We start from the raw sequence: 57,671 nt of genomic DNA on the forward strand, positions 1-57,671 counted from the left end.
ATGGGCGGACGCCCTGTCGCGCTAGGGTGCCGGCGTGAAGATCGCGACCTTCAACATCAACAACGTCAACCGGCGGCTGCGGAACCTGCTCGACTGGCTGGGCGACGCGAAGCCGGATGTCGTCTGCCTTCAGGAACTCAAGGCATCCGATGCGGATTTCCCGAAAGCCGCCATCGAAGGCGCGGGTTACGGCGCGATCTGGCGCGGGCAGTCGACCTGGAACGGAGTGGCGATGCTTGCGCGCGGCACTGAGCCAATCGTGACCCGCTGGGATCTGCCAGGCGACGACGGCGATCGCCAGGCGCGCTACATCGAAGCGGCAGTCGAGGGCGTGCTGATCGCCTCGCTCTATGCCCCGAACGGCAATCCGCAGCCCGGTCCAAAATTCGACTACAAGCTCGCCTGGCACGAGCGGCTCAACGCCCATGCCCAGGGCCTCCTCGCTGCCGGGGTGCCGGTCGTCCTCGCCGGCGACTACAATGTCGCCCCTGAGCCGCGCGACGTGTACGAGACCCATTCCTACGACGACAATGCCCTGGTGCAGCCCGAAAGCCGCGCCAGTTTCCGCAGGTTGCTCGACCAGGGTTGGTCGGACGCCGTGCGCGAGGCCTTTCCGCAGGATGGGGTCTATACGTTCTGGGACTACCGCCGGAACCGGTGGCAACGCAATGCCGGCCTCAGGCTCGATCACCTGCTGCTCGATCGCCGGATGGCGAAACGTCTGCGGGGCGTCGGCATCGACCGCGACGTGCGCGGCCGCGACGATGCCAGCGATCACGCACCGGTGTGGGTGGAGATCAGCTGACCACCGGACAGCTTGTCATCTGGCTCGAGCGTCGCTGTAGCACTTGCATGACGGCGCGTGGCATGTGATCCGCTCCAAGCAAACATTCGGCAACGGGGAAAAAGTGGCGGTCCGGCAGATTGTGAAATTCCCTGATGCGCGGCTGCGCGCGGTGGCCGAACCCGTGGTCGCGTTCGACGACGGCTTGCGCGCTTTGGTCGACGATCTCATCGACACCATGCGGGCTGCGCCCGGGGTCGGCATCACCGCCCAGCATATCGGAGTTGCCAAACGGCTCGTCGTGCTCGAGTTGTCCCCGCAGGACGTGCGCATCTACGTCAATCCGAGCATCACCTGGGCGTCGCGGGAGAAAATCCGGCATATCGAGGGCAGCGTTTCGATGCCCGGCGTCGTCGACGAGATCGAGCGCCACGCCAGCGTCGAGATCGACTACCAGGACCTGCACGGCCGGCAGCAAACGGAAACGGCCGAGGGGTTCCTGGCCGTCTGCCACCAGCATGAGATCGACCAGTTGGACGGCATCTTCTGGATTCAGCGGCTTTCCAAGTTGAAGCGCGACCGCCTGATCAAGCGCTACGGGAAAACCGCCTGAAGGCCCTTGGCGTTGCGGCGACGAAATTTTCTCTGCTGCATTGCACAATGCCCGGATGCGCGCAAAATAGCGGGCGATGACCGCAAAGCCACTCGCCGTGCTCGTGATCGACGAAAACCGTATCCGCGCCTCGATCATCGAGGCCGGGCTGCGGGAAGCGGGCCATGAGGATGTGACGCTGGTCCACGACGTCGCCGGCATCGCCAGGCGCATCGCCGAGATCAATCCCGACGTCATCGTCATCGATCTCGAAAACCCCAACCGCGACATGCTGGAGAACATGTTCCAGCTTTCGCGCGCGGTGAAGCGGCCGATCGCCATGTTCGTCGACCGCTCCGACAGCGCCTCGATCGAGGCTGCGGTCGATGCGGGCGTTTCGGCCTATATCGTCGACGGCCTCAAGCGCGAGCGCGTCAAGCCGATCCTCGACATGGCGGTGAGCCGCTTCAATGCCTTTGCCCGGCTGACGCGCGAACTCGAGGAAGCGCGCAGCGAACTCGAGGACCGCAAGGTGATCGACCGCGCCAAGGGCATATTGATGAAGTCGCGCGGGCTCTCCGAGGCGGATGCCTATGCGCTGTTGCGCAAGACCGCGATGAACCAGAACCGCAAGATCGCCGAGATCGCGCTGAGCCTGGTCACCACGGCGGGACTGCTGGGAGACGACGCATGACCGACGCCCGCTTCGAGATCGCCGCCGGCTTCCTGCCGCTGCTCGACAGCGCGTTGCTCGTGGTCGCAAGGGAGAAAGGCTTTGCGGCGGCGGAGGGCATAGCGCTGAACCTCGTCCGCGAGACGTCGTGGGCCAATGTTCGCGACCGCCTCGCCGTCGGCCATTTCCAGGTTGCGCACATGCTGGCGCCTATGCCGATCGCCTGCAATCTCGGGCTGACGCCGCTGGCGGCCACGACCACCGTGCCAATGGCGCTGGGGCTCGGCGGCAATGCCGTTACCGTGTCGAATGCATTGTGGCAGAACATGGCGACGCATGGCGCCATCGGCGATCTCGCGCCGCGCGCTGCCGGCGACGCGCTTCGCGCTGTAGTGGCTGAAAGGCTGCGCGCCGGCCAACCGCCGCTGCGCTTCGCGGTCGTGCATCCGCATTCGGGGCATAATTACGAACTGCGCTACTGGCTGGCCGCCTGCGGCATCGACCCCGACCGTGAGGCCGAGATCGTGATCGTGCCGCCGCCGCTGATGGCGGATGCGCTCGGCTCGGGCGCGCTCGACGGTTTCTGCGCCGGCGAGCCCTGGAACTCGGCTGCCGTCATGCTCGGCCATGGGCGTATCGCCACGGTGAAGGCCAGGATCTGGCGTTCGAGCCCCGAAAAGGTGCTGGGCGCCGACGCGCGATGGGCCGAAGCAAACGACGACGCGCTGGCGGCGCTGCTGCGCGCGGTCTACCGATCGGCACAATGGTGCGCCGAGCCCGCCAACCATGAGGAGCTCGCAGCCATCCTGGCCGCGCCTGCCTATGTCGGGCGACCGGCGGAATGGATGCGGCCGGCGCTGTCGGGCCGCATGCATATAGGTCCGGACGCCGTAGTTCGCGTCGAGGACTTCTTCGTTCCGCAGGCCAAGGCGGCGACCTTCCCATGGAAGAGCCACGCACTGTGGTTCTACAGCCAGATGGTGCGCTGGGGACAGGTCGGACATTCTGCCGGAAACACCGCCATTGCCCGCGAAACCTACAGGCCCGACCTTTACCGCGCCGCCCTCAGGCCCCTGGGCGTCGCCCTGCCTGGCGCCAACGCCAAGGTCGAGGGCGCGCTTGCCGCTGCGACCCCGGTCGGTTCGGCGGGTGCGAGCCTCACGCTCGGCCCGGACGGCTTCTTCGACGGCAGCCTGTTCGATCCCGACGAACTCGACGGCTATGTAGCCGCCCAGCGGCAGGCCCGGAACGGCTGACGATTTGTCGGGCATATATTGTGCATTGCACAACAAATAGGCAGGCAATCGCAGCAGCTGATCATGGATTGGCCGGTTGCAGTTTCGCCGCCAAAACATCGAAAAAACGTAACCCACAGATAATACAAGAAATTTCGTCGCCTATCGAAACTGGCATGCTTTGTGCAAAGCAATAGGCGAGGCCGACGCAGGCCAAACATATCGGCGTCCAAAGACGGGCGCCCCAGGCGAAGCTGCCGATCAGATGACCGCGATCCCGGATGTACGGACGCGCGACCCTGGTCGGCAGCTTTCTTGTTTTAGCGATCCAACTCAGCGCGGCGCCTCCCACGCCGCCCCATGGAGCCGACAATGAACGCAACCATCCCAGCCGCCCCAAGTCAGGTCAGTGGGCCGAAGCGGGCGCTTGCCATGTCCACCCTCGCCTTCACCGTGTGCTTTGCAGTGTGGACGATCTTTTCCATCATCGGCGTGCGCATCAAGCAGGAGCTCGGGCTTTCCGAAACCGAGTTCGGGCTGCTGGTCGGCACGCCCATCCTCACCGGTTCGCTGGTGCGTATCGTGCTCGGTATCTGGACCGACCGCTTCGGCGGACGGCTCGTCTATACCGCGACCATGCTGGCGGCGGCCGCCGCGACCTTCCTGCTCGCCTTCGCCCAGACCTACATGCAGATGCTGATCGCCGCCCTCGGCGTCGGCCTTGCCGGCGGCTCGTTCGCCGTCGGCGTCGCCTACGTCTCGCGCTTCTTCCCCGCCGGCAAGCAGGGCACCGCACTCGGCGTCTTCGGCGTCGGCAACGTCGGCGCCGCCGTCACCAAGTTCTCCGCTCCCTTCGTGCTCATCGCTGCCGGCTGGCAGGAGGTGGCTCTGATCTGGGCAGCAGCGCTCGGCTTCATGGCCTTCATCTTCTGGTTCGGCACCGAGGACGACCCGGTCATCCGCGAACGCCGCATCCATGGCGGCCAGCCCAAGGATTTCTGGAGCGAGTTCGCGCCGCTCAAGAACGTGCAGGTCTGGCGCTTCGGCCTCTATTACTTCTTCTCCTTCGGCGCCTTCGTCGCGCTTGCACTGTGGCTGCCGCGCTACCTGATCGGCGTCTACGGCTTCGATATCGCGACCGCAGGCATGATCGGCGCGGCCTATTCGATCCCGGCCAGCGTCTTCCGCGCCTATGGCGGCGTGCTGTCCGACCGCGTCGGCGCGCGCACCGTGATGTACTGGACCTTCGGCGTCTCGGCCATCGCCACGCTGATCCTGGCGCTGCCGGCCGCCGACTATGTCGTGCGCGGCATCAGCGGTCCGATGTCCTTCCACTTCGAGGTCGGACCGATCGCCTTCATGGCCGTCGCCTTCGTGCTCGGCTTCTTCATGAGCCTGGGCAAGGCCGCCGTCTACAAGCATATCCCCGTCTACTATCCGCAGAACGTCGGCGCGGTCGGCGGCCTGGTCGGCATGATCGGCGGCCTCGGCGGCTTCATCCTGCCCATCGCCTTCGGCGCGCTCAACGACCTCACCGGCCTGTGGACGAGCTGCTTCATGCTGCTCTTCGCCATCGTCGTCGCCTCGCTCGTCTGGATGCACCTGTCGATCCGCAGGATGTCGCGGACCGAGATCGAGCCGCTGGCGGTCGCCGCGCAGTAACGGACAAGGACCATCACCATGACCGAGAGGCTCATCATCATCGGCAACGGCATGGCCCCCGGGCGCATGCTGGAGCACCTGCTGGAAGCGGCGCCGGACCGTTACCAGGTCACCATCTTCAACGCCGAGCCGCGCGTGAACTACGACCGCATCATGCTGTCGCCGGTTCTGTCGGGCGAAAAGGACTACGAAGAGATCATCATCCACGGCGACGGCTGGTACATCAAACACGACATCACGCTCTACAAGGGCCACAAGATCGTCGCCATCGACCGGCAGGCCAAGACCGTCACCTCCGACCACGGCGTGACCGAGCCCTATGACAAGCTGGTCATAGCCACCGGTTCGGTGCCGTTCATCATCCCGGTGCCCGGCAGCGACATGGCCGGCGTGCTCACCTACCGCGACCTCGACGACGTCAACGCGATGCTGCTTGCCGCCCAGTCGCGCGCCAAGGCGGTGGTCATCGGCGGCGGCCTGCTCGGGCTGGAAGCGGCAGCAGGCCTCAGCCTGCGCGGCATGGACGTCACCGTGCTGCATGTCATGCCGACGCTGATGGAGCGCCAGCTCGATCCGGCCGCCGGCTACCTGCTGCAGCGCGCCGTGGAGGCGCGCGGCATCAAGGTCATGACCAAGGCCAACACCAAGGCCATCGTCGGCAACGGCAAGGTCGAAGGTATCGAACTGGCGGACGGAACGATGGTCCCTGCCGACCTCGTCGTCATGGCGGTCGGCATCCGCCCAAATGCGGGGCTGGCGAAGGAAGCCGGCATCGAGATCAACCGCGGCATCGTCGTCGACCACGGCATGCGCACCTCCGATCCGGACATCCTTGCGCTCGGCGAATGCGCCGAGGTCGGCGGCCAGGTCTACGGCCTGGTCGCGCCGCTCTACGAGATGGCGCGCGTCGCAGCCGCCCGTCTGGCGGGCAACGACACGGCGGCCTTCGTCCATTCCGACACGCCGACCAAGCTCAAGGTCACCGGCATCGACCTCTATTCGCTCGGTGACTTCGCCGACGGCGATGACCGCGAGGAGATCGTACTGCGCGATGCGGCGGCCGGCGTCTACAAGCGGCTGGTGCTCAAGGACAACCGCATCATCGGCACCGTGCTCTATGGCGAGACCGGCGACGGTGCCTGGTTCAACGACCTCAAGAAGAAGCAGACCGACATCTCGGAGATGCGCGACACGCTGATCTTCGGCCAGGCCTATCAGGGAGGATCGCCGCTGGACCCTATGGCGGCCGTTGCAGCACTGCCGGATGACGCGGAAATCTGCGGCTGCAACGGCGTCTGCAAGGGCAAGATCACCGGCACCATCACCGCCAAGGGCCTGACCTCGCTCGACGACGTGCGTGCCCACACCAAGGCGTCCGCCTCCTGCGGCTCCTGCACCGGGCTGGTCGAGCAGCTGATGTCGCTGACGCTGGGCGACGCCTACAACCCGACCGCCGTCCAGCCCATGTGCGGCTGCACCGATTTCGGCCATGACGATGTCCGCCGGCTGATCAAAGCCAAGGGGTTGAAGACGATTCCTGCAGTGATGCAGGAACTTCAATGGAAGACCTCCTGCGGCTGCGCCAAGTGCCGGCCGGCGCTCAACTACTACCTCGTCTGCGACTGGCCGGACGAATATGCCGACGACTACCAGTCGCGCTTCATCAATGAGCGCGTCCACGCCAACATCCAGAAGGACGGCACCTATTCGGTGGTGCCGCGCATGTGGGGCGGGGTGACGAATTCGAGCGAACTCCGCGCCATCGCCGATGTCGTCGACAAGTTCGAAATCCCGCTGGTCAAGGTCACCGGCGGCCAGCGCATCGACATGCTCGGTATCCGCAAGGAGGACCTTCCTGCAGTGTGGGCCGACCTTGGCAAGGCCGGCTTCGTCTCGGGTCACGCCTATGCCAAGGGCCTGCGCACGGTGAAGACCTGCGTCGGCTCCGACTGGTGCCGCTTCGGCACCCAGGATTCGACCGGTCTCGGCATCCGCATCGAGAAGTTCATGTGGGGTTCGTGGACCCCGGCCAAGGTCAAGATGGCGGTGTCGGGCTGCCCGCGCAACTGCGCCGAGGCGACCTGCAAGGACGTTGGCGTGATCTGCATCGATTCCGGCTACGAGATCCATTTCGCCGGTGCAGCCGGGCTCGACATCAAGGGCACCGAGGTGCTCGGCCTGGTGAAGAGCGAGGACGAGGCGCTGGAAGCGATCGTAGCGCTCACGCAGATGTATCGTGAGCAAGCCCGCTATCTCGAGCGCATCTACAAATGGGCCAAGCGCGTCGGCGTGGCCGAGATCAAGCGCCAGATCCTCGACGATGCCGAGAAGCGGAAGGCCTACTACGACCGCTTCGTCTTCAGCCAGAAATTCGCCCAGGTCGACCCGTGGTCGGAGCGTGTCTCCGGCAAGGACAAGCACGAGTTCCGGCCGATGGCCTCGGTCGGCTTCGCGGAGGCAGCGGAATGAACACGCTCAACTGGATCGCGATCGGTGCCATCGCCGAAATCCCCTTGCGCGGCGCGCGCTGCGTAAACACGCCTCAGGGCAAGATCGGCGTGTTCCGCACCGCCGACGACCGGGTGTTCGCCATCGAGGACCACTGCCCGCACAAGGGCGGGCCACTGAGCCAGGGCATCATCCACGGCGCGTCGGTGACCTGCCCCCTGCACAACTGGGTGTTCTCGCTCGAGACCGGTGAGGCGCTGGGCGCCGACGAAGGTTCGGTCAGGACCATCCCGCTCAAGGTCGAGGACGGGCGGCTGTTCATCGCCCTCGACGTCCTGGCTTCGAAGGCAGCCTGATCATGACGGAGGCACGCGAGGTGAGGACCGCCTGCCCCTATTGCGGGGTGGGATGCGGCGTGCAGGCGCGGGTCGCCGCGGACGGTGAGGCGTCCGTGCGCGGCGACCCCGCACATCCGGCCAATTTCGGCAGGCTTTGCTCCAAGGGATCGGCGCTCGGCGAAACGCTCGGCCTCGACGGCCGGCTGCTCCATCCAGAGATCGGCGGCCGCCGTGCCGGCTGGGACGATGCGCTCGATCTGGTGGCAAGACAGTTCTCCCAAACCATTGCGCACCACGGGCCGGATTCGGTCGCCTTCTACGTCTCGGGGCAACTGCTCACCGAGGATTATTACGTCGCCAACAAGCTGATGAAGGGTTTTGTCGGCTCGGCCAATATCGATACCAACTCACGGCTCTGCATGGCCTCGTCGGTCGCCGGCCACAAGCGCGCCTTCGGCGAGGACATCGTGCCTGGCACCTACGAGGACTTCGAACAGGCGGACCTCGTCGTGCTGGTCGGCTCCAACACGGCCTGGTGCCATCCGATCCTCTACCAGCGGCTGCTCGCGGCACGGGCCGCGCGCGGAACCAGGATCGTGGTCGTCGATCCGCGCCGTACCGCGACCGCGGCGGAATGCGACCTGCACCTGCAGCTCAAGCCGGGCACGGACGTGCTCCTGTTCAACGGCCTGCTCGCCCATCTCGCGCGCAGCGGTGCCGTCGACCAGGCTTACGTGGCAGCGCATACGACAGGCTTCGACGCGGCACTCAGCCTGGCGGCAGCCGACGCGCCTTCCATCAAGCGGGTCGCCGAAACCTGCGAAATCGATGCTGCCGATATCGTCGCCTTCTACGACTGGTTCACCGCGACGGAGCGCACGGTCACCGTCTACAGCCAGGGCGTCAACCAGTCGGCCCACGGTACCGACAAGGTCAACGCCATCCTCAATTGTCACCTCGCCACCGGCCGCATCGGCCGGCCGGGCATGGGACCGTTTTCGGTCACCGGCCAGCCTAACGCCATGGGTGGACGCGAGGTCGGAGGGCTCGCCAACCAGCTTGCCGCGCATATGGGCTTCGAGGATCCGTCCGCGCCCGACCGCGTCGGCCGTTTCTGGGGGGCACCGCAAATTGCCCGCCGGGCCGGTCTCAAGGCGGTCGACATGTTCGAGGCTGTGGCCGACGGGCGCATCAAGGCGTTGTGGGTGATCGGCACCAATCCCGCCGTAAGCATGCCGGATGCCAACAAGGTGCGCGCGGCACTCAAGGGTTGCGATTTCGTCGTGGTTTCGGACGTGACCCACACCGACACGACCCGCTTCGCCGACGTGCTTCTGCCCGCCGCTGCCTGGGGCGAGAAGGACGGCACGGTGACCAATTCCGAACGCCGCATCTCGCGGCAGCGGCCATTCATGTCCCTGCCCGGCGAGGCGCGGCCGGACTGGTGGATCGTCACCGAAGTTGCCCGGCGCCTGGGTTTTGCAGCGGCCTTCGACTACGCGGGACCGGCTGCGATCTTTCGCGAGCACGCAGCGCTTTCCGCCTTCGAGAACGACGGCGCAAGGCTGTTCAACATCGGTGGGCTCGCCGATATTTCGGACGAGGAGTACGAGGCGCTCTCGCCCGCCCATTGGCCGCAGCGGCGAGGAGCGCCCACCAATGCGCGACTGCTGAGCGACGGGCGCTTCCCCACCGCCGACGGCCGCGCCCGCTTCGTTGCCGTTCGCCAGGAGGGCGCGGCGCTGCCGGTCGACGCCGCCTATCCGATTGCGCTCAACAGCGGCCGCCTGCGCGACCAGTGGCACACAATGACCCGCACCGGCCGGGTGCCGCGGCTGATGGCCAATGCGCCGGAACCGGCGATCGAGTTGAATGCTGCCGATGCTGCCGCGCTGAGCATCGCCGACGGCGACCTCGCGCGTATCGACAGCCGCTACGGCAATGCACGCGCCAGGGTGCGCGTGAGCGATGGGCAGCACCGGGGCGAGGCCTTTTTGCCCATGCACTGGAGCGGGCACTATGCCGCCAACGCGGCAACGGGGACGCTGTCGACGCCGGTCACCGATCTCTTCTCCGGCCAGCCGGAACTCAAGCACGTGCCGGTGCGGATTTCTCGTGAGCCGGTCGAATGGGTCGGCGTACTGATGACGCGCCGCGACCTGAGGCCGACAGGTTTTGTCCACTGGAGCCGCGCCGCCGTCGACGGCGGATGGGTCTACGAGCTTGCCGGAACGGAGCCGCCCGAACAGGGCATCCTGCTCGCCCGCAGGCTGATCGAGGTCGTGCCGGCGGACCAGTTGCTCGAATATACCGACCGGCGAAGCTCGACCTTCCGGGCCGCCGCCACCGATCCGCAAGGACGACTTGCCGAGGCGCTGCTCGTTGCCCCGCGCGGCATGCTGCCCGAACGCGACTGGTTGCTGTCGGTGCTCGCCTCGAGCGAACCGCTGACGCCACTCGACCGGAGCGCACTGCTGTCGGGCCGCGCGCCGGTGCCGGTTCCGTCGGTCGGCCGCATCGTCTGCTCCTGCTTCAATGTCGGCGCCAACCAGCTAGCCGGCGCCATAGCCGGCGGCTGCGCTTCGCTTACGGACATCGGCAATACGACCAAGGCCGGCACCAATTGTGGCTCCTGCCGCTCGGAGATCAAGGCGATGCTCGATGACAGCGAGTTGCGGCTGGCCGGATGATGCCCACCAATCCAGCCGACCGTCGCGCCAGCTAAAGGTGCGACGCAGTGCCGGCGAGCACCGCACGTGGCGCGAGGTTGCTGTCAAGCAGCACGATGTCGGCACGGGCGCCCTCGCCCAGCCGGCCGATCTCTTGCGACAGTCCCATCAAGGCCGCAGGCACTGCCGTGGCCGAGGCAAGCGCCTGCTCGAGCGGCAGCCAGACGTGCTCGACCAGGCGCCTGACGGACGAGGCCATGTCGATGTGGACGCCGGCAAGCGAACCCAGGCGATTGACCAGCTTGCCGCCGACCACCCGGATCGTTTCGCCGTAGAGTTCGAAATGATCCGGCCCGTTCCAAGTGGGCATCGCATCCGAGACCAGCACCATGCGGTCGCGGTGCAGGCGCGAGCGGATGGCGAGGCGAAGTACCGTGTCGTCGATGTGGTGGCCGTCGGCTATGAAGCCGCAATAGACATCGCTGTCGAGCGCCGCCCCCACCACGCCGGGCGCGCGCGAAGTCATCGGCGTCATGCCGTTGAACAGGTGCGTGACGGCCGAGGCCCCTTCGGCGATGGCCGACCTCACCGTCGCCACGTCGGCCGCGGTGTGTCCCAGCGAGACGACCGCGCCCATGGCGCAGAGCCGCACGATCGCACCTTGCGCAACGCACTCCGGCGCCAGCGTAAGCAGTACCGGCAGCCCTGCGCGCCGCAGCCTTTCGACCACGGAAAAAGTCCGCTCGTCGATGGGCCGGATGAATGCCGGATTGTGGGCGCCCTTGCGCTCGACGCTGATATGCGGCCCCTCGAGATGGATGCCGGCGACGCCGAACCTGCCGAAGGCGGCGATGGCCGCATCCGCGGCCCGATCCATCACCTCCTCCGCGTCGGTTATCAGCGTCGGCAGGAACGCAGTGGTGCCGCTTGCACGGTGGGCCGCACCTATCCTCTCCAGGCCCTCGACGGTCGGCGTGGTGTTGAACAGCACCCCGCCGCCGCCATTGATCTGGACGTCGAAGAAACCGGGCACTGCGAGACAGTTCGTGCGCCATACGGGTGCACCGTCAACTCCCGCTTCGCTCCCTGGGCGGACGGCGGCGATCCGTCCAGCCTCGATGCGCAGCGCAATTCCGTTGCGCACCGTGTCGCCGTCAAAAAGCCGCTCGGGCGACAGCCACCAGGCATCCGCCGCGTCCAAGTCGAAAGGAGGCCGATCCGTCGACGACAGCAGCGTCACCGCCTTGCTCCATAGCAGGCGAAGTAAGGCGCCAGCGCCTCCTGGATCTGGGCGTAGATGAGCGCCCTCGACCAGTTGCTCACACTCCGTTCCAGCCCCTCGGCACGATCGATCACGGCAGGCGCAAAAAATTGCTCCAGGACGGTCCGCGGCGGACGACGCGACCCGAGATCAGCCCGCAGCCGCGTCACGGCCGCAGCCGCGTCGGGCTGTGCCCAATAGTAGCGGATGCGATCGGCATAGCTGAAGTGGCGCAGCAGGTGCTGCTCGGCTTCGTCGCCCGCATAGTGCTTGGCCCAGTTGCCGGGCTTTTCCAGCATCAGGCGTTCCATGACCGACGCGACCGGCACACGATCTGCGCTCGGCGCGACCCAGCCCGCTGCCGCGTCGAGCGCATAGGTCGCCTGGCGGTAGGCATATGTCAGTGCCGGGCCGACTTTGAGCACGGCAAAATGGCGCCGCGCCAGTTCGGGGAACACGTCCGCCGCCTGGTAGTCGGTCGAATGCGCCTCGAAGGACAGGCAAGGTCGGTCGGCGAGCACCGGCGTAAGCCTATCCGGGGCAGCCGTGTCGAAGCGATGGACATGATCCGGCGCGAACTCCAGTCCCGGCTGTACCACGAGGCCGACCGCGCGTGCCCAGGCGGTCTGTTCGAGGCCGCGTGCGGCAAATGCCTGGCGATGCGCTTCGATCGTCGCAAGGGCGCTTTCTGGCGCCGTGGGCACGATGCCGTGCGAACCGTCCTCGACGCGAGCACCGCCCGGCGGCGGCACCTCGGTGCCGTACATGTAGCTCAGCGCCTCGGGCTCGGCCGCCGCAGTCTCGCAGACGGCGGCGAGCTCGGCGGCGCGCTCGGCGCTGACCTGGTCGCCGACCTGCGGCGGCTCTCCGGCACAGCCCTCCGAGCAGTCGAGATGGATCTTGGTGAAGCCGGCCTGCACGTACGCCGCCACGAGGTCGCGGGCGAACCCCATCGCCACCTCGGCCGGCCGGTCGCGCCATGCCTGCGGGCCGAGATGGTCACCACCGAACAGAATGCGTTCGGGCGAAGCGCGGTTGTCGTTGCAGATGCGCCGCACGAAGCCGACGAAGTCGACGGGCTTCATCCCCGTATAGCCGCCGAACTGGTTGACCTGGTTGCTGGTCGCCTCGATCAGGAGCGGCACGTCCGCTTCCTCGGCAAGCAGCACCGAGGCAGCCACGACGTCGGGATGCGCCGAGCAGACCGACGGCATGGCTTCACCCGAACCCGCGCGGTTGCGGGCGATCAAATCCCTCAGTTCTCTCATCGCAGGGAGCTTCCTTCCACCGTGGCGCGCGCCAGCATCGCCGCACCGCGCACGCCGCTCGCGTCGCCGAACCTGGCGATCTCGAAAACAGGGCTGCGCACGCCCGGCATCTTGTGACCGGCAAATACGCCGGCGAGCTTGCCGGCGAGGCCTTCGATGCGGGACAGGCCGCCGCCAAGCACCACGCAGTCCGCATCCACCGTGAGCTGGATCGTGTGGATGAGCTCTGCCAGCAGATCGAGCCATGCGTCGTACACTTCGCCCATCGCAACATCGCCAGCGGCCGCCTGCGCGGCGATCGCTTCCGGCTTCGCTGCCCGACCCGTCATGTGTTCGCAGAGCCGGCTCATGCCCGGTCCGGAAACCAGCGTCTCGTAGCAGCCGACGCGGCCGCAGCCGCAAGCGACGAGCGGCAGCATGCGCCGGTCGACGGTGGCCGCCGGCAGACCGAAATGACCGACCTCGCCGGGCAGTCCGTTGAGCCCAGTCACCAGCCGGCCGGCGACGCAGACGCCGCCGCCGACCCCGGTTCCGAGGATGAGCCCGAAGACGGTGCGATGGCCGGCACCCGCCCCGCCATTGGCCTCCGACAGGGCGAAGCATTTGCAGTCGTTTTCCACCGGCGTCGCGCGGCCGAGCCGCGCGCCGAGATCGGCGCTCAGCGTATGGCCGGTCGCAGGCAGGTTGGCGGTCGTCGAACGGCCCGTGACCGGATCGATCAGGCCGGGAATGCCGATGCCGATCGGCAGCTCGGAGCCAGCCTCCTGTTCGAGCCAGCGCACCTCTTCAACAATGGCCTCGACCAGCTGATCGTAGCTTTGCTTTTGCGTCGGGCTCCTGCGCCTCGCCATCGGCTCCAGCCTGTCGTCGAACAGGCAGGCCTCGATCTTGGTGCCGCCGAGGTCGAGCGCGCCGAACAGTCGGGGTCCGGCCTTCGGCAGCTGGTAGAGCTTCACGCCGGCGACCACGCGGGTCAGGTTGCCGCCGCTGAACGGGTTGTCGACGTTGATGCCGAGCCTGTCCGACCAGATCACCGCCAGCATCTGCGCCACCAGAACGTAGAGCGGCGAACTCCAGGCATCGTTGCCGACCACGGGAATTTCGATGTCGGCACCACCGGCGACGCTGCCGAGCCGCGCGACGCGGTCAGCGCCGAACTGGGCGGCAACCTCCGCCGCCAGATCCATGTCGTAGGCACGCGTGAACGGGTCGGCGGACTGCAGCACGAAGACGCACGTTGCATCGTTCACCACCGCCTTGGGGCCGTGGCGGAAGCCGAGGGTGGAATCCCATGACGTCGGGATCCTGCCGGCCGCGAGCTCCAGCACCTTGAGCGCGCACTCCCGTGCCGAGCCGGTCAGTGGACCAGAACCGAGGAAGACCGCGCGCTCGGGCATGGGCAGCGCCGGGAGCGTCTCAAAGCCGCGCGCGATGACCGTCTCGGCCGCGGATGCCAGGTCGTCAAACAATGCTGTGACCGGAAGCGGCGGCGCGAGGTCGAAGCAAGCGAGCGCCGACAACAGCATCGTCGTGTAGCTCGACGTCATGGCGAAGCCGCGATCATCGGTCTCGGACGGCAGCACGATGGTGCGCAGTTGGCCCGGTCCTGGATGGTTTTGGCGTGCGAGCGCGCTGTCGCCGTTACAGGTGATGTGCAGCCTGTCGGCCTCGGGCGCATGCGTCGAAAGCAGATCGAGCGTGGCGATGCTTTCCGAACTGTTGCCGCTGCGGCCGAAGGATACGACCAGGAGTTTCACCCCCGGTCGGATGAAATTGCGCGGGCATGCCACCAGGTCGGTCGTGGGTACCGCGCGGAAGCGCGCAGGTCCCGCGGCCCGGTTGAGATGGGCGGCAAGCGTCTCGCCGATGAAGGCAGAGGTACCGGCTCCGCAGAACCAGATCTCGTCATGCGTGCGCCCGTGCAGCCAGTGGCGGATGTCGCGGGAGATCGCGTCGATCCTCGGCCCCCAGCTGCGCCATACCGACGGCTGCTGCGCGATCTCGCGCGTGGTAGCCCAGCGGTCCAGGCCGGCCGAAATGTTAGCCGCCTCTTCTGCGGTCATTGGGTACTCCCGTCATTTGGATCGACGCGATGGACCGTCACCCCTCGCGCCTCGATCATCTCGGTAACTTCGTCGGGCAGGCCGTTATCCGTCACGATCGAATGAATGCGATCGAGTTCGCAGAAGCGGTGCAGCGCCGGCGCCTTGAATTTGGTGGAATCGGCCAGCACCACGACGCGCTGGCAGACATTGATCATCGCCGTGTTCTGATGCGCCTCGTCCTCGTTGAAGGTGCTGAGGCCGAACTCCGGATCTATGGCGTCCGCGCCCAGATAGACCGTATCGAAGCGCATACTGGCCAGCGTGTTCTCCACCAGGCGGCCCGACACCGACCGCGATTCGAAACGCACCGTGCCACCGGGCAGCATGACCGTATGCTGGCTGGCGTCGCGCAGGGCGTCGACGATGTTGAGGGCGGTGGTCATGATGACGAGGCCGGCTGCATCGCGAAGGCTTTCGGCAAACAGCTGCGCCGTCGAGCCGGAATCGACGATGATCGAGCGATCGGTCCCGACAAGGCTCCGGGCGAAACGCGCGATCGCCTTCTTCTGGGCGAGGTTGACCACCGCCTTGTCGGAGATCCTGGGCTCGAGATAGGAGCTTCGCTCGCTGCCGCGCGCCAGCGCCATCGCCAGAGCGATGCGGAAATCCGGAAGCCCCTTGAAACCATAGCGGCGGCAGAAGCGCACGACGCTCGGCTCGCTGACCTCGGCGGCCAGAGCAATCTCCTGCACCGGCTTGTGCATGAAGCCGTCCGGTGCCGACAAAAGGTACTGTCCGACGCGCCGGAAGGTCTTGTTCAGTTCGGGCAGGTCGTTCGAGATGAGCTCGATCAGCGACTGGCCGGACTGGTGAGGGGTTTCCATTGCAGGCTCCTTGTCGGGCCGTGCCGCAGCAGCCGCCGGAGGCACGTCGCCTCCGCCGCGGCCGGACTGATCGGCATCGAGCCAACGCCTCTGGACAGGCGCTTCCGGCCACTCCTTAGCCCGCATTCGCAGCGCTCCGGAAGCGGATGTTGCGGCCGCTGGCCTCGAAAACATGAAGCCGCTCGGCGTTCAGCCGGAAAGCGAGCCGGTCGCCCGCCTCGACGCCTGCCTGTCCCGGCAGCTTGGCGATGAGCGGCTGCCCGTCGGCAAGCCGTCCGTAGACGATTGTCTCGCCGCCGAGCTGCTCGACGACCTCGACGACGATTGCAATCTCGCCCTTGTCGTCGATGGTCATGTCTTCCGGCCTGACGCCAAGCTCGACGCCGTCGAGGGCGAAGTCGTTGGCGACCGGCAGGTCGAGCACGACGCTCCCCGCGCCCGGCAAACGGAGTTCGACAGCACCGACCTTGGGGCGCGTGGCGGACACCTTGACGAAGTTCATCGGCGGCTGGCCGAGGAAGCCGGCGACGAACTTGTTGACGGGATTGTTGAACAGTTCGAGCGGCGTACCGACCTGCTCGACGACACCCTGGCGCATCACCACCATTCGGTCGGCCAGCGTCATGGCTTCGACCTGGTCGTGGGTGACGTAGATCATGGTGTTGCCTAGCCCGGCATGGAGCTTGGCGAGTTCGACACGCATTTCGGCACGCAGCGACGCGTCGAGATTGGAAAGCGGCTCGTCGAACAGGAAGATGCGCGGCTTACGCGCGAGCGCGCGGCCGATCGCGACACGCTGGCGCTGGCCGCCCGACAGGGCCTTGGGCTTACGCTCGAGCAACTGGTCGAGCTTGAGCAGCCTGGCCACCTCGACCACGCGCGCGTCGATCTCGGGTTTCGGCGCGCCGGCGATCTTGAGCCCGAAGCCGATGTTCTCGGCCACCGTCATGTGCGGATAGAGCGCGTAGGACTGGAACACCATTGCGATGCCGCGCTCGACCGGATCGGCCTTGGTCATGTCGACGCCGTCGATGATCAGCTGCCCGGCGGTCATCTGCTCCAGGCCGGCAATGCAGCGCAGCAGCGTTGACTTGCCGCAGCCGGAAGGGCCGACAAGCACGACGAACTCGCCTTCCTCGATATCGAGATCGGCACTCCGGATGACATCGACCGATCCGAACGACTTGCGGATATCGCGCAGTTCCACGCGGGCCATTTAGTTCTCCTCGATTTCGGACGCGACGTGCATGCGGAAGTCCAGATGCTCGGGCAAGGGGTGAAGCTTGAGCCGCTCGCTCAGCTCGGACGGGGTAGCCGGCCGACCCAGCGCCGCCTCAAGGCGCCCCCTCTGCAGGGCGATCCAGAGGTCCTCGGGCAAGGTCTCGCCTTCGCGGATCGTCGCGAACTGCCGACCCAGCAGTGCCTCGAGCTCGTCCAGGTCGTTGCGCCGGGCTGCAAGCAGCGCCCGGGACAGGACGATGCGCTCCTGCTCCTGCACCCGATCGGGCAGGCCGGAGACAAACCGGCCGAGCGTTTCGAGCCGGCCATCGTCCAGCAGGAAGCGGACGATCTCCACGGCCAGCGATGCCGGCGCATCACCGGCCGCCCAGGCTGCGAGATAGGCCTGTTCGGCTGCGTCCTTGTCGGCCGCCACCAAAGCCCGCTGGCGGAAACCCAACCAGGTCGGCTTCAGTGCCAGCGACCGCTCGAACAGGTCGCGCGCCTTGGCCGTTTCGTCGCGATCGAGAGCCGCGATACCGAGCAGCAGCGCATGGAGCCAGGTCTCGCCGCTTTGGCTACCGCTTTGCTCGAGTGCTGCGACCCAGCTTTCCGACACTGCGATGTCATCCGAGATCGCGGCCAGGCTCGCCGCCGAGAACCCGCCCTTGTCGAGCAGGTCTTCCCAGCAGTCCTTCGGCGCTGCAGTCGAGAAATCGAGCCCGGCAGCGAGGGCCCGCCCCGTCAGGCGCTCGTGGCGACCGCCCCATGCCACGCCTTCGGCGATCCTACGGCCCACCGGCTGGCGCGACACGCGGGTCAGGAAGGCATCGATGTCCTCAAGCTCGCTCTCCGGGAAGCGCAGGTCCACCGCCTTGGCGGTTGCGGTGACCGCCGCTTTGTAGTCCTCGTCATGAGCGGCGGCAGGCGCGACGGACAGCGCGCCGTAGGCCTCGGTCCAGTGGATCTCGCCGCCCGGCGGCAGCTCGAAGCGCTGGTTTTGGGTCGGCGCGATGCCGCTCTGGATCTCGATGTAGTCGCCCTCGCCCGGAAGGGACAGGTAGTCCATCCAGTGCTGGCCGCCCGCAGCGGTGCCGAAATAGAAGAACTTGCGGCCACGCATGGCCCCCGTCGCCGTCTGCGCCAGACCCGTTCCCTGCTGGTCGAGCGCGGCGATGAACAGCCGCTTCGCCTGCGGCTGGCGGAAGAAGACCGAGGTCGCATCGCGCCAGTTGCCGGGATAGGAGCCGTCGAAGCGCGCCGGATCGGGGAAGGCAAAACGTTCGAGTTGGTTGCCCGGCAGGACATGCTCGATGGCGTAGTCGGCCGGGCTCAGGACACGCATGCCGGGCGCCGTGGGCACCGCCACATTGGTCCACCAGTAGGCGAACTTGGCCTTGGGGCCGGAATTGACGATGCGGCCATGCACGAAGAGACGGTCGTCGTCATCGGGCAGGAAGAGATCGATCTGCCAGGTCGCCTCGACGATGCGGTCGAACTCGTAGAGCCTCAGCACCGGTCCGCGCTCGGTCTCGGTGATGCCGGCGAAGACCGGCGCGCAGGTGAAGGGCGTATGGCCCGGGATCAGGCCGTTCCACTCGATGCCGCCCGAGAACCAGGCGTTGAGCGCGGCCAGGTTCGCCGGCTGGAAGACCGGATTGCGGAATACAAGGTCGCGCCCGAGGGCGAGGTCGTGCAGTTCCATCAGCCGGCCGCCATATTGCGGCGCCACCGAAACGCGCAGGCGGCCGTTGGTGAGCGTCACCAGCGGCATTTCGCCTGGCTGGGGCGCGCGATCGTAGTCGTCATAGACGCGATAGGGCAGAATCGAGTCCTCGCCCCAGGCAAAGGGATGGGCACTCTCCTCGGCATTCAGTCCGACATTGGGTGGCGTTTCCTTGCTGGGGATCGGCTGCTGCCAGCGGAAGCGCGGCAGGCCGCTCGGCCCGCCAAGGCGCGACATCGGAACGCGGACCGCGGCCTCCTCGATGCGGGTCACGTGGTCCCCGCGCGTTGACTTGAGCACGCTGGTCACTTCACGCCTCCCATGGTGATGCCGCTGATCATCCGCTCCGACAGGATGACGAAGAGCGCGATGGTGGGCACCATCACGATGGTGACACCGGCGAACAGCCCGGCCCAGTCGCCGCCCGAATATTGCATCGAGGTGATCAGCGAATAGATGCCAAGCGACAGCGTCCGGTTTTCCGGGCTGTTGATGAGGACGAGCGACAGCTGGTACTCGTTCCACAGGCCGACGAAGTTCAGGATGGCGACGGTTGCGATACCCGGCACGGCGAGCGGCAGCATGACGTGCCGGAACACCTGGAAGTCCGAGCAGCCGTCGATGATCGCAGCGGACTCCAGCTCCGACGGCAGCGACGAGAAGAAGCCCTCCAGCACGTAGATCGTGAACGGGATCGACAGCGCGACATAGACGACGGTGAGCCCGGTCAACGTATCGGCGAGCCTGAGCGTCGCCATGATGACGAACAGCGGCACGAAAAGCAGCGGGATCGGCACGCCCATGCCGAAGGCGAGGAAGCTCGACAGCGCCTCGCGGCCGCGGAACCTACCGCGGCTCAGGACATAAGCCGCCGGCACCGAGACAAGCAGCAGTGCCGCGACCGAGACCGAAACCACGAGCAGGCTGTTGAGGAAATAGTCGCCGAAACGGCTCGCCACCCAGGTCTTCACATAGTTGCCGAAGGCGGGCTCGGCCGGAAAGGTCCAGGGCGAACCGAACAGGTCGCGGTTCTTCTTCAGCGAGGCGAGGATCACCCACAGGACGAAGAACACCGAGAAGGCCGACCAGCCGCCGACAAACAGATAGGCGATCGCGCGCTTGAGCGGGGCAGGAAACCGGGATCGGGTCATGATCAGAACTCCACCCGCTCGCGACGGAACACGAGCCGCAGGAACAGGATGGTCACGATGGTGAGGACGAAGAGCACGACGCCGATGGCGGTGGCATAGCCGAGCGCATAGACCGGCTCGCGCTGCCCGAAGCCCATGATGTAGAGGTAGATCGACGGCGTGTAGAGGTTCTGGTCGATGTTCGGCCCGCCGAAGGCGTATGGAAATTCCATGATCTTGATCGCCTGGATCGACCACAGCACGAGCGTGATCAGCACGACGTCCCAGATCATCGGCAGCGTCACGTGGCGGAAGACCTGGAAGGTGCTGGCCCCCTCGAGACGGGCCGCCTCGTACATGTCGGCCGGGACCTTGTCGGCGCCGGCGAGGATCAGGATGGTGAAGAAGCCGGTCGAGATCCAGATCAGGCCGACCATCATGGCGTAGAACACGTTCTCGGGCGCCGTCCAGGCAACGCCGGCGAGGCTCGTCAGCCCGATCTGCTTAAGGAAATTGGTGAGCAGGCCGTAGCGCGGCATGAACACGAACGACCAGAAGGTCGTGATCGCCACGACGGCGATGATGTTGGGCATGAAGATCAGGGCGCGGAACAGCTTCTTGCCCCAGAGGCCCGAGTTCAGCAGCATGGTGAACAGGAATGCGAGGCCGAATATCGCGGCGCCGCCGACCAGCAGGATCAGCGCCATGTTACGCAACGAGCGCCAGAAGATCGGATCGCCAAGCAGCGTGGCGTAGTTGCCCAGACCGACCCAGACCGGCTCGCTGCCGAAGCCGGACGTCTTGTAGAAGCTGAGATAGAACGCCTGGATCGCGGGTAGCACCAGGAAGCCGAGATACAACGCCAGGGCGGGCGCCAGGAACGCTATGACCATTCGTCGCCGCATCATCGCGCCGCCCTTCCCTGGTTGCTAGACACAATCGTCAGGCGGGCGAAGTGCTCGCCGCCGTGGGCGGCATGGGCGGCGTTGAGGAGGCTGCCCATGCCTTTGGGTCCGGTTACTTGTTGGCGGCCCAGAATTCCTTGGTCTTGGCGACCAGGGTTTCGACGAACTGCTCCGGCGTCGTCTCGCCGAGGAACATCTTGTTGAACTCCGGATTGAGCACCTGCGAGGTGAAGTCCGGATAGGCGACGTTCAGGCCGCCACCGAAGGGCGAAAGCGCGGTAGCCGCGGAAGCTGACTGGTAGGCATCGCCCAGCACGGCAGGCCATTCCACGCCCTTGCGGGTGACACCTACGCCGGCATCCGCAACCAGGATCTTCTGCGCTTCCTCGCTCATGACGTATTTGAGGAAGCCGGCAGCTTCCTTGGCGTTCGGCGAACTCTTGAGCACGATGAAGGACAGCAGACCAACCTGCAGATCCGTCGCCTTGCCGGCGCCGCCCTTCACGGTCGGGAAATTGAAGGCGCCCCAGGGGAAGTCCTTGCCGGCGCTTTCGGCGAGTTCGGTGGGCAACCAGGAACCGACGAGTTCGCCCATGGTGTCGCCCAGCGCAATCGTCTGCTGGCCAGCCGGATACTGGAAGCCGCGCGCGTCGTCGGCGAAGCAGCCGGCATCCCACAGTGCCCGGGTCGCCTTGGCAGCTTCAAGCACTGCAGGGTCCGACCAACCGGCGCCCGACTTGTCCTCGAAGGCCTTGATCAGCGCACCCGAGCCCTTGGCGCGCTCGAGATGATTGGCGAAATAGAGGATATTGTAGAAGGCAACGTTACCTTCGATGACCAGCGCCTGCTTGCCCGCATTCTTGACCGTACCGCACAAGGCAAGAAGTTCGTCGAAGGTCTGCGGAACGGAGGCACCGACCTCTTTCATCATGTCCTTGTTGTACCAGAAATTGACCGTATTGTAGACATACGGCACCTGGTAGTACTTGCCCGCATCGGCATAGACGTCGAGCACGCCAGGCAGGAAGGCGCCCTTGGTATCGACATCGAGGTCGGCCGAAAGATCGTAGGCCAGGCCTTCCTTCTGCAGACCGCCTGCCAGCTGGTCGCTGTCCTGGTCCATGAAGTCCACCTGCGTGCCCGCCTGCAGGGCGCCGCGCAGCTTGGTCTGGTTCTGACGGCCGTTCCAGACGACCTTGAAGGTCACGTCCGGGTTTGCCTTGGTATAATTGTCCATGATCTTGCGCAGGGCCGCCGCCTGCGGCTCCGGCTCGTTCCACATCGACCAGAAGACCAGCTCCTTGGCCGAAGCCGTGCCTGCCCCGGCGGCAAGGCCGGCAGCTGTAAGGGCAAATGCGGCCAATGCGCGCCGCGAGACCTCCGAAACCATCTAACTCCTCCCTCTTTCAGGACAGTCGCGCCGTTCACGGGCGGGTCCAGGCGGCTAGAGTTAGCGACAGCCTGAAATTTTGCAACAAGATTCTATTGTTTTCCTACATTTTTGTAATTTTCCTACAAATCTAAATGAGAACCTTGACAAGCCCGCGCTCAATCGGCACAAATTGGCACAATGGTCAGACCAATTTTGAGGTGCGAATGTCGACCCTTCAGTCGATAAGACCTACCGCACGCGACGATGCCGTGCTCAACGTGCTGGCGGATTTCGTCACTGTCGAGGGTCTGCAGCCGGGCGACCGCCTGCCGACCGAGCGCGTGCTCTCGGATCGCCTGAAGGTCAGCCGGACGACGGTGCGCGAGGCGCTGACGCGCTGGGAAGGGCTCGGCCTCGTCGAGCGGCGCCAGGGCAGCGGCACCTATCTCAAGGCGGCCGTCTCGCGCGACATGTTCCACCTGCCGCTGACCTTCGCCTCGGGCAACGACTTCGAAAGCCTGATGCAGACGCTGGAGATCCGCCGGGCGCTGGAGGCCGAGGCCGCGGCACTCTGCGCCCAGCGCGCGGGGCCCAAGGAGATCGCCTTCATCCGCGAAAAGCTGGAAGCGATGGAGGAGGCCTTCCATGCCCACGCCGGCATGTCGTCCGAGGAAGACTGGGACTTCCACCTTGCCATCTACAGCGTCTCGGGCAATCCCCTGTTCGGACAGATCATTTCGGCCATGCACGAGGCGTTCCACCGCTTCTGGGAGCATCCGCTCGGCGTGCTCGATTTCGGCCATGCCAGCTTTCCCTACCACCGCACGCTCTACGATCGGATCGTCGCGCATGACGCCGACGGCGCGCGCGCCGAGGCGCTGAAACTCATTGCCACCGTCGAGAACGACCTGCGGCGCGGTGCGGCCAATCTAAAACTTGCGGACATCAGATGAACGACCGGACGAGCGATTTCGACAGGGACTACATTGCCGAGGCGGCTACGCTTCTGGCGCATGACGATCCATTCCCCGGTGGGGCTGTCGTGCCGCCGATCTACCAGACTTCGCTCTTCACCTTCGACAACTATGCCGACATGGCCGACACCTTTGCCGGCCGCAGCACACGCCCGATCTATTCGCGCGGCAACAACCCGACGGTGATGGAGTTCGAAAGCCGCATAGCGGCGCTCGAAGGCGCGGAAGCCGCGCGCGGCTTCTCCAGCGGCATGGCAGCGATCAGCTCGACCGTGCTCGCCTTCGTCGGCACCGGCCAGCGCATCGTCGCCATACGCAACTGCTACGGCGACGCCTACCGCCTGTTCGAGCGGCTTCTGCCGCATCTCGGCATCAAGGTGGACTATGTCGACGGCTCCGATGCGGATGCGGTCGCGGCCGCGTTGCCTGGTGCTGCGATGCTCTACCTCGAAAGCCCGACCTCGATGATGTTCGAGCTGCAGGACCTCGAGTTGCTGACAGGCATGGCGCGCGAGCGCGGCATCGTTACCGTCGTCGACAATTCCTGGGCGACGCCGCTGTTCCAGAAGCCGATCCTGCACGGCGTCGACCTCGTCATGCATTCGGCGTCGAAATATCTCGGCGGCCACAGCGATACCGTGGCGGGCGTCGTCGCCGGCTCGGCCGAGCACATTCGCCGCATCAACGAGCGCACCTATCCCTATCTCGGCGCCAAGCTTTCCCCCTTCGAGGCGTGGCTTCTGCTGCGCGGCCTGCGCACCCTGACGTTGCGGCTGCCGCATCACATGAAGAGCGCGCTCACCATCGCCGAGCGGCTGAAGGACCATGCCCATGTCGAGCGCGTCAACCATCCCGCCTATTCCAACCATCCGGGCAAGCGCACGCTCGCGGGCTTCTCGGGCTTGTTCTCCTTCGAGGTGACCGAGGACATCGACGTGCCGGCCTTCGTCGACGCGCTCGAGCTGTTTCGCATCGGTGTCAGCTGGGGCGGGCACGAGAGCCTGGTGGTGCCGGCGCTCGCGTCGCTGCAGCAGACGCCGGACGCCAATTCGATCGGCCGGTTCGGGGTCAGCCCGCGGACCATCAGGCTGAATGTCGGGCTGGAAAACGTGGAGGATCTCTGGGCCGACGTCGTTCGGGCCTTCGAGGCGGCAACGAAATAACAGCTTCAAAAACCGAGCTAAATGGGAGTGACTGTAATGAAGAAGTACGGAGTGTTGTTCGCAACGGCCATCAGCCTCGCCCTGTCGGCCGGCACGGCGCTGGCAGCCTCGACCATCATGATGGTCGAGGTCATCACCAGCCCGCCGCGCACCGAGTTCCTGAAGAAGCAGATCGCCGGCTTCGAGGCGGCCAACCCGGGCGTCAAGGTCGAGCTGGTGTCGCTGCCCTGGGGCCAGGCCTTCGAGAAGTTCCTGACCATGGTGCAGGCCGGCGATACGCCCGACATCGTCGAGATGCCGGAACGCTGGCTCGCCCTATACGGCGCCAACGGCCAGTTGGAGGACCTCGGCCCCTATATGGCGAAGTGGAAGGATGCCGCCACGCTCGGCCGACGCGCCAAGGAGTTTGGTTCGGTGGTCGGAGGCAAGCAGTATACTATCCCCTACGGCTATTACCTGAAGGCGATGTTCTGGAACAAGAAACTGTTCAAGGAAGCCGGCATTGACCGCGCACCGGCGACGCTCGACGAATTCGTCGAGTCGGCCAAGAAGATCTCGGCCATTCCGGGCAAATACGGCTACTGTCTGCGCGGCGGCCCGGGCGCGATCTTCGGGATGAACATGTTCATGAACATCGCCAACGGCAAGGGCGGCTACTTCAACGAGGACGGCACGTCGATCATCAACGAGCCGGGTTCGGTCAAGGGACTCGAAATACTCGCCGACATCTACAAGAACGGCTACGCGCCGAAGGACAGCGTCGGCTGGGGTTTCAACGAGACGGTGACCGGCTTCTACTCCGGCACCTGCGCCATGCTCGACCAGGACCCGGATGCGCTGATCGGCATCGCCGAAAAGATGAAGCCCGAGGACTTCGCCGTGGCGCCGGTTCCGACCGGACCGAACGGCAAATCATACCCCACGCTCGGCTACTCCGGCTGGTCGATGTTCGCCAATTCCGACGTCAAGGAAGACAGCTGGAAATTGATGGAAACGCTGCTGTCGCCGCAAGGCAATCTCGACTGGGCAAAGATGGTCGGCGTGCTGCCGATCCACGACGGCGCCGACCAGGATGCCTACTTCAAGACCGAGCAGTTCAAGGGCTGGTTCGAGGAGTTGAACGGTGGCGACAAGTATGAGTTCGTGACACCGCCGACCCATCTCGAAAATCTAGGCAATTTCGTCGACCAGATCGCCATCAAGGGCTTCCAGGAAGTGCTTCTCGGCAAACGTCCGGCCAAGGAAGTGGCAGACGAATGGGCTGCGTATCTGACCAAGGAACAGCAGGACTGGATGGCCAAGAACAAGAAGTAACGGCGACGGTGGGGCAGCGATGCCCCGCCCTTCCTTGCCGCCCCCACGCCCTGACCTGCAAGGTCCCCTTCCCAACTGCGGTGAAGGCTCCGGCATCGCTGCCAAGCCCTCCTCCCTTGTCGTGCGAGGCGGGGCGGGGCGTGGGACGGCTCCTTTGGACATGACGAGAGTATCGCCATGACATATGCAGTCTCCGAAATCGGAACCACCGGGAAGGCCCGACACAGATGGCACTCCCTGCCTGCACTCGAGCCGTGGCTTTACCTCAGCCCGGCACTGATCCTGCTGGTCACGGTGCTTCTGGTGCCCCTCGTGGTCGGCATCGGCTATTCGTTCCGCAAGTTCTCGGCCTTCAAGTCCGAGTTCGTCGGCCTTGGCCAATATCAGGCAATGCTGTCGGATCCGTTGCTGGGCCAGGCACTCATCAACACGCTGTGGTGGACGGCTGGCAGCCTGTTCTTCCAGTTCTTCTTCGGGCTGGGCCTGGCGCTTCTGCTCGACCGGCCATTCTGGGGCCGCAGGGTGGTACAGGCGGTGGTGTTCCTGCCCTGGGCGGTGCCGTCTTTCCTGTCGGGCCTCACCTGGGCCTGGCTGTTCAACCCTATCGTCGGGCCCTTGCCGCACTGGCTCCATGCGCTCGGGCTGCAGGCAGAGCCGACCAGCATTCTTTCCGATCCGGCCACTGCCATGTGGGGGCCGATCATCGCCAATGTCTGGTTCGGCGTCCCCTTCTTCGCCATCACGCTTCTGGCGGCGCTGAAGTCGATACCGTCGGAGCTGCACGAGGCGGCGGCCATCGATGGCGCCACGCCGTGGCAACGCTTTTCCAAGGTGACGCTGCCGTTCCTGGCGCCCACCATCGCCATCACCGTGATGCTGCGCACGATCTGGATCGCGACCTTTGCCGACCTGATCTTCGTCATGACCTCGGGCGGGCCGGCCGGCTCCACCAATACGGTCGCGACCTACATCTATGTCAGCGCCTTCAAGTCGCTCGACAAGGGCTATGCGTCGGCGGTGGCCGTGCTGCTGCTCTTGCTCCTCATCCTCTACGCCGTGGTGCTGATCGGCATCCGCCGCTCGCTTGCGAGGTATTCGTGATGATCGCCGGACGTTCCACTTCCTCGCGTCTGCTCGGCGGCATCGGCCTCTATTCGGCCGTCGGTGCCTACGTCATCTTCGCGCTGTTCCCGATCTACTGGACGCTGAAGATCTCGGTCACGCCGCAATCGCTGCTCTATTCCGAGGGCATCACGCTGTGGCCGTCGGCGACGACTTTCGAGAACTATGCCACGGTGCTGAGGGCGAGCGACTTCCCGCTCTACTTCCTCAACAGCGTCATCGTATCGGTGACCTCGGCGCTTGTCGTCACCGTCATCGCCTCTGCGGCGGGCTACGCCATGTCGCGCTTCTCCTTCCGCGGCAAGACGACGGTGGCGATCGCGCTTCTTCTGACGCAGACCTTCCCCCTTGTGATGGTCATTCCACCGATCTACCGCATCATGGGCGAGATCGGCCTGACCAACAGCCTGACCGGCCTGATCATCATCTACACGGCTTTCAACACAGCCTTCGCCACCTTCCTGATGCAGTCCTTCTTCGACGGCATCCCGAAGGACCTGGAAGAGGCTGCGATGATCGACGGCTGCACTCGCGCCCAGGCGCTGCGCCGGGTCATCATCCCGCTGACGCTGCCCGGCATGGGGGCGACGCTCGGCTTCGTCTTCACCGCCGCCTGGAGCGAGCTTTTGTTCGCGCTAATGCTGATCTCGAGCGAAGGCCAGAAGACATTTGCCGTCGGCCTGCTCACCTTCATCGGCAAGTTCGCCGTCGACTGGGGGCAGATGATGGCCGCCTCGATCCTGGCGCTTATCCCGGTCTGCATATTCTTCGCATTCCTGCAACGCTATCTCGTGACCGGCCTCACCGCCGGCGCCGTCAAAGGGTAGGCCGATGGCATCCGTTTCGCTCGACAAGGTTCAGAAGAATTACGGCGCGCTCAACGTGCTGCAGGCGGTCGACCTGGAGATTTCGGACGGTGAATTCGTCGTGCTCGTCGGCCCCTCCGGCTGCGGCAAGTCCACGCTACTCAGAATGATCGCCGGGCTGGAGGAGGTCTCGAACGGCGAGATCCGCATCGGCGAGCGCATCGTCAACAATGTCGCGCCCAAGGACCGCGACATCGCCATGGTGTTCCAGTCCTACGCGCTCTATCCGCACATGGACGTCTCGGCCAACATGGGCTTCAGCCTGGCGTTGCGGAAGACCGACAAGGGCGCTATCGACAGCCGCGTCTCAAGCGCCGCCGAGCGGCTCGGCCTCAACAAGCTTTTGCAACGCCTGCCGCGCCAGCTGTCGGGCGGGCAGCGCCAGCGCGTCGCTATGGGCCGCGCCATCGTGCGCGATCCAAAAGTGTTCCTGTTCGACGAGCCGCTGTCCAATCTCGACGCCAAGCTGCGCGTGCACATGCGAACCGAGATCAAGGCGCTGCACCAGCAGCTCAAAACCACCTCGGTCTATGTCACCCACGACCAGGTCGAGGCCATGACCATGGCCGACCGCATCGTCGTCATGCATGACGGGGTGGTCCAGCAGGTCGGTGCACCGCTCGAACTCTACGACCGTCCGGCCAACGCCTTCGTTGCCGGCTTCATCGGCTCGCCGGGCATGAACTTCCTGCCGGCGACGGTGGAGCGTTCCGGTGCCCAGACCGTCGCCGTGCTCGCCGACGGCCAGAAGCTGGCAGTGCCTGTCGAGCTGCCGCTGACGAGCGGCGACAAGATTTCGGTGGGCATCCGGCCGGAGCATCTGCGGGCGCAGGCGGATGGGCCGCTGGCAGCCCAAGTCGAGGTGGTCGAGCCGCTGGGCATGTCGACCCAGTTCTATGCGCGCATGGCAGGCCAGCAGATCTGCGTCTTTGCGATGGGGCGCGTTTCGGTGAAGACCGGCGACGCGGTACGGCTCGCGGCCAGCCCGGAAAGCCTGCACCTGTTCGATCCCGGGACCGGCCGGCGCATGGGCTGAGGCCTGGAACACACGGGCTCCCTGCTCGAGGCGAACGTTTCGCTGCGTTCGGGCGAAGCATCCAAGAGATCAGCGCTGCCGCTGGTGCAAATGCGCGTAGCGGGCGTCCTGCCGGTTGGCGACCCGCACGATCCAGGCGCGCAACTCGGCACCGTTCGGCTTTTGCAGCGCCGAGCGGTCCCAGGCGAGAAAATAGGGATCCGGGAGGCGCAGCGGCAGGTCGAACGGCACCACCAGGCGACGGGCGGCAATGTCTTCGGCAGCCATGGACAGTTGCGCGAGCACGAAGCCGCGGCCGCTGATCGCAGCATCTATGGCCGCGCTCGACAGCGAAAACGCGACCTCGCCGGCGTTTCGCCGATATTTCTGTCCGATGCTCGATGCCCATTCGGCCCAGGTCGGCGGCGAACGGTGGTCGCGGGCCCATTCGATGCCGAGCAGCGGCCGTTCGAGGATGTCGGCCGGCGTCCGCAGCGGCAGCCGCTCCAGCAGGGCCGGCGAGCACGCGGGCACCACCCAGTCCGTGAACAGCTCGGCATAGTGGTCGTAGTCGCGGATCTTGGCGCCGTAGGAAATGCGGAAGTCTATCTGATCCTCGCCGAAACGGGCTTCGGGCTCGGCGCCGATCAGCCGCAGCGTCGCGCCGGCATGGTGCGCCTGCCAGTCGAAGAGCTGCGGCGCCAGCCACTTGCTGGCGAGCGAAGGCAGGCACGACACGGTGAGCGTGCTTTCCGACCGTGCCCGATCGAGCAGGTCGGATGCGTCGCGAATGCGATCGAAGCCCGCCGATACGGCTGTATGGTACATCCTCCCCCAGGAGGTCATGGTGACCGTCCTGCCGCGCCGCTCCAAGAGCAGCACGCCGAGTGCCTCTTCCGCCTTGCGTATCTGCTGGCTGATCGCACCGGGCGACACACCGAGTTCGTCGGCCGCGCCGGTGACGCTGCCGAGCCGGCCAAAGGCCTCGAAGGCCTGTATCGCGCGCAAGGGCGGGGATTTCTTCACTTATCCGATCCAGCCTGTTTGTTTTAGTTTTTCTAAAATAGAACACAGCTGCAAGCCCTTTTTGCGCGGATGCCCCCGCGTTAGCCTCCTTTCCCGAAGACGAGGTCTCACGGAGGAAGCGGCCATGTTTCTGAGAAATTGCTGGTATGTCGCCGCATGGGACCACGAGGTCGGCCACAACGAGCTGAAGCCGGTCAAGCTGCTCGGCGAGGAGATCGTTCTCTACCGGAAGACGGACGGCGTCGTCGCAGCGCTGGAGGATGCCTGCCCGCACCGCAAGCTGCCGCTGTCGATGGGCCGCATCAAGGGCGACAACGTCGAATGCGGCTATCACGGGCTGACCTTCGATTGCACCGGCACCTGCACCCGCGTCCCTGGCGCAGAAAAGATTCCGCACGTTGCCCAGGTGCGCAGCTATCCCATCGCCGAACGCTATGGCCTGCTCTGGGTGTGGATGGGCGACGCGGCCCAGGCCGACCCGGCCAAGATCTTCGAGGTCGAGCATTGGGGCGACGCGGCCTGGGGCGTGAACCGCGGCGAGTCGATGACGCTCGACTGCAACTACCTCTACATGACCGACAACCTGCTGGACCCCTCGCATGTCGCCTGGGTGCATCAGAGTTCATTCGGCAATTCGGCCGCCGAAGCGGCGCCGCTCGAGACCACCATCGGCGAGGACGGCGTCACCGTCTGGCGCTGGATGATCGACGTCGAGCCGGCGCCGTTCTACGCGCCCTATCTCAAGTTCGCCGGCAATTGCGACCGCAAGCAGCACTACGAGGTGCACTATCCGAGCAACGCCATCATCAAGGCGATCTTCGTGCCGGCCAACACCGGCGGCGAAGGCAAGTCCCTCCACGAGGAGGTCTTCCTCATGGACAGCTACAACTTCATGACGCCCGTCGATGAGAACCACACCAAGTATTACTGGTTCCAGATGCGCAATTTCGCGCCGGACGACGAAGAGATCTCGCGCCAGTTCGCCAAGTCGGTGCGCGGGGCCTTCGACGAGGACCGAGTGGTGCTCAATGCCGTGCACAAGGGCATGGCCAACAAGCGCTCCCCCAATCTCGATCTCAAGATCGACGTCGGCCCGCTCCGCTTCCGCCGCAACCTGGCCAAGCTGATCGCAGCCGAGGAACAGCAGCTGGCGGCGGTCGAATGAATGCCTTTGCCGCTCCCGTCAGCACGCACAGGAACGGGTTCCGCGACCTGAAGGTGGTGGCGAAGCTTCGCGAGAGCTGCAGCATCACCTCCTTCCACCTCGAACCCGTACAGCCGGAAAGCTGGCGCGGCTTCGAGCCCGGGCAGTTCCTGGTGTTCCGAATTCCGACGGCAGGCGGCAACGACTTCGTGCTGCGCAACTACAGCATCTCCAGTTCGCCCCGAGAGGCGGGCAGCTACCGCATCACCGTCAAGCGCGAGGCAGCCCCCTCCCCCAGCGTCCCCGACGGGCTGAGCTCCAGTTTCCTGCACGACCAGATAGAGGTCGGTGACGTGCTCGTGGCCGAAGGTCCGCGCGGCGATTTCGTGCTGGACGGCAATAGCCGGCGACCGGTGGTGCTGCTGAGCGGCGGGGTCGGGCTCACGCCTCTGGTGTCGATGCTGCACGCGCTCACGACGACCGACAGGCGGGTGCTGTTCGTCCATGCTTGCGACAATGGCGACGTGCATGCGCTGCGCGACGAGGTCGAGGCGCTCGCCGCGTCGCGACCCGGGGTGACGGTGCATTTCTGCTACCGCTTTCCGACGGAACGGGACCGGGCCGCCGGCCGCCATCACAGCGAAGGCGTGGTGACGCGCGAGCTGCTGCAGGGCCTGCTGCCGATCGACGACTACGACTTCTATCTGTGCGGCCCCTCGCCTTTCATGCAGGCCGTGCACGGCATCCTGCGCGGCTTTGGCGTGCCGAGACAGCGCATCGCCTACGAGTTCTTCGGCCCGGCGACGCTGCTGGAGCCCGCCCCTGAATCGAGACCCCAGCCAGCGCCTGCCTCGGCACCTGCAGATGCGACCATGGTCGAATTCCGCAAGTCGGGTCGCACGGCCATATGGGACGCGACGGCCGAGTCGCTGCTTGCCTTCGCCGAGAACCAGGGCCTTGCGCCGGAATTCAGCTGCCGCGCCGGCATCTGCGGTACCTGCAAGTCGCAGCTGGTCGCTGGCAACGTCGTCTATTTCGAGGAGCCGCTCGACGAACTTGCCCCCGGCGAGGTGCTGTTGTGCTGCTCCAAGCCGCAAGGATCAATCGTCTTGGACCTATGACAGGGCGCGCGCCCGATATCGCACGAACTCCAGGTAGAACCCCGAGAACGGAAGCATTGGCGTGGATACTCCAGTCGAAAAAGCCTCGATAGCCAGCCTGGCGATCAACCCGAATGTCGCCGCCCTGCCGCCCTACAATGCCGGCATGAACGTGGCCGTTGCCCGATCGATCTCGGGAAGGGACGACATCGCCCGCCTCGCCAGCAACGAGAACCCGGACGGGTGCTCGCCGGCGGTGCTGGCGGCCCTTGCCTCGCCTGCGCTGGAGCCTTGGCGTTATGCCGACCCGGCCTGCACCGCCCTGCGTGCCGCCCTCGGCCGGACGCTTGCGGTCGATCCGGAAACCATCGTCGTCGGCAACGGCTCCGAAGAGATGATCGCCGCGATCTCGCGTGCCGCGCTCCTGCCGGGCGCCTCGGTCGTCACGGTGGTTCCGAGCTTCGGCCTGCACGAGATCGAACCGCTGGCACAGGGCGCTGCGGTCGCCAAGGTGGCGATGACCGACGATCTCGGTTTCGACATAGCGGCGCTCGAAAAGGCCATCGTGGCCGGACCCAACCTCGTCTTCCTGTCTTCGCCGTGGAACCCGGTCGGTCCGGCGCTCGACGCAGCGTCGCTCGAGCGGCTGCTTACGGCGATCCGGCCCGGCACGCTGTTTGTCCTAGACGAGGCCTATTTCGAATTCGCGGACGGCTCCAGCCCCGACGGGCTTGAGATGCTGCGCGGCAGCGGTGTCGCCTACATCGTGCTGCGCACCTTTTCCAAGGCCTATGGACTTGCCGGACTGCGCGTCGGCTACGCCGTCTGCTCCGACGCCGCGCTGGCGAGACTTGTGGCAGCAGCCAAGACGCCGTTCAACGTCAACGCCGCGGCCCAGGCGGCAGCCATCGCGGCGCTTGGTGACGAAGCCTGGATGCAGGCCTCGGTCGCCCGGCTGCGCGAAGAGCGTATTCGTGTAGCAGCCGCGCTCGAAAGGCTGGGATTCAGGGTTGCGCCTTCCCAGACCAACTTCCTGTTCTTCGACTGCGGCACCGACAGTTCCGCCGTCGCCGCTGCCCTTCTCAAGGAAGGAATCATCGTCAAGGCCTGGCGCGAGAAGGGCTACGAGCGCTATCTGCGTGTGACGATCGGCTCGTCCGGCGACAACGACCGACTGATCCGCGCCCTCGAAGGGATGGCACGTCGATGAAGGGCTCGCAGGCGAACCCCGCCAATCATGAAGCCCCTGACCTGGCCGAGGTTCCGCACGACCTGATCGGCAGCCTTCGCACGATCGTCGGAGCCAAAAACGTGCGCACCGGCGCGGGAGCGGACGTCGATCCGGGCCAGCACCCGGACAATCTGGGCGCCGGCATCATCGTTTCGCCTGGTTCGACCGAAGAGGTCGCGGCCGTGGTACAGCTTTGCCGTCGGCATGGCGTTCCGGTCGTCGCCCATGGCGGGCGAACGGGGCTGGTTGGTGGCGGCATCTCGCGGCCCGGCGAAATCGTCCTGTCGCTCGCAAGGATGAACCGCATCGAACGGCTCGATCCGGTCGAACGCACGGCTGTCGTCCAGGCGGGCGTGAGCCTCGAAGCCTTGCAGGTGGCCGCGCTGGAGCACCGGCTGGAACCGGGCATCGATCTCGCGGCACGCGGCAGCGCCACCATCGGCGGCATGGTGTCGACCAATGCAGGCGGTGTCATGGCGTTCCGCAATGGCGTCATGCGACATCGCGTGCTCGGCCTTGAGGCCGTGCTGGCCGACGGCACGGTCTATTCCGACATGACGCGGGTGGTGAAGAACGCCGCCGGCTACGACCTTAAACACCTGTTCATCGGTGCGGAAGGCACGCTCGGCATCGTCACCAGGGTGGTGGTGAAGCTCGACTCCACGCCGCGGGCGACCGCGACGGCGCTGTTCGGCCTGCCTTCGGTCAGTGCTGCGCTCGAACTCATCCGCCTGGCGCTCGACAGCGAGGGCGGCCAGTTGCGGGCGGCCGAGGCCATGTGGCGACCCTATATCGGGCTGGCCGCATCGGCACATGGCTGGGCGGAGCCCGGCTTCGACCTCGACCTGCCGGTCTATCTGCTCTTGGCGTTCGGCGGCGCACACGAGGAGATACTGCGGGCCGAGTTCGAGAGACTGTTCGTCGAACTCCTCGAACGCCACCACGAGACCATAGGCATCGTTGCCGGGTCGAAGCGCCAGGAAGAGGTTCTGTGGCGACTGCGCGAGGACACCGACGTGATCTATCGGGCGTATGAAGCAGCGCCTTCGTATGACGTGTCGGTGCCGTTGTCGGAAATCGATACCTATGTCGAAAGGATCCTCGCAGGGCTGTCCGCCATCGACGACGACCTGGAACCTTACGTCTTCGGCCATCTCGCCGACGGCAACCTTCACATCGTTCTCAACCGGCAGGGTCCTCTGCCGCAGCCTGTCGCCGAAGCGATCGAGGCGGTTCTCTACGCCGATCTCGCAGCCCTCGGTGGTTCGTTCTCGGCCGAACACGGGGTCGGCTCCAAGCGCATCCAGTCGCTGCTCGCCACGGCCGATCCGGGCAAGCTGAACCTGATGATGCACGTCAAGGACACACTCGACGGCCTGAAACTGATGAACCCGGGAAAGGTCATGCCCCTTGCTCCACTTCTTGCCAAAGACAACGAGCGCGGAAACCCGTCCGATGCGTGACACCCCGGCAAGCCGCTCCTGCTCCGTCGACTACGCCGAGCTCCGCCGGCGGTTCCGCGCGGCCGCCGGGCGAGCGGGCGCCGAGCTGACGGAATATCTTCACCCGCTCCATGGACCGGCCGGAGAGGTGCTCGCCACGGACGTCGCCTATCTCGGCCGGCGCGACGCTGCGAAACTGATGGTGCTGATCTCTGGCACGCATGGCGTCGAAGGCCAGTTCGGCTCGGCCTGCCAGACGGCGTGGCTCGAGGAGAATTCGCCCTGGCGGCTGCCGGAAGACACGGCCGTGCTCGCCATCCACCTCATCAACCCGTGGGGCACGGCCTGGTCGCGGCGCGTCAACGAAGACAATGTCGACCTCAACCGCAACTTCGTCGACTGGCAGGCGGGAGTGCCGAAGAACGACGGATACGCGGCCCTGCACGAGGCCCTGGTCTGCCACGAGTGGGAAGGCCCGGACCGCAACAAGGCCGATGAGGCGCTCGCCGCGGCGAAGCAGCGGCTGGGCGGCCACGCCGGCCTGGCCCCCATCGTCGAAGCCGGACAGTACGATTTTCCCGACGGGCTGTTCTACGGCGGCGCTGGACCGGTCTGGTCGAACCGCACGCTCAACGACATCCTTGTCACCTTTGCAGGCCAGGCGCGTCACGTCGTGGTCTTCGACCTGCACACCGGCGCCGGCCCCTATGGCTACCCGGCCCTGCTGTCGGTCGCCGAAACCGAGCATGGCGGGCTTGCCTGGGGCAAGTCGATCTTCGGTCCGGCCCTCTCCGTGGTGCTTACCGGCAGGGACGCCACGACCGACACCGGAATAGCCGCCACCGCCACCGGCTACGTTTCGGCTGCGGTCCGAAAGGCCATACCCGAGGCGCGCGCACTGCCGCTGGTCGTCGAGTGCGGCACGCTCGACGGACCGACCGTCATGGACGCGGTGCAGGCCGACAACTGGCTGCATGTATTCGGCAAGGTCGACTCACCGCTCGGCCAGCGCATCAAGGCGACCTTGCGATCGGCCTTCATCCCGGAGGACCCGGATTGGCAGTGGAACTGCCTGAACACGAGCCTGCGCTATTTCGACCGGGCATTCGCCGATCTCAAGGCTGTCGATGGCGGGACGGAGAACAAGCCCCTTTCCGTGCCGAAGCCCGCGACCGCGACCGTCGTGCAGCCGCATCCGGCGAGCCGGCAGACGCCCGCGGTCGAGGTGCTCGACCTGCACAAGCGCTTCGGCCAGTTGGAAGTGCTGAGCGGCGTCAACCTTTCGGCCAGGGCCGGCGAAGTGGTGTCGATGATCGGCTCGTCCGGCTCGGGAAAGAACACCTTCCTGCGCTGTATCAACCTGCTCGAGCAGCCCAATGGCGGCCGCATCATCGTCGATGGCGAAGAGATCCGGATGAAGACGGCGTCGGACGGGAGCATCCACCCGGCCGACACGCGCCAGGTCGAGCGGATCCGCGCCCGCGTCGGCATGGTGTTCCAGAGCTTCAACCTCTGGCCGCATTTGACCGTGCTCGAGAACATCGTCGAGGCCCCGGTACATGGCCTGAAGGAGCGGCGCGACGAAGCCGTCGAGCGCGCGCACGCGCTGCTCAAGAAGGTCGGGCTCTCCGACAAGCACGGCCAGTATCCTGGCCAGCTGTCGGGCGGCCAGCAGCAACGGGCGGCCATCGCCCGCACGCTTGCGATGCAGCCCAAGGTCATCCTGCTCGACGAGCCGACGTCCGCGCTCGACCCCGAACTCGTCGGCGAGGTGCTGCGCGTCATCCGCCAGCTCGCCGAGGAAGGCAACACCATGATCCTCGTGACGCACGAGATGCAGTTCGCGCGCGAGGTGTCGCACAAGATCCTCTTCCTCCACCGCGGCAAGGTGGAGGAGGAGGGAGCGCCGGCGGAGCTTTTTGCCAATCCGCGTTCGGAGCGCCTGCGCCAGTTCCTGGCAAGGACGCTCTGACCGCCCGGCGCGACCAAGGAGCAAGCGGGCGCGCAGCCCGATGCAGACCCAACAACATCCAACAATGGGGAACACGGAATATGAAACTGAAGGTCCTGTCCCTGCTCGCCTGCTTCGCCGCAGGTATGGGCAGCGCATTTGCCAACGAGGGTGAGCTGTCGATCGGCACCGAAGGCGCCTATCCGCCCTGGAGCATGGCGGATGCCGCCGGCAACGTCACCGGCTTCGACGCCGACGTCGGCGCCTTGCTCTGCGCCAAGCTGAACACCAAGTGCCACTTCGTCGTCCAGGCCTTCGACGGCCTGATCCCGGCGCTCAAGGCCAAGCGCTTCGACATCATCATCTCGGGCATGTCGATCACCGCCGATCGCAAGAAGGAGATCAACTTCTCCGTCGGCTACGCCGAGCTCGCCAACATGTTCGTGGCGCCGAAGGATTCCGACCTCGCCGGCATCAAGGACATCGACACGCTGCTCAAGTCGCTCGACGGCAAGAAGGTAGGCGTCCAGGCAGGCACCACGCATGCGCATTTCCTCGAAAAGCGCGTACCAAATGCCGACCTGAAGACTTACGACACGCTCGACCAGATGCAGATCGACCTGGCCACCGGCCGCATCGACGCCGCCTTCGCCGACGCCTCGGCATTGCAGGACTTCCTCGACAAGCCGGACGGCAAGACCTTCCAGTTCGTCGACGTGAAGATCCAGAGCACCTTCGACCCCTCGCTCGGCGAAGGCATCGGCGTGGGCATTGCGCAGGAGAACACCGCGCTCAAGGCGGACATCGACAAGGCGCTCTGCGAACTGGTCGCCGACGGCTCCATCGGCAAGGCGAGCCAGAAATGGTTCAAGACGGATATCTCCCGTCCCTGCCAGTGACGCGCTGGGGCGGCCGGGCGCAACAGCGTTGCCCGGTCGGCTCGAAAGCCCGGAAGGCGCCACCCCGGCTGCCTTCCGGGCATGACCATCATCAAAAATCAGGCGAATCCGATGGAATTCGGTATTTGGCAGGTATGGGAAGGCGGCTGGATCGGCGCCATCTTGCGGGGCGCTGCGATCACCATCGCAGTCGCGGTCGCCAGCATGCTCGGCGGCTTCGTCATCGGCACGATCTGCGGCATGATCAAGTGGGGCCGCGTCCGCCCGCTGAACTATCTCGTCGACGGCTACACCGCACTCGTCCGCGGCGTGCCGGAACTGCTCATCATCTACCTGCTCTTCTTCAGCTCCGTCGAGTTCGTCACCAGGGTGGCAACGGCCTTCGGTTATGCCGGCCTGGCCGAAAGCGGTTATGCCTTCGTCATCGCCGTCATCGCCATCGGCGCGATATCGGGCGCCTATTCCACCGAAGTCGTGCGCGGGGCGCTGGCCGCCATCCCGCAGGGCCATATCGAGGCCGCCCGGGCGCTCGGCATTCCGAGCTTGCGCATCTTCCGCCGCATCATCGCCCCGCAGATGCTGCGCATCGCCATTCCCGGCATGAACAATGTCTGGCAGGTCACCATCAAGGACACCGCGCTGGTATCGGTTGTCGGCCTGCAGGAGCTGATGCGGACGGCATTCATCGGCTCCAACACGACGCGGAACCCGTTCATTTTCTATCTCATCGCAGCGGTGGTCTATCTGGTGATCACGCTGGTCAGCCAGGCCGGCATCGACTGGGCCGAACGCCTGCTCAGGCTCCGTTCAAGGAAGTAGTCCGATGGATCTCGAACTCATCTGGCAGGCGCTGCCCGTGCTCCTCAAGGGCCTCAAGGCCACGGCGGTACTCACCTTCCTGTCCGTCCTGATCGGATTCAACCTCGGCCTCGGGCTCGCCATCATGCGGCTCTCGTCGAACCGGGCGGTCGCCAGCTTCGCAAAATACTACAGCACCGTGTTTCGCGGCACGCCGCTGCTCGTTCAGATTTTCCTGTTCTACTACGGGCTCGGGCAGCTCTCCTTCGTCAAGGACAATGCCGTGCTGTGGTGGGTGGTCAGCGACGGCGCTCGCTGTGCCGTACTGGCGCTGGCCCTGAACACCGCCGCATATACATCAGAAATCCTGCGCGGCGGCCTCATGTCGGTGCCGGCGGGCCTCGTCGAGGCGGCCCAGGCCTGCGGCATGTCGCGCCTCCTGCGCTTCCGCCGCATCGAGTTTCCGCTCGCCATCCGCCAGGCGCTGCCGGCCTACGGCAACGAGCTCGTGCTGACGGTCAAGGGCACGAGCCTCGCTTCCACCATCACCGTGCTCGAGATCACCGGCTACGCCAAGCGGCTGATGAGCCAGACCTATGCGGTCTTCGAGGTGTTCGCCATCGCGGGTGCGCTGTATCTGGCGACCAATCTCATCCTGATCACCCTGGTGCGCCTGCTGGAGCGGCATCTGACACGCCACCAGGCGCGGTGACACCGCGCACCCTGGGCGGGTCAGCGGCCGGCCGTCCTCCGCTCGAGCGGTCCCATCTCGGCGGCAAAGCGCTCGACCATGGCGAGCCCGGTCGCGTTGGGGCGCAGAGCCGGCGCGCGATCATGGACGGTAAGCCCGGCGCGCAGCGCGAACAGCCGCTTGCCGTAGCACATCAGGTGCTCGATGCCCTGCATGGTCGAAACGACGGCCGGCAGCATGGTGCGGTAGTGCACCATGGCCCCCGCTTCGTCACCGGCGACGAAGGCCTCGTAGACGGCAACCGCGTGGTCGATGCAGTCGGGCGCCAGGATCAGGCCACGGCAGCCGATGCGCAGATTGTCGATCAGTTCGAGCCCGCCGCGGCCGTTGAAGATCGGCAGCTTGCCGCCGGTCGCCTCGACCAGGCCGGCGATGTCGGTCACCGGCCCCTCGCCCTTGATCAGCTGGATGTTGGGATGCTGGCGCACGAGGTCGGCGATCTCCTGCGAGCTCAGCCCGCGCCCCATGAAAGCAGGCGCATTCTGGATCGCGACCGGCAGGTCGGTGGCGTCCGCCACGCGGCCGAAGAAGCGGATGTATTCGGTCGCCGCGAACTGCCCCACCATGGGCGGCTGCAGGATCAGCCAGTCGGCGCCGACGCTCTCGGCATGACGCACCTGCGCCACCTGCTCGGTGACGGACGCGCCAAAAATGGTCAGCGCCAGCGGCACCCCGCCGCCCGTATCTTCCGCGATCCAGTCCATGACCGTGCGGCGCTCGGCCTCGCTCAGCTTCGAAGCCTCTGTGGCAAGCCCGAGGGCTGCCATGCCGTGTACGCCGACCGCGAGGCAGATTTCGACCTGGCGCCGCATCGCTGCGCGGTCGAGGCGTTCGTGTTCGTCGAACAGCGCGTAGAGGATGGCGTGGATGCCGTGCATGTCGGCTGCGGGGAAACGCGGCATGATGGACCTCAGTGGCTCTCGCGCGGCACGTCGTGGCCGCGGCAACCGACCAGGAAGTCGAGGTCGGCACCCTTGTCGGCCTGCATAACGCGTTCGACATAAAGGCTCTGGTAGCCGCCCTGCATCGGCTGCGCCGGCGCCTTCCAGCGCACCCGGCGTCGCGCCAGCTCCTCGTCCGGGACTTCGAGGTTCAGCCGGCGGGCCTCGACGTCGAGCTCGATCATGTCGCCGTCCTCGACCAGCGCCAGCGGCCCGCCGACGGCGGCCTCGGGTGCGACGTGCAGGACCACCGTGCCGAAGGCGGTACCCGACATGCGCGCATCCGAAATCCGCACCATGTCGCGCACGCCCTTGGCCAGCAGCTTCTGCGGCAGCGCCATATTGCCGACCTCGGCCATGCCGGGATAACCCTTGGGCCCGCAGTTCTTCAGCACCATCACGCAGGTCTCGTCGATGTCGAGATCAGCGTCGTCGACACGCGCCTTGTAGTGCTCGATGTCCTCGAACACGACGGCACGGCCGCGATGGCGCATCAGCTCCGGCGAGGCCGCCGACGGCTTCAGGATCGCACCGTCGGGCGCTAGATTGCCGCGCAGCACGGCAATGCCGCCCTGCGCCGTCAGCGCCTTGTCGCGCGGCAGGATCACCTCGTCGTTGAAATTCTCTGCGCCGGCGATGTTCTCGCCCACCGTCCTGCCGGTCACCGTCAGCGCGTCGAGATCGAGCAGATCGGCGATCTCCTTCATCACGGCAGGCAGGCCGCCGGCATAGCAGAACTCCTCCATCAGGAATTTTCCCGACGGCATCAGGTCCAGGATGGTGGGCACGTCGCGACCGAAGCGGTCCCAGTCGTCGAGCGAAAGCTCGGTGCCGGTGCGGCCGGCAATCGCCAGCAGGTGCACCACCGCATTGGTCGAGCCGCCGATGGCGCCGTTGACGCGGATGGCGTTGGCGAAGGCCTTGCGGGTGAGAATCCGGGACAATCGCAGGTCTTCCCTGACCATCTCGACGATGCGCCGGCCCGAGAGCCGCGCCAGCCGGGCGCGGTGGGCGTCGACCGCCGGATAGGCGGCATTGCCCGGCAGGGCGAGCCCCAGCGACTCCACCATCGAAGCCATGGTCGAGGCCGTGCCCATGGTCATGCAGTGGCCGGGCGATCGCGACATCGCGCTTTCGGCGGCGGCGAATTCCTGCTCGCTCATGACTCCGGCGCGCACGTCCTCGGAGAATTTCCACACGTCGGTGCCCGAGCCGATCGCCTTGCCACGGAAGCGGCCGTTGAGCATCGGCCCGCCCGAGACGACGATCGCCGGCACGTCGCAGGAGGCAGCGCCCATCACCAGCGACGGCGTGGTCTTGTCGCAACCGGCCATCAGCACGACACCGTCCATCGGGTTACCGCGAATCGCCTCCTCGACATCCATCGAGGCGAGATTGCGGAACAGCATCGCCGTCGGCCGCAGATTGGACTCGCCGCAGGAGACGACGGGAAACTCCAGCGGCAGGCCGCCAGCTTCGAGGACACCGGCCTTCACATGCTCGACCAGCCCGCGGAAATGGGCGTTGCAGGGCGTGAGTTCGGAAAATGTATTGCAGATGCCGATGACCGGGCGCCCGTCAAAAGCGTCGTCGGGCAGGCCGTTGTTCTTCATCCAGCTGCGGTGGATGAAGGCATCTTTGCCGAAGCCGCCGAACCAGGCCTGGGAACGCAGTTTCCGTGTCACGTGCTGTACCTTCTGTCAGAGTCCGGGCGGGTTCAGGCCGCGTGCTGCAGCACGCTGAGGCCGCCGTCGACGACCAGCGTCGCGGCGTTCATGAACGGACACTCGTCCGAGATCATGAACACTGCGGCCTTGGCGATTTCGGCCGTGGTGGCGATGCGCTTGCCCGGGTGCAGCGCCAGCGTCTCAGCCTTGGCCTTCGCCGGGTCGGGGAAGCTGTTCCAGTAGTCGATGTTCTTCTGCGTCTCGACATAGCCGGGCGCCAGCGCGTTCACGCGCACGCCCGCCCCGACATATTCCAGCGCCAGGGACTTGGTCAGGCCGAGCAGCGCGTGCTTGGCCAGGGGATAGGGGAATGTGTGCGGGATGATGGTGAAGGAATGCGTCGAGGCGATGTTGAGGATCGCCCCGCCGCCGGCCGCGATCATGCCGGGAAGTGCTGCCTTGCAGCAGTTCCACGCGCCCTTCAGGTTGACGTCGAAGCAGCGCTGCCATTCCTCGTCGGTGGTCTCCAGCGGCAGGCTGAAGACGTTGATGCCGGCATTGTTGATCAGCGCATTAACTTGGCCGATCTCCTTGTCGGCCCGCGCCATGGCGGCGGCGATGGCGGCAGCGTCGGAGATGTCGGCCTCGGTATGGCCAAGCATGCCCTCGCCCGCGTCGAGGCGCTTCACCGTCTCTCGCAGCAGTGCCCCGTCGCGGTCGACGACGAACAGCTTCGCGCCTTCCTTCAGGCACTGCTCGGCGATCGCCAGCCCGATGCCCTGGGCGGCGCCGGTGAGAAAGATGCGCTTGCCGGCAAGACGGTCGCTCATTGGAATTCCTCGCAATCGGAAACGGTGATCGAAAACGCGCCTGATAGCGTTTCGCCAGGCGCAAGAAGATGGAGGGCGTCGCGCCCCGAGATCGCCAGCGCATTGGGCGTGTGCGACATCGGTTCGAGACAGAAGGAGCTCGTGTCGTCCTCCGGCGCATAGAGCATGTAGCGCGAGAACACCGGATCGGCCTCGATGTCGGCGGCGAGCCTCGTCTCGGGCCAGACGATGCGGGCCCGCCCGTTCCAGCCTTCGAAGCAATTGTTCAGCCTGCGCCGCGGCAGGCTGCGCGCAATCGAGAAGTCGGAGCGGTCAGGGATCGGCGTACGCACGCCGGGCAGAAAGCCCTCGCGTTCGGTCCACCAGCCTTCGGCCGGGGCCATCAGCCTGGTGCCATCAGTGCGCGGAAAATAGGGGTGGAACCCGATGCCGAAGGGCATCGTCCCGCGACCCCGGTTCGTCACCTTGAGCTCAAGCCGCACCGTCGCGCCATCAAGCGTGATGATCTGCACCGCTCGATAGACGTGCGGCGACTTTTCCGGCCGCGCCTGCTCGAAGGCGAGTTTCATGCCTGAGGCCGACGATTCCTCCACCGTCCAGTCGGCCAGCCAGCCATCGCCATGGATGTAATAGGGCTCGGCCGTATTGGGCATGAAGCGATAGCGCGCGCCGCCAAGCTCGAAGCCGTTGCCTTCAACCCGATTGCCGACAGGAACCAGCGGGAAGCAGGCAGAGCGCAGCACGTCGAAGCCACCGTCCCCGAATGGCCGAAGGAACGGTCGGCCGTCCAGGGTGGAGCCGTCGACCACCGCCCCACCCCGTGGGCTTACACGCAACGACAGGCGGTCGTTTTCAAGGCTGACAAACGCTGGCATCTCACCGGCGTCCGATCGCGCTGGACCTCAGATTGTCGAGCAGCACTGCGAGCAGCAGGATCACGCCGCGGACGATATACTGGTAGAAGGCCGGGATGTTCAAAAGGTTCATGACGTTCTCGGCGATGCCCATGATCATCACGCCGACGATGACGCCGGCAATCGCCGCGCGGCCGCCGGCCAGCGACACGCCGCCGAGCACGCAGGCCGAGATGACCGACAGCTCGAGCCCGATGGCGGCATTGGGCTGGCCCGAGGTGATGCGCGAGGCGAGCAGTATGCCGGCGATGGCGCAGACCACGCCCTGCAGCGTGAAGATCCAGATGCGGGTGCGGTCGACATTGACGCCGGCGAGGCGCGACGCCTCGGGATTGCCGCCGATGGCGAGCGTGTTCTTGCCGAATACGGTGCGGTTGAGCACGAAGCCGAACACGGCAAACAGCACGAGCAGCACCCAGATCGGCGTCGGCACGCCGAACAGCTTCGACAGCGCCAGCTGATAGAAATTCGGGTCGTTGATGCCAACCGCGCGCCCGTCGGACGAGATCAGCGCCAGGCCGCGCACGATCTGCATGGTGGCAAGCGTGGTGATCAGCGCGTTGATACGGAACTTGGCGATGACTACGCCATTGACCAGTCCGACCACTGCGCCGCAGAGCAGCGCCGCCAGGATACCGACCATGATCGACCCGGTGGCATTGGAGGCCATGACCGCCACCATGCCGGCAAAGGCGACGATGGAGCCGACCGACAGGTCGAAGTCGCGCGCCGCCAGGCAGAACATCATGGTGCAGGCGACGATGCCGACTGTGACGACCGACTGCAAAAGGCCCAGCATGTTGCGTTCGGTCAGGAAGTTCGGGACGAAGATCGACACCAGCGCAAAGGCCAGCACGAAGATTACGACCAGGCCCTGGTCGCCGAGCAGTACGTTCTTGAAAGATCTCGTCATGCTCCGTTCCCTTAAGATGCGATTGCGGCTGGCGTCTTCTTGTCGGGGAGCGCTGCCGCCAGGATCGCACGCTCGCTGAATTGTTCACGGTCGAGATGCGCCGAGATGCGCCCGCCGCACATGACCAGGATGCGGTCGCAGATGCCCATCACCTCGGGTAGTTCGCTGGAGACCACGACGATCGCCATGCCCTGCTCCGCGAGCTGGTAGAGGATCTCGTAGATCTCGGACTTGGCGCCTACGTCGATGCCGCGCGTCGGCTCATCGACGATCAGCACGCGCACGCCCTCTTCCGACAGCCAGCGCCCGAGGATCACCTTCTGCTGGTTGCCGCCGGACAGGTTGACGATGTCCTGCCTGCGCGATGGCGTCCTGACCTTGAGCTTCTTGATGAAGGTCTCGGCGACCTCCACCTCCTTGCGCGGGTTGAGGATGCCGAAGCGCGCGTGATGGCGCCGCGAGGAGATGTTGATGTTCTCCTCCAGCGAGCGCCCCTGGATGATGCCGTCATGCTTGCGGTCTTCCGAGCACAGCACGATGCCGGCGCGGATGGCCTGGTGCGGATCGGCGAGATGAATCGCCTTGCCGTCCATGGTAATCGCGCCGCCCGAACGCGGATCGGCGGCATAGACCAGCCGCATCAATTCGGAGCGGCCGGCACCGATCAGCCCGAAGAAGCCGAGGATCTCGCCAGCGCGAACCTCGAAGCTCGCCGGCTGGCCGAGCTTTTCGCCCGAAATGCCATCGACCTTCATCCTGACATCGCCAATGGCGCGGGGCCGCCAGCCCCAGACATTGGCGATCTCGCGGCCAACCATTTCGGCCACCACCTGTTCGCGGGTGACGTTTTCGAGGCTCGGATGGTGGGCGGCCAGCTTGCCGTCGCGCAGCACCGTCAAGCTGTCGCAGAGGCGGAACACCTCGTCGAGCCGGTGGGAAATGTAGAGGATGACCTTGCCCACGGCGCGCAGGCGCTCGATCAGGGCAAACAGGATTTCGCTTTCGCGCGACGACAGCGACGAGGTCGGCTCGTCGAGCGCGATCACGCGGGCGTCGAGCATGATCGCCTTGGCGATCTCGACCATCTGGCGCTCGCCGATGGACAGCGTCTTGACCTTGCGGCGCGGGTCGATGTCGATGCCGGCCGACTTCAGCTTCTCGCCGACCTCGGCGAACATCTGCCTGGACCGGATCACGCCGGCGTTGGCCGGGAAGCGGCCGAGCCTGAGGTTTTCGGCGACGGTCAGCTCGGGAACCAGTTGCAATTCCTGGTGGATGACGATGACGCCGGCATGGAAGGCGTCGCGCGTCGAGGCGTATTTCTGGACCTGGCCGTCGATGATGATGTCGCCATAGTCGGCATGCTGGTCGCCCGACAGCACCCGGATCATGGTCGACTTGCCGGCGCCGTTCTCGCCCATCAGGCCATGCACGGCCCCCTTCTCGACGGTGAACGAGACATCCGACAGCGCCTGGACACCCGGATAGGATTTCGAGATGCGGGAAAATTCCAGATATGACATCGACGGTCCTCCTGAAGATCCGGCGGCGGGACCAAGGCTCCGCCGCCGGACACCGTTCAATGTTGCAGCTTACTCGATGCCGAGTTCCTGGCGGACCTTCTGGTAGTCGTCGCGCTTGGCAAGGGCACCGGCGGTCAGGATCAGCTTTTCCGGCTCCTTGTTGTTGACGATCCACTCATACATGTTGAGCGCGGTTTCGTAGCCATGCCGCTTCGGCGAGATTATCACCGAACCGATGAACCCGGTGGCCGACGGCTTCTTGAACTCGTTGATTGCCGAATCCGCGCCGCCAATGCCGACACCGATCATGCCGTCAGCCGCAATGCCGACGCTTTCCGAGGCGCGCACGGCGCCCAGGACCGCCTCGTCGTTGAGGCCGAAGGCGACCCACTTCTTGATGTCGGCATGCTTGTTCAGCACCACGGTCGCGGCGTTCAGTGCGGCTTCCGTGTCGGTCTTGGCCTGCGGCGCATCGAAGATATTCTCAGCCTTGAAGCCGTTCGCCTTGAGCACGGAGATCGCACCCTCAACGCGGTCGACGGCGGTCGGCAGCTGGTCGTAGGAGACGCGGATCGCGCCGACCTCTTCGGGCTTCCAGCCGCGCGCCTTCATCTCGTCGACGATCGCCTGGCCGACAGCCTCGCCGATCTTGGTCGCGGAGATGCCCATGTGCGGCACGTCTTCAAGTGGCTTGCCGTCGGCGCTGACCAGGCGGTCGTCGACAGTCATCAGCTTGAGATTGTTGGCGGCTGCCTTGGCGACGATGCCCGGTCCGAGCTTTACGTCAGGCGTGCAGACGATGAACCCCTGGGCGCCCTGGGCCCCGAGATTGTCGATCGCCGACATCAGCTTCTCGCCGTCCTCGGCCCCGATCTTCACCAGCGTGAAGCCTTTTTCCTTGGCCGCCTGGTCGGCGAACTTCCACTCGTCCTGGAACCACGGCTCCTCGGGTTGCTTCACGATGAAGCCGATCTTGGTCTCCTGCGCATAGGCAGAAACGATGGTGGTGGCAGAAAGGACGGCAAGGGCGCCCGCGACGAGCGCCGTCTTCAACAATCGCATGATTTCCTCCCAGAACATGCCGGGGCTCGGCCCGGATGACCAACGCTAGCCGCTTTTATCATACCAGTCAATTGCGCTGGTATGATAAATGAGCTAGGCTTCGTTTCGTGGTGATGCGCGGGCTGCGGAAATAAGGCCGCAACCAGCATTGTCCGGCATGCGGCGCGCACATAAGAACGAGAATAGAATGCCGGGGGAGGAATAGACTGATGGCCAATGCTACGGCCGAAATTGCAGTTCCAGCGCCGAAGCCGCGCCGGCCGCGCGTCTTGCCCGACGTGGTCCGGGCTATCGCCTCCGAAATCCTCTCTGGCAGCTACCCGGTAGGCTCGACGCTCCCCAGCGAAAACGATCTCTGCGCCGAGCATGGCGTCAGCCGCACAGTCATCCGCGAAGCCCTGAAGACGCTGGCCGCCAAGGGGCTGGTGCACAGCCGCCCGCGCATCGGCACCGTCGTCTGCGAACGCGACACCTGGAACATCATCGACCCGCAGGTGCTCGAGTGGCACGCGCCGAACAGTATTGACCCGGCTCTGTTCGATTCCATCCTGGAGACCCGACGTGCGATCGAACCGCTGGTCGCCGAACTGGCCGCCAAGCGCGCCTCCCTGCAGGAGATCGCCGACCTCGAAGCCGCCTGGAGGGGCATGGAAGCCGCGGGCTCGGACGTTGGGCGCTTTGCCCGGTCGGACGCCAGCTTCCACCAGGTGCTGTACGGCGCCTGCCACAACCCGATCTTCCGCCAGATCGGCGGCATGATCGAGACGGCGCTGAACTTTGCCCTCGAAGCGACGGCCAACTCCGTCGACCGCCGCGACGAGGCGGTGAAGGTTCACTTCGGCGTGGTCGAGGCGCTGCGCATGCGCGACGGCGCGGCCGCGCGCAGGGCAGCCAACGAGATCCTCGATCTCGCCGCCCGCGACCTCGCCCGCGCCAAGAACCAGCACAAGCAAGACTGAACGGGCACAAGCCCATCCGGAGTAGTGCCAACATCATGAAGATCACTGCGCTCAAGACCTATATCGTCCCGCCACGCTGGCTGTTCCTCAAGATCGAGACCGACGAGGGTGTCAGCGGCTGGGGCGAGCCCGTGGTCGAAGGTCGCGCGCATACCGTCGAGGCGGCAGTTCACGAACTCGCCGACTATCTCGTCGGCAAGGACCCGCGCCTGATCGAGGATCATTGGAACGTCATGTATCGCGGCGGCTTCTACCGCGGCGGCCCGATCCTGATGAGCGCCATCGCCGGCATCGACCAGGCGCTCTGGGACATCAAGGGCCGGGCGTTGGGCGTGCCGGTGCACGAATTGCTCGGCGGCAAGTGCCGCGACCGCATCAAGGTCTATTCCTGGATCGGCGGCGACCGCCCCTCCGACGTCGCCGACGGCGCGAAGGATGTCGTCGCGCGAGGCTTCACCGCGCTCAAGATGAACGGCACCGAGGAGCTGCAGATCGTCGACAGCCACGACAGGATCGACGCCGCCGTCGAGCGCGTCGCCATGGTGCGCGAGGCCGTCGGCCCGCATGTCGGCATCGCCGTCGACTTCCACGGCCGCGTCCACCGGCCGATGGCGCGCGTTCTGGTCAAGGAGCTCGAGCCCTACCGGCTGATGTTCATAGAGGAGCCGGTGCTGAGCGAGAACCGCGAGGCGCTCAAGGAGATCGCCGCGCTATCGTCCGCGCCAATTGCACTCGGCGAACGCCTCTACAGCCGCTGGGACTTCAAGAGCGTATTCGAGGAAGGCGTGGTCGACATCATCCAGCCCGACCTGTCGCACGCCGGCGGCATCACCGAATGCCGCAAGATCGCGGCCATGGCCGAGGCCTATGACGTCGCGGTTGCGCCGCATTGCCCGCTCGGCCCCATTGCGCTCGCCGCCTGCCTGCAGCTCGACGCCGTTACCTACAACGCCTTCATCCAGGAACAGAGCCTCGGCATCCACTACAACAAGGCCAACGACCTGATCGACTACGCCAAAAACAAGGACGTGTTCCGCTACGAGGACGGCTTCGTCGCCATCCCCGACGGCCCGGGCCTCGGCGTCGATGTCGACGAGGACTACGTCGTGGAGCGTGCCAAGGAAGGCCACCGCTGGCGCAACCCCGTCTGGCGCCACGCCGACGGCTCCTTCGCCGAGTGGTGAGGGCCCCATCGTTGGTCTAAGGACCAATTGACCTGACGCTGCCGCCCCATGCAATTTGGCCGCCGGCCTTGAGCCGGACAGGCTATGCAGGCAACGCCTTGGGAGGGGCGCATGAACGCGAGCGTTGTCGTCGAGCATGTGGACAGGATCCAGGCCGCGCTCCGCTCCAGCGAGGCGGCCCGGTCCGCGCTCGTGGCCTCATGGAGCCGGTCATCGTCCCTGCACCGGCTGGACCCGGCGCATCGCAACCCGCCGCGCCGCCTGACCGAAACGGAGCTTTCGGCCGCACGTGAGCGTATCGGGCGGCTTGTCGCCGCCGCCCAGGCAACCCTCGACCGCCTCTATCTCGCAGTGGGCGGCGTCGGCTGTTGCGTGCTCCTCGCCGACCGCGACGGCGTGCCGGTCGAGCGGCGGGGAGCGGTAGCCGACGACGAGACCTTCGAGGATTGGGGGTTGTGGACCGGCTCGGTGTGGAGTGAAGAATGTGAAGGCACCAACGGCATCGGCACCTGCCTGATCGAGCAGCGCGCGCTGACCATTCATCGCGACCAGCATTTCCTGAGCCGCAACACGCTGCTCTCCTGCACGACGGCGCCGATCTACGACCACGAGGGCCAGCTCGCCGCCGCACTCGACGTGTCGTCGTGCCGCGCGGACCAGACCGACGGCTTCGTCAGTCTGATCTCGATGGCAGTCGGCGACGCCGTGCGTCGTATCGAGGCCGAGAACTTCCGCCTGTGCTTCCCGACAGCGCGCATCCTGGTCGCGCCGAACCCCGACACCTCGCCTGCGGCCCTGCTTGCAGTGGACGACGACGACCTGGTGATCGGCGCGACGCGGGCGGCGCGGCAGGCGCTCGGCCTGACGCCGCAGATGATGGCCAGGCCGATGCCCACCGCGGACCTGCTCGGAACCCACGCGGCCGCGTCGAAAGATCTGGCCGGGGCAGAGCGCAGCGTGGTCCAGCGCGCCTTGGCGCGATCCGGCGGCAACGTCTCCGCCGCGGCCGAGGCGCTCGGCATTTCACGCGCGACCTTGCACCGCAAGCTCGCCCGCCTCGGGCTGCAGCGGCCGCACTGATCTTTCCCCGCTCCATCTGTCGCAGATCTGCGACAGATGACCTCCGCCTCCTGCCGGGCCCCGGCTGACATCGGCCGGCAACTTGGCACTCTCCTCTCGGGCGCCGCATCCCGCGGTGCGATCTTCGGGAGGAAAAGATGAACAAGGTGGAATTCTCGCGCACGGCCAAGATCCCCTTCGCCAAGCGCTACGACAACTTCATCGGCGGCGCGTGGGTGGCGCCCAAGGCCGGCCGGTACTTCGAAAACATCTCGCCGGTAACCGGCCGGCCGTTGGGCGAGATCGCCCGCTCCGACGCCGCCGACATCGAGGCGGCGCTCGACGCCGCCCACATGGCCAAGGAGGCCTGGGGCAAGACGGCGCCCGCAACGCGTGCGCTGATCCTCAACCGCATCGCCGACCGCATGGAGGAAAACCTCGACCTTCTGGCGCTCGGCGAGACCTGGGACAACGGCAAGCCGATCCGCGAGACGACCGCCGCCGATTTGCCGCTCGCCATCGACCATTTCCGCTACTTCGCCGGCGTGCTGCGTGGCCAGGAAGGCTCGATCTCCGAGATCGACCACGACACGGTCGCCTATCATTTCCACGAGCCGCTGGGCGTCGTGGGCCAGATCATCCCGTGGAATTTCCCGCTGCTCATGGCCTGCTGGAAGCTGGCGCCGGCGCTCGCCGCCGGCAACTGCGTGGTGCTGAAACCGGCCGAGCAGACGCCCGCCACCATCATGCTGTGGGCCGACCTGATCGGCGACCTGCTGCCTGCAGGCGTGCTCAACATCGTCAACGGTTTCGGCCTCGAGGCCGGCAAGCCGCTCGCATCCAGCCCGCGCATCGCCAAGATCGCCTTCACCGGCGAGACGACCACTGGCCGGCTGATCATGCAATACGCCTCGCAGAACCTGATACCGGTGACACTCGAGCTCGGCGGCAAGTCGCCCAACATCTTCTTCCAGGACGTGACGTCGGAAGACGACGATTTCTTCGACAAGGCGATCGAGGGCTTCGTCATGTTCGCGCTCAACCAGGGCGAGGTCTGCACCTGCCCGAGCCGGGCGCTGGTGCACGAAAAGATCTACGACAAGTTCATGGAGCGCGCGCTGAAACGCGTCGAGGCAATCGTCCAGGGCGACCCACTCGACCCCGCCACCATGATCGGCGCGCAGGCCTCGTCGGAGCAGCTGGAGAAAATCCTGTCCTACATGGATATCGGCCGCCAGGAAGGCGCCGAACTCCTGACCGGCGGCGAGCGCGCCAACCTGCCCGGCGACCTTGCCGGCGGCTACTACGTCAAGCCGACGGTGTTCAAGGGCCACAACAAGATGCGCATCTTCCAGGAGGAGATCTTCGGGCCGGTGGTCTCGGTCACCACCTTCAAGGACGACGACGAGGCGCTGTCGATCGCCAACGACACACTCTACGGCCTCGGTGCGGGCATCTGGAGCCGCGACGCGAACCGGCTCTATCGCTTCGGCCGGGCCATCCAGGCCGGCCGCGTCTGGACCAATTGCTACCACGCCTATCCGGCGCACGCCGCCTTCGGCGGCTACAAGCAGTCGGGCATCGGCCGCGAGACGCACAAGATGATGCTCGACCACTACCAGCAGACCAAGAACATGCTGGTCAGCTACAGCCCGAAGAAGCTGGGGTTTTTCTGAGGGTGACGAGCTCTCCTCTCCCCGCTCGCGGGGGAGAGGACGCCGGCAGGCAGGTGAGGGGCAGGGCCTACCTGACCGCGCTCGCGCTGCCCCTCATCCGTCACTTCGTGACACCTTCTCCCCGCAGGCGGGGAGAAGGAAGAACCGGAACCCGCGCCATGTCCTCGCATCCTCCCCTCGACAAGGTCTCCGCCACGCCTGATGCCCTCGCCCTGCTCGACGAGATCATCGCCGAGCACGGCCCGGTGCTGTTCCACCAGTCCGGCGGCTGCTGCGACGGCTCCTCTCCGATGTGCTATCCGCGTTCCGACTTCATCGTCTGCGACAACGACGTGCTGCTCGGCACCATCGGCGACACGCCGGTCTACATCGGCGCGTTGCAGTTCGAGGTCTGGAAACACACCGACCTGATCATCGACGTCGTGCCCGGGCGCGGCGGCATGTTCTCGCTCGACAATGGCCGCGAGAAGCGCTTCCTGACACGCTCCACCATATGCGTTCTCCCAGCGCGGTGAGAGCACCGGGGCCGAAGGCTGGCTATACCCAGGACGCGGGGGTTCTGGGCAGGCGTTGCTCAGGGTCGATGACCTTCACCGACGGCTTTCCCGAACTGTTCCAGTGCCACAGCGCGACGCAATTGCCGCCAGGCGACATGAAGGACGGGTAGACGACCCCGTCGTAGCCCTCCCCGAGCAGCCGCTGCCGAAGCGAATGCGTTTCGGGCACTCGGCCTTCGTCGAGATCGGCCCGCCACTCGCAACGATGGATCGTCGCGTCGGTGCCGAGATCGGCAAGCACGGCAGCCTCCGTCAGATCCGCAAGCCTGGCTTCGCTCAGTTCCAGCTGCGCGATCAGCGCCGGATGCTGCACGAAACCCTGATTGTATTCGGCCCATGCGGTGGAAAGTTCGCACGCCGCATAGAGCGTCGGCGCGCCGACCGGGTTCCAGCGGCCGCCGAAACGCGCCGCCCCCTCCCCGGAAAGCGGCAGATAGGCCCAGCGCGGCACAAAGGCCCGCCACAAGGTCCGGCTTTTCGACCGCTCTTTTTCAGGCATAGACGCCGGAGCGCACCGCCTCCAGATAGGCCAGGACCTTGTCCGCCTTGCCCTCGCCCACCAGGTCGTAGGCCGTCTTGCCCGCCCAGCCCGGGATCGGCTGGTGCTTGAACCAGATCACTGCACGATGCTCGTCGCCGGCCATCTCCGACGCCATCGCCAGGATGCGCACCACCGGGCTCAGCGCCTGGTCGACCTTGCGCGCGCCGGAGCGTGCAGCCAGCGTGTTGCGGGCCACCCCGACGAGGCGGGCGAGCTCCGACTGCGTCACGCCGAGCTGCTCGGAAACCCGCCGTGCCGACAGGAAAGGCGTGCGGCTGTCACCGAAATGGGCCGCCGAAACGCCGAGGCTCTGAGCAGTCATCACACATTCCCAGTGCAAGATTTGAACTTCATCGGCTCAATATGTGCTCATTGCTAGCCCATTTCAAGCGCAGCCGGTCCCGGACGATCACACGTCCCTCTTCGGCACGCCAGTGCCGGACCAGTGATCCCGGGGGCACGGCCAAACGCAACGTCGGAGCGCCTCCCCGCGGCAATCAGTGGGGGATTTCAAACTGTCTACAAAAATCAAAAAAATAGTACCCATAATTGTAGACAATTTGGTTGACACTGCATTGATGCGTAAACAAACTGGCCTCTGCAAGCACAAGCTAGGGAGGAGCAGGGTGATGCGGCGACTTTGGAAGACCATCGCGACAGCGGTAACCGTGGGGCTTCTGGCGACGGCCGCGCATGCGAACACGCTGCGCTGGGCTGGCCAGCGCGACATTTTCTCGCTCGACCCCTATTCCTACGGTTCCACGTCGAACCTGGCCTTCCTCAATCACATCTATGAAGGCCTGGTGCGCTACACGCCGGAATTCGAGGTGGTGCCGGCGCTGGCGACAGAATGGCAGCTGGTCGACAACAAGGTCTGGCGCTTCAAGCTGCGCCAGGGCGTCAAGTTCCACAACGGCGCCGAGTTCACCGCCGACGACGTGATCGCCTCGCTGAAGCGCGTCAGCGACCCGACCTCGCCGCTGCGCGGCAACATTCCACTCTATGTCGGCTCGAAGAAGATCGACGACTACACGGTCGAGATCGAGGTTTCCTCGCCGTCGGCGCTGTTCCTCAACGACATGACAAACATCTTCATGTTCGATGCTCAATGGCTCGTCGACAACAACAGCGAGAAACCGACCGACGTCGGCGCCAAGGTCGAGGGCTACGCCACCTACAACACCAACGGCACGGGGCCGTTCAAGCTCGAGAGCCGCGTGCCGGACAGCAAGACCGTACTGGTCGTCAACGACGGCTGGTGGGACGAGAAGAAGCACAATCTCACCCGCATCGAATTCACCCCGATCGGATCGCCGGCGACACGGGTTGCGGCACTGCTTTCGGGCGAGGTCGATCTTGTCGATTCCGCCCCGATCCAGGATCTGCCGCGCCTTGAGGCCGCACCCGGCATCAAGGTCGACAAGCGCTCCGACCTGCGCACGGTCTCCATCGCGTTCAACCGCCGCGACAAGCTGGAGGACGGGCGCAGCAACCCCTTCAACGACCTTAGGGTGCGCCAGGCCTTTGACCACGCCATCGACCGCGAGCTCATCAACAAGAAGGTCATGCGCAGCCTCGCCCACCCCGCCGGCACTCTCGTGGCACCGGAAATTCCGGGCTACAGCGCCGAACTCGACAAGCCGTCGGCCTACGATCCCGAGCTTTCGCGCAAGCTGCTTGCCGACGCCGGCCAGTCGGATCTTGCCTTCACCTATCTCTGCATGAACGACGAAAGCGTGAACGAGGAGGACGTTTGCGCCGGTATCGTCAACATGCTGACGCGCGCAGGCTTCAAGCCGAACGTCGACATCGGGCCGCGCGCCGCCCAGGCGCCCAAGCGCTCGAGCGGCAAGTCCGACGTCTACATGATCGGCTGGGCCAACGAGCCCACGCTGGATGCCTATTCGATCCTCGTGCAGGTGCTCTCGACCCGCAGCCGCGCGGCGGGCGTGGCCAACTATGGCGGCTGGTCCTATCCCGAGCTGGACAAGATGGTGGATCAGGCGGCCAAGGAGCCCAACCGCGAAAAGCGCCTGGCGATCGAAACCGCAGCACTCAAGCTCGCCAAGGACGAGTTGATCATGATCCCGCTGCACCAGCAGCCGATGGCCTGGGCGATGTCCGAACGGGTCGAGCAGGTCGTGATCCGCGCCGACAACAAGCCGCGCCACTGGCTGACCCGCCTCGGCGAATAGCCGGACGGCCTTCGGGCCGTCCCTGCCCTTCAAAAAAGAAGAAGAACCCCGCCAAGGGGAACGATGACCTCTAAAGGGAGAACTGCAGAATGCTGAAGAAACTGACCCTCGCGGCCTTCATGGCGGCCGCGCTGTCCACGGCTGGCCAGGCGGCGACGCTCAAATGGGGCGCATCGCGCGACATCTATTCGCTCGACCCCTATTCCTATGGCGACAGCTACACGCTTGCCTTCCTCAACCACGTCTATGAAGGCCTGGTCCGCTACGACGCCAACCTCAAGATCGAGCCGGCGCTGGCGGCATCCTGGGAGACCGTGGCGGACAACGTCTGGAGGTTCCACCTGCGCCAGGGCGTGAAGTTCCACAACGGTGCCGAATTCACCGCCGACGACGTGATCGCTTCGCTCACCCGGGTCAGCGATCCGGTGTCTCCGCTGCGCGGCAACCTTCCGGCCTACAAGTCGGCGAAGAAGGTGGACGACTACACCGTCGATATCGAGCTGGTCGGCCCCTACCCGCTGCTGCTCAACGACCTGACCAACATCCACATCTTCGACGCCACCTGGCTGAAGGACAACAATTCGGAGAAGCCCACCGACGTCGGCAAGAAGATCGAGGGATACGCGACCTACAACACCAATGGCACCGGGCCGTACAAGCTCGAGAGCCGGGTCCCGGACAGCAAGACGGTGCTTGTCAAGAACCCCGACTGGTGGGACAAGTCGCAGTCCAATATCGACCGTATCGAGTTCACGCCCATCACCTCGGCGGCGACACGCGTCGCGGCACTGCTGTCGGGCGAAATCAACTTCACCGAGAACGCGCCGGCGCAGGACCTGCCGCGCCTTGTCGCGCAGCCTGACCTGAAAGTGATGGAGCGCACCGACCTGCGCACCGTCATGGTCGGCTTCAACCGCAAGCCCAAGCTGGCGAATGGCACCGAAAACAAGTTCAACGACCTGCGCGTCCGCCAGGCATTCGCCTACGCGCTGGACAAGGAGCTGATCCAGAAGCGCGTCATGCGCGGCAAGTCGAGGACCGCGGGCGCGATCATCGCTCCGGAGATCCCGGGCTACTCCGAGGCGCTGGACACCGTGGTTCCATTCGACCCCGATATGTCGAAGAAGCTGCTTGCCGAAGCCGGCGCCAGCGACCTCCCCTTCACCCTCGTCTGCACCAACGAGGCCTATGTCAACGAAGAGGAGCTTTGCCAGGGCATCGTCAACATGTTGAGCCGCGCCGGCTTCAAGCCGCAGCTCGACATCGCTCCGACGGCCGCGCAGGCGCCCAAGCGCACCGGCGGGCTTTCCGACGCCTACCTCATCGGCTGGGCGAACGAACCGATGCTCGACAGCTATTCGATCCTGCTGCAGATGATCGAGACCAAGAGCGACAAGGCCGGCGTCTTCAATTGGGGCGGCTGGAGCTATCCGGAGATCGACAAGCTGATCATCCAGGCTTCGACCGAGATGGACCGGACAAAGCGTCTCGAGCTGCAGACCAAGGCGCTCCAGATGGCCAAGGACGAGATGATCATGCTGCCTCTGCACCAGCAGCCGATGGCCTGGGTCATGAGCAAGAAGATCGACCGGATCGCGCAGCTGGCTGACAACAAGCCGCGTCACTGGCTGACCAATTTCGCGGAATGACCCTGGTGTGGAGCCGGAGCCCATGCGCTCCGGCTCCCGCACAGCTTGCGAGGCTTGACATGCTGGTCTTCATCATCACCCGCATCGCCAATGCGATCATGGTCATGCTCGCCGTCGCGATGCTGGCTTTCCTGATCTTCCGTCTTGCGGGCGATCCGGTGGAGCTGATGGCCAACGAGCAGATGACCCAGGCCGACCGCGACAGTCTGCGGGAACGGTTGGGCCTGAACGACGGCATCCCCACGCAGTTCGCCCGCTTCGTCGTGAATGCGGCGCAGGGCGACTTCGGCATCTCCTACCGTAACGGCCAGGACGTGCTGACCCTGATCGCCGACCGCTTCCCGGCGACGCTCGAGCTGGTGCTGGTCGCCACGCTGATCTCGCTTGTCGTGGGCATTCCGCTAGGTGTCCTCACAGCCATAAAACGTGGGAAATGGTACACCGAGACACTGCAATTCGTCTCGATCGTCGGCGTATCGCTGCCCAGCTTCGTCGTCGGCATCCTTCTCATCCTGGCGTTCTCGGTCAGTCTCGGCTGGCTGCCGGCCTTCGGCCGCGGCGACGTCGTCCAGATCGGCTGGTGGTCTACGGGCCTGCTCACGCCCTCCGGCCGGGCGGCGCTGCTCTTGCCGGCGGTCGCGCTCTCGCTGTACCAGATCACGCTGATCATGCGTCTGGTGCGCGCCGAAATGCTGGAAGTGCTGCGCTCCGACTATGTGAAGTTTGCCCGCGCCAGGGGCATTCCGCGTTGGCGCATCCATTTCCGCCATGCGCTCAGGAACTGCCTGATGCCCGTGGTGACGATGACCGCGATGAACGTCGGTTCGCTGATCGCCTTCGCCCTCATCACCGAGACGGTCTTCCAGTGGCCTGGCATGGGCATGCTCTTCATCCAGGCCGTGACCTTCATCGACATACCGGTGATGGCCGCCTACCTGTGCATCATTTCCTTCATCTTCGTCGCGCTGAACACGCTGGTCGACATCACCTATGCG

The 57,671-nt window shown here is 65.5% G+C and carries 50 protein-coding genes (2 of these 50 cut by a window edge); 31 read left to right on the forward strand and 19 right to left on the reverse strand.

Going from position 1 to position 57,671, the window contains the following annotated elements; genetic code table 11:
* The 9 genes from J2X50_RS14720 to J2X50_RS14760 form a co-directional block, all read left to right on the forward strand.
* Positions 1 to 25, forward strand: partial view of an alpha/beta hydrolase family protein gene (locus tag J2X50_RS14720; protein ID WP_429096079.1) — the 3' end only. 617 nt of this gene lie to the left of the window's left edge; 25 of the gene's 642 nt are visible here — the last part of the coding sequence; the start codon falls outside the window, past its left edge; its stop codon occupies positions 23 to 25.
* Positions 26 to 34: 9 nt separating this feature from the next.
* On the forward strand, positions 35 to 805 hold the full coding sequence (locus tag J2X50_RS14725; protein WP_429096080.1) for an exodeoxyribonuclease III: 771 nt from the start codon (positions 35 to 37) through the stop codon (positions 803 to 805).
* Between the two features lie 103 nt (positions 806 to 908).
* On the forward strand, positions 909 to 1,397 hold the full coding sequence (locus J2X50_RS14730; RefSeq protein ID WP_429096193.1) for a peptide deformylase: 489 nt from the start codon (positions 909 to 911) through the stop codon (positions 1,395 to 1,397).
* 76 nt (positions 1,398 to 1,473) lie between these two features.
* Positions 1,474 to 2,070: an ANTAR domain-containing response regulator gene (locus J2X50_RS14735; protein ID WP_429096082.1), complete on the forward strand. Its 597-nt coding sequence runs from the start codon at positions 1,474 to 1,476 to the stop codon at positions 2,068 to 2,070.
* The gene (locus J2X50_RS14740; RefSeq protein ID WP_429096084.1) at positions 2,067 to 3,305 is read left to right on the forward strand and encodes a CmpA/NrtA family ABC transporter substrate-binding protein; all 1,239 of its coding nucleotides are present in this window, start codon (positions 2,067 to 2,069) and stop codon (positions 3,303 to 3,305) included. The genes J2X50_RS14735 and J2X50_RS14740 overlap by 4 nt, the downstream gene beginning before the upstream one ends.
* Positions 3,306 to 3,656: 351 nt before the next feature.
* Positions 3,657 to 4,946, forward strand: a complete 1,290-nt coding sequence (locus J2X50_RS14745; protein ID WP_429096085.1) for an MFS transporter — start codon at positions 3,657 to 3,659, stop codon at positions 4,944 to 4,946.
* 18 nt (positions 4,947 to 4,964) lie between these two features.
* A complete protein-coding gene (gene nirB / locus J2X50_RS14750; protein WP_429096087.1) occupies positions 4,965 to 7,415 on the forward strand; it encodes a nitrite reductase large subunit NirB in 2,451 nt (816 codons plus the stop codon).
* Entirely contained in the window at positions 7,412 to 7,750 is a 339-nt protein-coding gene (nirD, locus tag J2X50_RS14755) for a nitrite reductase small subunit NirD (RefSeq protein WP_429096088.1), read from the forward strand. The genes nirB and nirD overlap by 4 nt, the downstream gene beginning before the upstream one ends.
* Before the next feature lie 2 nt (positions 7,751 to 7,752).
* Positions 7,753 to 10,422, forward strand: coding sequence for a molybdopterin-dependent oxidoreductase (locus J2X50_RS14760; protein ID WP_429096090.1), 2,670 nt, complete (start codon positions 7,753 to 7,755; stop codon positions 10,420 to 10,422).
* Positions 10,423 to 10,453: 31 nt separating this feature from the next.
* Here J2X50_RS14760 and nagA read toward each other — a convergent pair whose 3' ends face one another.
* The 9 genes from nagA to J2X50_RS14805 all read right to left on the reverse strand — a co-directional run bounded on the left by nagA (position 10,454) and on the right by J2X50_RS14805 (position 22,228).
* Positions 10,454 to 11,641, reverse strand: a complete 1,188-nt coding sequence (nagA, locus tag J2X50_RS14765) for an N-acetylglucosamine-6-phosphate deacetylase (protein ID WP_429096092.1) — start codon at positions 11,639 to 11,641, stop codon at positions 10,454 to 10,456.
* Complete coding sequence (locus J2X50_RS14770; protein WP_429096093.1) at positions 11,638 to 12,930, reverse strand: class II D-tagatose-bisphosphate aldolase non-catalytic subunit; 1,293 nt, start codon at positions 12,928 to 12,930, stop codon at positions 11,638 to 11,640. The genes nagA and J2X50_RS14770 overlap by 4 nt, the downstream gene beginning before the upstream one ends.
* On the reverse strand, positions 12,927 to 14,993 hold the full coding sequence (locus J2X50_RS14775; protein ID WP_429096094.1) for an ROK family protein: 2,067 nt from the start codon (positions 14,991 to 14,993) through the stop codon (positions 12,927 to 12,929). The genes J2X50_RS14770 and J2X50_RS14775 overlap by 4 nt, the downstream gene beginning before the upstream one ends.
* On the reverse strand, positions 14,990 to 15,859 hold the full coding sequence (locus J2X50_RS14780) for a transcriptional regulator (RefSeq protein ID WP_429096096.1): 870 nt from the start codon (positions 15,857 to 15,859) through the stop codon (positions 14,990 to 14,992). The genes J2X50_RS14775 and J2X50_RS14780 overlap by 4 nt, the downstream gene beginning before the upstream one ends.
* Before the next feature lie 115 nt (positions 15,860 to 15,974).
* Entirely contained in the window at positions 15,975 to 17,075 is a 1,101-nt protein-coding gene (locus J2X50_RS14785; RefSeq protein ID WP_429096097.1) for an ABC transporter ATP-binding protein, read from the reverse strand.
* Positions 17,076 to 19,112 carry a DUF5107 domain-containing protein gene (locus tag J2X50_RS14790; RefSeq protein WP_429096098.1) on the reverse strand — a complete coding sequence of 679 codons (2,037 nt, stop codon included), beginning with the start codon at positions 19,110 to 19,112 and terminating at the stop codon, positions 17,076 to 17,078.
* The gene (locus J2X50_RS14795; protein ID WP_429096100.1) at positions 19,109 to 19,954 is read right to left on the reverse strand and encodes a carbohydrate ABC transporter permease; all 846 of its coding nucleotides are present in this window, start codon (positions 19,952 to 19,954) and stop codon (positions 19,109 to 19,111) included. Before J2X50_RS14795 ends, J2X50_RS14790 begins: the two co-directional genes overlap by 4 nt.
* 2 nt (positions 19,955 to 19,956) lie before the next feature.
* A complete protein-coding gene (locus tag J2X50_RS14800; RefSeq protein WP_429096101.1) occupies positions 19,957 to 20,826 on the reverse strand; it encodes a carbohydrate ABC transporter permease in 870 nt (289 codons plus the stop codon).
* Positions 20,827 to 20,950: 124 nt separating this feature from the next.
* Entirely contained in the window at positions 20,951 to 22,228 is a 1,278-nt protein-coding gene (locus tag J2X50_RS14805; RefSeq protein WP_429096103.1) for an ABC transporter substrate-binding protein, read from the reverse strand.
* Positions 22,229 to 22,434: 206 nt separating this feature from the next.
* Here J2X50_RS14805 and J2X50_RS14810 point away from each other — a divergent pair, with 206 nt between their 5' ends.
* The 6 genes from J2X50_RS14810 (at position 22,435) to J2X50_RS14835 (ending at position 28,685) form a co-directional block, all read left to right on the forward strand.
* A complete protein-coding gene (locus J2X50_RS14810; RefSeq protein ID WP_429096105.1) occupies positions 22,435 to 23,163 on the forward strand; it encodes a FadR/GntR family transcriptional regulator in 729 nt (242 codons plus the stop codon).
* A complete protein-coding gene (locus J2X50_RS14815) occupies positions 23,160 to 24,347 on the forward strand; it encodes a PLP-dependent transferase (protein ID WP_429096107.1) in 1,188 nt (395 codons plus the stop codon). Before J2X50_RS14810 ends, J2X50_RS14815 begins: the two co-directional genes overlap by 4 nt.
* A 36-nt stretch (positions 24,348 to 24,383) precedes the next feature.
* Positions 24,384 to 25,661, forward strand: coding sequence for an ABC transporter substrate-binding protein (locus J2X50_RS14820; RefSeq protein WP_429096108.1), 1,278 nt, complete (start codon positions 24,384 to 24,386; stop codon positions 25,659 to 25,661).
* Between the two features lie 177 nt (positions 25,662 to 25,838).
* Positions 25,839 to 26,762: a carbohydrate ABC transporter permease gene (locus tag J2X50_RS14825; protein WP_429096110.1), complete on the forward strand. Its 924-nt coding sequence runs from the start codon at positions 25,839 to 25,841 to the stop codon at positions 26,760 to 26,762.
* Positions 26,762 to 27,610 carry a carbohydrate ABC transporter permease gene (locus J2X50_RS14830; protein WP_429096111.1) on the forward strand — a complete coding sequence of 283 codons (849 nt, stop codon included), beginning with the start codon at positions 26,762 to 26,764 and terminating at the stop codon, positions 27,608 to 27,610. Before J2X50_RS14825 ends, J2X50_RS14830 begins: the two co-directional genes overlap by 1 nt.
* A 4-nt stretch (positions 27,611 to 27,614) precedes the next feature.
* Positions 27,615 to 28,685 carry an ABC transporter ATP-binding protein gene (locus tag J2X50_RS14835; protein ID WP_429096112.1) on the forward strand — a complete coding sequence of 357 codons (1,071 nt, stop codon included), beginning with the start codon at positions 27,615 to 27,617 and terminating at the stop codon, positions 28,683 to 28,685.
* 69 nt (positions 28,686 to 28,754) lie between these two features.
* Here J2X50_RS14835 and J2X50_RS14840 read toward each other — a convergent pair whose 3' ends face one another.
* Entirely contained in the window at positions 28,755 to 29,690 is a 936-nt protein-coding gene (locus J2X50_RS14840; protein ID WP_429096114.1) for a LysR substrate-binding domain-containing protein, read from the reverse strand.
* Between the two features lie 124 nt (positions 29,691 to 29,814).
* On the opposite strand from J2X50_RS14840, the gene J2X50_RS14845 reads away from it, so the two are divergent.
* The 8 genes from J2X50_RS14845 (at position 29,815) to J2X50_RS14880 (ending at position 38,967) form a co-directional block, all read left to right on the forward strand.
* Positions 29,815 to 30,855, forward strand: a complete 1,041-nt coding sequence (locus J2X50_RS14845) for a Rieske 2Fe-2S domain-containing protein (protein ID WP_429096115.1) — start codon at positions 29,815 to 29,817, stop codon at positions 30,853 to 30,855.
* Positions 30,852 to 31,955 carry a 2Fe-2S iron-sulfur cluster-binding protein gene (locus J2X50_RS14850; protein ID WP_429096116.1) on the forward strand — a complete coding sequence of 368 codons (1,104 nt, stop codon included), beginning with the start codon at positions 30,852 to 30,854 and terminating at the stop codon, positions 31,953 to 31,955. The genes J2X50_RS14845 and J2X50_RS14850 overlap by 4 nt, the downstream gene beginning before the upstream one ends.
* Positions 31,956 to 32,016: 61 nt before the next feature.
* On the forward strand, positions 32,017 to 33,144 hold the full coding sequence (gene hisC, locus J2X50_RS14855) for a histidinol-phosphate transaminase (protein WP_429096117.1): 1,128 nt from the start codon (positions 32,017 to 32,019) through the stop codon (positions 33,142 to 33,144).
* Positions 33,141 to 34,628, forward strand: a complete 1,488-nt coding sequence (locus tag J2X50_RS14860; RefSeq protein ID WP_429096118.1) for an FAD-binding oxidoreductase — start codon at positions 33,141 to 33,143, stop codon at positions 34,626 to 34,628. The genes hisC and J2X50_RS14860 overlap by 4 nt, the downstream gene beginning before the upstream one ends.
* Complete coding sequence (locus tag J2X50_RS14865; RefSeq protein WP_429096120.1) at positions 34,621 to 36,579, forward strand: DUF2817 domain-containing protein; 1,959 nt, start codon at positions 34,621 to 34,623, stop codon at positions 36,577 to 36,579. The genes J2X50_RS14860 and J2X50_RS14865 overlap by 8 nt, the downstream gene beginning before the upstream one ends.
* 80 nt (positions 36,580 to 36,659) lie before the next feature.
* Positions 36,660 to 37,457, forward strand: a complete 798-nt coding sequence (locus J2X50_RS14870) for a transporter substrate-binding domain-containing protein (RefSeq protein WP_429096122.1) — start codon at positions 36,660 to 36,662, stop codon at positions 37,455 to 37,457.
* Positions 37,458 to 37,568: 111 nt separating this feature from the next.
* The gene (locus J2X50_RS14875; RefSeq protein ID WP_429096123.1) at positions 37,569 to 38,276 is read left to right on the forward strand and encodes an ABC transporter permease; all 708 of its coding nucleotides are present in this window, start codon (positions 37,569 to 37,571) and stop codon (positions 38,274 to 38,276) included.
* A gap of 4 nt (positions 38,277 to 38,280) precedes the next feature.
* Positions 38,281 to 38,967, forward strand: coding sequence for an ABC transporter permease (locus J2X50_RS14880; RefSeq protein ID WP_429096125.1), 687 nt, complete (start codon positions 38,281 to 38,283; stop codon positions 38,965 to 38,967).
* Positions 38,968 to 38,987: 20 nt separating this feature from the next.
* Here the strand turns inward: J2X50_RS14880 and J2X50_RS14885 are convergent, their stop codons facing one another.
* From J2X50_RS14885 to J2X50_RS14915, 7 genes are all read right to left on the reverse strand, one after another.
* Positions 38,988 to 39,908, reverse strand: coding sequence for a dihydrodipicolinate synthase family protein (locus J2X50_RS14885; protein ID WP_429096127.1), 921 nt, complete (start codon positions 39,906 to 39,908; stop codon positions 38,988 to 38,990).
* 8 nt (positions 39,909 to 39,916) lie between these two features.
* Entirely contained in the window at positions 39,917 to 41,632 is a 1,716-nt protein-coding gene (gene araD / locus J2X50_RS14890; RefSeq protein WP_429096129.1) for an L-arabinonate dehydratase, read from the reverse strand.
* 32 nt (positions 41,633 to 41,664) lie between these two features.
* On the reverse strand, positions 41,665 to 42,444 hold the full coding sequence (locus tag J2X50_RS14895; RefSeq protein ID WP_429096131.1) for an SDR family oxidoreductase: 780 nt from the start codon (positions 42,442 to 42,444) through the stop codon (positions 41,665 to 41,667).
* Complete coding sequence (locus tag J2X50_RS14900; RefSeq protein WP_429096133.1) at positions 42,441 to 43,319, reverse strand: aldose 1-epimerase; 879 nt, start codon at positions 43,317 to 43,319, stop codon at positions 42,441 to 42,443. The genes J2X50_RS14895 and J2X50_RS14900 overlap by 4 nt, the downstream gene beginning before the upstream one ends.
* Position 43,320: 1 nt before the next feature.
* On the reverse strand, positions 43,321 to 44,271 hold the full coding sequence (gene araH / locus J2X50_RS14905; protein ID WP_429096135.1) for an L-arabinose ABC transporter permease AraH: 951 nt from the start codon (positions 44,269 to 44,271) through the stop codon (positions 43,321 to 43,323).
* Positions 44,272 to 44,282: 11 nt separating this feature from the next.
* On the reverse strand, positions 44,283 to 45,794 hold the full coding sequence (gene araG, locus J2X50_RS14910; protein ID WP_429096137.1) for an L-arabinose ABC transporter ATP-binding protein AraG: 1,512 nt from the start codon (positions 45,792 to 45,794) through the stop codon (positions 44,283 to 44,285).
* Positions 45,795 to 45,863: 69 nt separating this feature from the next.
* Complete coding sequence (locus tag J2X50_RS14915; protein WP_429096139.1) at positions 45,864 to 46,856, reverse strand: arabinose ABC transporter substrate-binding protein; 993 nt, start codon at positions 46,854 to 46,856, stop codon at positions 45,864 to 45,866.
* A gap of 209 nt (positions 46,857 to 47,065) precedes the next feature.
* Here J2X50_RS14915 and J2X50_RS14920 point away from each other — a divergent pair, with 209 nt between their 5' ends.
* From J2X50_RS14920 to J2X50_RS14940, 5 genes are all read left to right on the forward strand, one after another.
* Positions 47,066 to 47,815 carry a FadR/GntR family transcriptional regulator gene (locus J2X50_RS14920; protein ID WP_429096140.1) on the forward strand — a complete coding sequence of 250 codons (750 nt, stop codon included), beginning with the start codon at positions 47,066 to 47,068 and terminating at the stop codon, positions 47,813 to 47,815.
* A 35-nt stretch (positions 47,816 to 47,850) separates the two neighbouring features.
* On the forward strand, positions 47,851 to 48,999 hold the full coding sequence (gene dgoD, locus J2X50_RS14925; protein WP_429096142.1) for a galactonate dehydratase: 1,149 nt from the start codon (positions 47,851 to 47,853) through the stop codon (positions 48,997 to 48,999).
* 111 nt (positions 49,000 to 49,110) lie between these two features.
* Positions 49,111 to 50,079 (forward strand): GAF domain-containing protein, encoded by a 969-nt coding sequence (locus tag J2X50_RS14930; RefSeq protein WP_429096144.1) that lies wholly within the window; start codon positions 49,111 to 49,113, stop codon positions 50,077 to 50,079.
* A 137-nt stretch (positions 50,080 to 50,216) separates the two neighbouring features.
* Positions 50,217 to 51,734: an aldehyde dehydrogenase gene (gene adh / locus J2X50_RS14935; protein WP_429096145.1), complete on the forward strand. Its 1,518-nt coding sequence runs from the start codon at positions 50,217 to 50,219 to the stop codon at positions 51,732 to 51,734.
* Between the two features lie 158 nt (positions 51,735 to 51,892).
* Positions 51,893 to 52,249 carry a DUF779 domain-containing protein gene (locus J2X50_RS14940; RefSeq protein WP_429096147.1) on the forward strand — a complete coding sequence of 119 codons (357 nt, stop codon included), beginning with the start codon at positions 51,893 to 51,895 and terminating at the stop codon, positions 52,247 to 52,249.
* 22 nt (positions 52,250 to 52,271) lie between these two features.
* On the opposite strand, the gene J2X50_RS14945 is transcribed toward J2X50_RS14940, so the two are convergent.
* Together J2X50_RS14945 and J2X50_RS14950 are read right to left on the reverse strand one after the other, a co-directional pair.
* Entirely contained in the window at positions 52,272 to 52,790 is a 519-nt protein-coding gene (locus J2X50_RS14945) for an RES family NAD+ phosphorylase (protein ID WP_429096149.1), read from the reverse strand.
* Entirely contained in the window at positions 52,783 to 53,154 is a 372-nt protein-coding gene (locus J2X50_RS14950; RefSeq protein WP_347967530.1) for an antitoxin Xre-like helix-turn-helix domain-containing protein, read from the reverse strand. Before J2X50_RS14950 ends, J2X50_RS14945 begins: the two co-directional genes overlap by 8 nt.
* A 307-nt stretch (positions 53,155 to 53,461) precedes the next feature.
* Between J2X50_RS14950 and J2X50_RS14955 the strand changes: the two genes are divergently transcribed.
* From J2X50_RS14955 to J2X50_RS14965, 3 genes are all read left to right on the forward strand, one after another.
* Positions 53,462 to 55,027: an ABC transporter substrate-binding protein gene (locus J2X50_RS14955; protein ID WP_429096150.1), complete on the forward strand. Its 1,566-nt coding sequence runs from the start codon at positions 53,462 to 53,464 to the stop codon at positions 55,025 to 55,027.
* An 89-nt stretch (positions 55,028 to 55,116) separates the two neighbouring features.
* Positions 55,117 to 56,676: an ABC transporter substrate-binding protein gene (locus J2X50_RS14960; RefSeq protein ID WP_429096152.1), complete on the forward strand. Its 1,560-nt coding sequence runs from the start codon at positions 55,117 to 55,119 to the stop codon at positions 56,674 to 56,676.
* Between the two features lie 59 nt (positions 56,677 to 56,735).
* Positions 56,736 to 57,671, forward strand: partial view of an ABC transporter permease gene (locus J2X50_RS14965; protein WP_347967527.1) — the 5' portion only. 33 nt of this gene lie beyond the right edge of the window; 936 of the gene's 969 nt are visible here — the first part of the coding sequence; its start codon is at positions 56,736 to 56,738; its stop codon lies off the right edge, out of view.

The sequence above is a fragment of the Aminobacter sp. BE322 genome (genome assembly GCF_050433525.1).
Classification (GTDB): Bacteria; Pseudomonadota; Alphaproteobacteria; order Rhizobiales; family Rhizobiaceae; genus Aminobacter.

Coding starts and splice junctions, on each gene's coding strand:
- J2X50_RS14800 (WP_429096101.1), bottom strand. CDS start 20,826: ATGGTCATAGCGTTCCTGGCGCCCGCCCTGGCGTTGTATCTCGGCTTC.
- J2X50_RS14795 (WP_429096100.1), bottom strand. CDS start 19,954: ATGACCCGATCCCGGTTTCCTGCCCCGCTCAAGCGCGCGATCGCCTAT.
- J2X50_RS14760 (WP_429096090.1), top strand. CDS start 7,753: ATGACGGAGGCACGCGAGGTGAGGACCGCCTGCCCCTATTGCGGGGTG.
- J2X50_RS14780 (WP_429096096.1), bottom strand. CDS start 15,859: ATGGAAACCCCTCACCAGTCCGGCCAGTCGCTGATCGAGCTCATCTCG.
- J2X50_RS14885 (WP_429096127.1), bottom strand. CDS start 39,908: ATGCCGCGTTTCCCCGCAGCCGACATGCACGGCATCCACGCCATCCTC.
- J2X50_RS14895 (WP_429096131.1), bottom strand. CDS start 42,444: ATGAGCGACCGTCTTGCCGGCAAGCGCATCTTTCTCACCGGCGCCGCC.
- J2X50_RS14825 (WP_429096110.1), top strand. CDS start 25,839: ATGACATATGCAGTCTCCGAAATCGGAACCACCGGGAAGGCCCGACAC.
- J2X50_RS14870 (WP_429096122.1), top strand. CDS start 36,660: ATGAAACTGAAGGTCCTGTCCCTGCTCGCCTGCTTCGCCGCAGGTATG.
- J2X50_RS14735 (WP_429096082.1), top strand. CDS start 1,474: ATGACCGCAAAGCCACTCGCCGTGCTCGTGATCGACGAAAACCGTATC.
- J2X50_RS14745 (WP_429096085.1), top strand. CDS start 3,657: ATGAACGCAACCATCCCAGCCGCCCCAAGTCAGGTCAGTGGGCCGAAG.
- J2X50_RS14865 (WP_429096120.1), top strand. CDS start 34,621: ATGCGTGACACCCCGGCAAGCCGCTCCTGCTCCGTCGACTACGCCGAG.
- nirD (WP_429096088.1), top strand. CDS start 7,412: ATGAACACGCTCAACTGGATCGCGATCGGTGCCATCGCCGAAATCCCC.
- J2X50_RS14950 (WP_347967530.1), bottom strand. CDS start 53,154: ATGACTGCTCAGAGCCTCGGCGTTTCGGCGGCCCATTTCGGTGACAGC.
- J2X50_RS14955 (WP_429096150.1), top strand. CDS start 53,462: ATGCGGCGACTTTGGAAGACCATCGCGACAGCGGTAACCGTGGGGCTT.
- dgoD (WP_429096142.1), top strand. CDS start 47,851: ATGAAGATCACTGCGCTCAAGACCTATATCGTCCCGCCACGCTGGCTG.
- J2X50_RS14850 (WP_429096116.1), top strand. CDS start 30,852: ATGAATGCCTTTGCCGCTCCCGTCAGCACGCACAGGAACGGGTTCCGC.
- J2X50_RS14805 (WP_429096103.1), bottom strand. CDS start 22,228: ATGGTTTCGGAGGTCTCGCGGCGCGCATTGGCCGCATTTGCCCTTACA.
- J2X50_RS14940 (WP_429096147.1), top strand. CDS start 51,893: ATGTCCTCGCATCCTCCCCTCGACAAGGTCTCCGCCACGCCTGATGCC.
- araG (WP_429096137.1), bottom strand. CDS start 45,794: ATGTCATATCTGGAATTTTCCCGCATCTCGAAATCCTATCCGGGTGTC.
- J2X50_RS14945 (WP_429096149.1), bottom strand. CDS start 52,790: ATGCCTGAAAAAGAGCGGTCGAAAAGCCGGACCTTGTGGCGGGCCTTT.
- J2X50_RS14815 (WP_429096107.1), top strand. CDS start 23,160: ATGAACGACCGGACGAGCGATTTCGACAGGGACTACATTGCCGAGGCG.
- J2X50_RS14770 (WP_429096093.1), bottom strand. CDS start 12,930: ATGAGAGAACTGAGGGATTTGATCGCCCGCAACCGCGCGGGTTCGGGT.
- J2X50_RS14880 (WP_429096125.1), top strand. CDS start 38,281: ATGGATCTCGAACTCATCTGGCAGGCGCTGCCCGTGCTCCTCAAGGGC.
- J2X50_RS14775 (WP_429096094.1), bottom strand. CDS start 14,993: ATGACCGCAGAAGAGGCGGCTAACATTTCGGCCGGCCTGGACCGCTGG.
- J2X50_RS14915 (WP_429096139.1), bottom strand. CDS start 46,856: ATGCGATTGTTGAAGACGGCGCTCGTCGCGGGCGCCCTTGCCGTCCTT.
- J2X50_RS14810 (WP_429096105.1), top strand. CDS start 22,435: ATGTCGACCCTTCAGTCGATAAGACCTACCGCACGCGACGATGCCGTG.
- J2X50_RS14845 (WP_429096115.1), top strand. CDS start 29,815: ATGTTTCTGAGAAATTGCTGGTATGTCGCCGCATGGGACCACGAGGTC.
- J2X50_RS14835 (WP_429096112.1), top strand. CDS start 27,615: ATGGCATCCGTTTCGCTCGACAAGGTTCAGAAGAATTACGGCGCGCTC.
- J2X50_RS14930 (WP_429096144.1), top strand. CDS start 49,111: ATGAACGCGAGCGTTGTCGTCGAGCATGTGGACAGGATCCAGGCCGCG.
- J2X50_RS14785 (WP_429096097.1), bottom strand. CDS start 17,075: ATGGCCCGCGTGGAACTGCGCGATATCCGCAAGTCGTTCGGATCGGTC.
- J2X50_RS14860 (WP_429096118.1), top strand. CDS start 33,141: ATGAAGGGCTCGCAGGCGAACCCCGCCAATCATGAAGCCCCTGACCTG.
- J2X50_RS14900 (WP_429096133.1), bottom strand. CDS start 43,319: ATGCCAGCGTTTGTCAGCCTTGAAAACGACCGCCTGTCGTTGCGTGTA.
- adh (WP_429096145.1), top strand. CDS start 50,217: ATGAACAAGGTGGAATTCTCGCGCACGGCCAAGATCCCCTTCGCCAAG.
- J2X50_RS14830 (WP_429096111.1), top strand. CDS start 26,762: ATGATCGCCGGACGTTCCACTTCCTCGCGTCTGCTCGGCGGCATCGGC.
- nirB (WP_429096087.1), top strand. CDS start 4,965: ATGACCGAGAGGCTCATCATCATCGGCAACGGCATGGCCCCCGGGCGC.
- J2X50_RS14875 (WP_429096123.1), top strand. CDS start 37,569: ATGGAATTCGGTATTTGGCAGGTATGGGAAGGCGGCTGGATCGGCGCC.
- J2X50_RS14740 (WP_429096084.1), top strand. CDS start 2,067: ATGACCGACGCCCGCTTCGAGATCGCCGCCGGCTTCCTGCCGCTGCTC.
- araH (WP_429096135.1), bottom strand. CDS start 44,271: ATGACGAGATCTTTCAAGAACGTACTGCTCGGCGACCAGGGCCTGGTC.
- J2X50_RS14960 (WP_429096152.1), top strand. CDS start 55,117: ATGCTGAAGAAACTGACCCTCGCGGCCTTCATGGCGGCCGCGCTGTCC.
- J2X50_RS14820 (WP_429096108.1), top strand. CDS start 24,384: ATGAAGAAGTACGGAGTGTTGTTCGCAACGGCCATCAGCCTCGCCCTG.
- J2X50_RS14920 (WP_429096140.1), top strand. CDS start 47,066: ATGGCCAATGCTACGGCCGAAATTGCAGTTCCAGCGCCGAAGCCGCGC.